The following is a 57,671-nucleotide window of genomic DNA, read 5'->3' as shown; positions in this document are numbered from 1 at the left end:
AATTCAGGTGAATTGGCCAACAAACTCATGCACCCGCGTTTCGGCCTGCAGCGTGAATACGCGGTGCGCGTGCTCGGCGCCTTGAGCAACGAGGAAAAGCAGCGGCTGCTCGACGGCGTGATGCTTGACGACGGTGTCGCCCAGTTCATCAGCCTCGAAGAGGGTGGGGGCGATGGCGCCAACTGCTGGTACCGGGTGACGATCGCTGAAGGGCGCAACCGCGAGGTCCGTCGCATGTTCGAGGCGGTCGGTCATGCCGTCAGCCGTCTCATCCGTATCCGCTACGGCGCCGTGGTGCTGCCGCGCGGGCTGCGTCGTGGCGTGTGGATGGAACTCGATAGCCGCGATGTGGCCCGTTTGACCGATGCCGCCGGCATGGACCGCTCCCTGGAGTCCCAGGCCCGTGTATTCCGGCAGGCCAAGGCCAGCCGCAATCCGTCCCGGCGCAAAGGACAGGGGCCTCGACCCAGTGCCCCGAAGCTGGTGGACGGTCCGCCCAAGCCTCGCGGGCCTGCAGGCGCCCGTGGCGATCGACGGCAGCGCGGGACGGGCTCCTCCGGTTCGTCTGGGCAGCCCGACCCGATGCAGACCAGCTATGGGTACATCGGTGCCGACGCGCGTTCCGCTCCACGCGGTGGCTCCAGGCGACCGGGTTCGGGTAAACGGGGGCGCGCCGGGCGCTGAACGTCTGGCCGGCGCACCTCGTCACGGGTTAAAATCAAAAACTTTGCTAAACCTTTGACTTTCCAACAAACCAGGACTATCCATGGCCATCGAACGCACCCTTTCCATCATCAAACCGGACGCCGTTGCCAAGAACGTCATCGGCCAGATTTACAGTCGATTCGAAGCCGCCGGCCTCAAGATCGCGGCCGCCAAGATGGTGCATCTCTCCCGCGAGGAAGCCGAGCAGTTCTACGCGGTCCACAAGGATCGTCCCTTCTTCAAGGATCTGGTGGACTTCATGATCTCCGGCCCGGTGATGGTTCAAGTGCTGGAAGGCGAGAACGCCATCGCCAAGAACCGCGAGCTCATGGGGGCCACCGATCCCAAGAAGGCCGCGCCCGGCACCATCCGTGCCGACTTCGCTGACAGCATCGACGCCAATGCCGTGCATGGCTCCGATGCACCCGAAACCGCCGCCGTGGAAGTCTCGTTCTTCTTCCCCGGCATGAACGTATACACACGTTGATCATGCGATGACGGCCAATTTGCTCGACTTCGACCTCGACGGGTTGGCCGCTTTCTGCGAGCGGCTCGGAGAAAAGCGTTTCCGGGCCGTGCAACTTTTTCGTTGGGTACACCAGAAAGGGGTGGCCCGCTTCGAGGACATGACCGATCTGGCCCGCTCGCTGCGCGAGAAGCTGCCGAGCGTCTGCGAAGTGCGCGGTCTGCCCGTGCTGGCTGAGCAAGCGTCAGCGGACGGCACCGTCAAGTGGCTGTTCGATGTGGGGGATGGCAATGCCGTTGAGTCGGTGTTCATCCCCGAGGACGACCGCGGCACGTTGTGCGTTTCCTCCCAGGCGGGGTGCGCCGTGGGGTGCCGTTTTTGTGCCACGGGGCACCAGGGTTTCAGCCGCAACCTCACCACCGCCGAAATCATGGCCCAATTGTGGTTTGCCGAACATGCGCTGCGCCAGCGCTTCGGCACCCGGGAACGGGTCATCTCCAATGTGGTCATGATGGGTATGGGCGAGCCCTTGCAAAACTACCACGCCCTCGTGCCGGCGCTGCGCGTGATGCTGGACGATCACGGCTACGGTTTGTCGCGTCGCCGGCTCACGGTGTCCACCTCCGGTGTGGTGCCGATGATGGATCGGCTGGCGGCGGATTGCCCGGTGGCCCTGGCCGTGTCGTTGCACGCGCCCAACGATGCCTTGCGCGACGATCTGGTTCCGCTGAATCGCAAATACCCCATTGCCGAGCTGCTCGACGCCTGCCTGCGTTACCTGCCAGCCGCTCCGAGAGATTTCATCACCTTCGAATACTGCATGCTCGATGGGGTGAATGACCGCCCCGATCATGCGGAGCAGCTGGTTCAACTGCTCAAGCACCACGGCGGCCGTGGCGTGCCGTGCAAGCTCAACCTCATTCCCTTCAATCCTTTTCCCGATTCCGGGCTGCGCTGCTCGTCCAAGGCGGCGGTCAAAGCCTTTGCCGATCGTCTGAATGCGGCCGGCATCGTGACCACGGTGCGCAAGACCCGGGGCGACGATATCGACGCCGCTTGTGGGCAACTCGCTGGCGATGTCCTGGATAGGACCAACGCGGCACAACGGCTGGCCCAGCGCCGGCTGCAAGAAGGGCAGCCGATGCTGTGGAAACCTTCCATGAAGGAGACTTCTGCATGACCTGGGCGTGGCGATGGTGTGCGCTGTGGATGGGGATGGTGCTTGTGACCCTGCAGCTCGGGTGCACCACCCAGGGGGGCCGCATGGAAGGGGATTCGGTGTGGGTGACCCCATCCGACGAGCCGGAGGCCCGTCGCCGGGCGCGCATCCGGCTTGAACTGGCTGCCGGTTACTTCGAGCAGGGGCAGGCCACGGTGGCGCTGGACGAAGTCAAGCAGGCGCTGAATGCCGACCCCACCTTCGCTGCGGCCTACAACCTCAGGGGCCTGATTTTCATGCGGCTGGAGGAACCACGCCTGGCCGAAGACAGTTTTCAGCAGGCGCTGCGCCTGGCCCCGCGCGACGGCGACACCTGGCACAATCTGGGCTGGTTCTACTGCCAGGCCGACCGCCACACCGATGCCGTGCAGGCGTTTGGCCGGGCCCTCCAGTCACCCGGTTACCGCTCTGCCGCCCGCACCTGGATGGTCCAGGGCATCTGTCAGGCTCGAGCCGGACAGCGTCTCGAAGCCGAGCAAAGCCTGATACGCTCTTTTGAGCTCGATTCGGGCAACCCGATCACCGTGTACAACTTGGCGCTGCTGTTGCACCAGCGGGGCGAAAGCGAGCGAGCCCGTTTCTATCTGCGGCGCCTGAACAATTCCGAATTCGCAAATGCCGAATCGCTCTGGCTTGGCGTCAAGATCGAAAACCGGCTCCAGAATCGGGAGGCTGCCCAGCAGTTGGCCACCCAGTTGTTGCGCCGTTTCCCCGATTCGCGCGAGGCCAGTGCCTATGAGCGGGGGGCTTTTAATGAGTGAAAACGTGAATGATCGCCTGCATGCGCAGCACGACCAGCAAGAGAACGACGCGTCCACGGCAGCGGTGCTGACGCTGCGCCAAGCCCGGGAGCGCGCTGGTTTACACCTCGCCGCCCTGGCCGCGATGCTCAAGGTGCCGGTTCGGCGTCTGGAAGCCCTAGAGGCCGGGCGCTACGACGAATTGCCCGACATGACCTTTGCCCGGGCGCTGGCCTTGAGTGTGTGCCGGGTATTGAAGGTGGACCCAGCCCCGATCCTGGCCAGTCTGCCGGCTTCGGCGGAGGTGCGGCTCGGGGACATCGAGCGCTCCATCAACGCACCCATGCCGCAGCGCCAGGCTCCGCTCAAGATGGGGGGCGGATCGACCCCGCTGGTCGGACGCCGGCTGCCTTGGCCCATGGCATTTGCGCTGCTGGCCCTGGTGGTGGCGGTGGTGTTGTGGTTCTTGCTGCCCTCAGCCTCCTCGCCGCCCGCTCAGCGAACCACGCTGACGCCGGTGGCGGTCGAGCCCCTGCCGGCCGAAGGCGAGGCGGTCGGCACCGGCGCCTCGACCGACGAGGCGCCGGTCGAATCCGGGGATGCCTCTGCTGCTGCCTTGCCAGACGCCTCTGCGGCCGCCGCCAGCGATGCGCCGGCCGTGGCAGCTCCCGAAGGCGTGTTCCGCCTGCGTGCCCGTGAGACGTCGTGGGTACAGGTCAGCGGTGCGTCGGGGCGGGTGTTGCTTCAGCGCAGCCTGCAAGCGGGAGAGGTCGTGGCGTTTTCGACCGACTTTCCGTTGGCCGTGGTGATCGGACGAGCCGATGAGGTCGAGGCGACCTTGCGCGGTGAACCCTTTGCCTTGGCACCCCATGCGCGCAACAATGTGGCCCGTTTCGAGGTGCGTTGACGCCATGAATGTCGCTCCATCCGAAACCGAAACGCCGGGCAAGCCCGTATCCAGCCCGTTTCCGCCCCGCAAATCCCGCATGGGTGTGGTGAGTTGGGGCGATCACCGAGTCACGCTCGGTGGCAGCGCGCCGGTGCGCGTGCAGTCCATGACCAACACCGATACCGCCGATGCCGTGGCCACGGCCATTCAGGTCAAGGAGCTGGCGCAGGCGGGTTCCGAGTTGGTACGCATCACCGTCAACAACGACGACGCGGCCAAGGCCGTGCCCTACATCCGCGAGCAGCTCGACCGCATGGGCATTGCGGTGCCGCTGATCGGTGACTTCCACTACAACGGCCACCGCCTGCTCACCGACTACCCCGACATGGCGCAGGCCCTGTCCAAATACCGCATCAATCCCGGCAACGTGGGGCGGGGCGACAAGAAAGACCGGCAGTTCGCCCAGATGGTGGAGGTGGCGCTGCGCTGGGGCAAGCACATCCGCATCGGGGTCAACTGGGGCAGCCTGGACCAGGATCTGCTCGCGTCCATGATGGACGAGAACGCCCGCCGCCCTGAACCCTGGGACGCCAAGCAGGTCATGTATGAAGCCCTGATTGCCTCGGCTTTGCAATCCGCCGCCCAGGCCGAGCAGCTGGGCATGAAGCCCGAGGACATCGTGCTGTCGTGCAAGGTCAGCGGGGTGCAGGACCTGATCGCCGTCTATCAGGAATTGCACCGCCGCTGTGACTATCCCCTCCACCTGGGCCTGACCGAGGCGGGCATGGGTACCAAGGGCACGGTGGCGTCTGCGGCCGCCTTGTCCGTGTTGCTCCAGCAGGGTATCGGGGACACCATTCGCGTCTCGCTCACGCCGCAGCCGGGCGAGCCCCGTACCCAGGAGGTGGTGGTGGCGATGGAGATTCTGCAGGCCCTGGGGCTGCGCAGTTTTGTGCCGAGTGTCACGGCCTGCCCCGGTTGCGGCCGCACCACCAGCACCACCTTCCAGGAACTGGCCAAGCAGATCGACGATTTCCTGCGCGCCTCCATGCCGCAGTGGCGCGAGCGTTATCCCGGCGTGGAGAACCTCAAGGTCGCGGTGATGGGCTGCATCGTCAACGGGCCGGGCGAAAGCAAGCACGCCGACATCGGCATCAGTCTGCCCGGCACCGGCGAGGCACCTGCCGCTCCGGTGTTCATCGATGGTGAAAAACGCCTGACCCTGCGGGGCGCTGCCATCGCCACCGAGTTCCAGCAGATCGTCGAAAACTACATCCACCAAAAATTCGGCGCGTCCGCCTAGGCGCGCTGAGACACAAATCCACAAAGCACATGGCAGAGAAACTGAGTGCCGTCAAAGGCATGAACGACATTTTTGCGCCGGAGTCGGCGCACTGGGAATGGCTGGAAGGCAAGGTTCGCGAGCTGATGGCGCGCTATGCCTACCGCAATGTGCGCACCCCCATCGTGGAGCCGACCGGCCTGTTCGTGCGCGGCCTGGGCGAGGTGACCGACATCGTCGAGAAGGAGATGTATTCCTTCGAGGACCGCCTCAACGGCGAGCAGCTCACCTTGCGCCCCGAGGCCACGGCCGGTGTGGTGCGGGCGGTGGTCGAGCACAACCTGCTCTACGATGGCCCCAAGCGCCTGTACTACATGGGCCCGATGTTCCGCCATGAGCGCCCGCAGCGCGGCCGCTACCGCCAGTTCCACCAGGTGGGCGCCGAGGCGCTGGGCTTCGCCGGGCCCGACGTGGACGCCGAGCTCATCGTCATGGCCGCCGACCTGTGGGCCGAACTGGGCCTGACGGACGTGGCCCTGGAAATCAACAGCCTGGGCCAGCCCGCCGAGCGGTCGGCGCATCGGCAGGCACTCATTGCCTATCTGGAACGGCACATCGATCGGCTCGACGAAGACGCCAGGCGACGCCTGTACAGCAACCCGTTGCGCATCCTCGACACCAAGAATCCGGCCATGCAAGCCCTCGTCGAGGCTGCGCCCAAGCTCATCGATTACCTCGGCGCCGAGTCGCTGGCACACTTCAACGCCCTGCGTGAGCTGCTGGATGCCCAAGGCATTGCTTACCGCATCAACCCGCGTCTGGTGCGCGGCATGGACTACTACAACCTCAGCGTGTTCGAATTCGTGACCACCTCGCTGGGCGCGCAAGGCACCGTCTGTGCCGGCGGGCGCTACGATGGGCTGATCGCGCAGATCGGTGGCAAGCCCGCTCCGGCCGTGGGCTGGGCGCTGGGGGTGGAGCGTATTCTGGAGCTGTTGAAAGCCCAGAACCGCCTGCCCGCCGTGCCCGTGCCGGATTGTTACGCCATCGTGCCGCAGGCCGGCGCTCAGGCGACCGTGATGCGGGTCTTGCGTGTGCTGCGCCAGGCGGGTATCTCCATTCAAATGCACGCTGGCGGCCCGGACGGTCAGGGCAGCATGAAGTCCCAATTCAAAAAAGCCGATGCCAGCGGCGCACGCTATGCGCTCATTTTTGGCGAGAGCGAACTGGCTGCCGGGCAGGTGGCGGTCAAGCCCTTGCGTGCAGACGGCCAGGGGTCGATCACCGGGCAGACGCTATTGCCGCTGACCGAAGCAGCGACCTGGGCGGCGCGCCTGCGTTGAGCGCCCAGTCCCGCCGACCGCCTACAATCCTTGCACACGCAGCACCCATCCACACACGCATTCCATGGCCTCACCTTACGACCTGCAAGAACAGGAGCAGTTGGCCCAGATCAAGCATTTCTGGGCCCGTTACGGCAACCTCATCACCTGGCTGCTCATCGCCGTGCTGGGTGGCTATGCGGCTTGGAACGGTTGGCAGTACTGGCAGCGCAAGACGGCACTGGAGGCCGCCACGCTGTATGACGAACTGGATCGAGCCGCCAGGGCCAACGACGTGGACCGTGTGCGTCGTGTCTGGTCCGACATGCAGAAGCAGGCCGGTCGTTCTGCCCAGGCGCAGCAGGCTGGGTTGCTGGCTGCCCGGGTGTTGCACGATGCCGGGGCGGCCGATGAGTCCCGCGAGGCGCTCAAGGTCGTGGTCAACAGGGCGGCCGATCCCGGTGTCGTCGCGGTGGCGCGTTTGCGGCTGGCGGGTCTCGAACTCGAGGCGGGCGATCACGCGGCAGCCCTGAAGTGGCTCGAAGCCTCATTCCCGGCCGAATATGCCGCGCTGGTGGCAGACCGCCGTGGCGACGTGCTGCTGGCCCAAGGACAAGCCGAAGCGGCGCGGCAGGCCTATCAGTCGGCATGGCGCGCCATGAGCCCTGAAGTGGACTACCGCCGCATCGTCGAAGCCAAACTGAACGCCCTCGGGGTAGACCCGACGCGGGCGTCCGAATGAAGGGAGTGCCTGCCGTGAGCCTGAATGTTTCTGCTGCCGTTGCGGTGCGCCGTGGGGTTGCCGTCCTGCTGCTCGCTGCGATCCTGTCGGCCTGTTCGTCCGGCAGCAAGCGTCCCGAGCCGGCCCCCCTGGTTCCCGTGACGCCCTTGGTGCCGGCCACCCGCGTATGGTCCACCACCATTGGTCCGGTCGATGCCCTCATGACGCCTGCGGTGCATGGCCAGCAGCTCTTTGTGGCCAACGCGGGCGGATCCGTGATCGCCATCGACGGCGCCTCTGGCCAGCCGGTCTGGCGTGTCGAGGTGGGGGCGCCTCTGTCCGCCGCAGTGGGTTCGGATGGCCAGTTGGCGGCGGTGGTCACACGCGCCAATGAGTTGGTGCTCGTGCAGTCTTCCGGCGAGCTGTGGCGTACCCGCCTGCCGGCACGGGTGTTCACCGCTCCCCTGGTGGCCGGACAGCGCGTGTTCGTGCTCAGCGCCGACCGCAGCGTCACCGCTTTCGATGCCCGCTCGGGGGCCCGTCTCTGGACGCAGGCCGCACGCGGCACCGACCCGCTGGTGTTGCAGCAAGCCGGGGTGCTGACCGCGGTTGGCGATACGTTGCTGGCAGGGGTTTCGGGCCGCCTCGTGGCCTTCGATCCGCTGAACGGCCGCATACGCTGGGAGGCTCCTTTGGCCACGCCGCGGGGAGTCAACGAAATCGAGCGCTTGGTCGATCTGGTCAGGCCTGTCGGTCGGGTCGGCAATCAGGTCTGTGCCCGCGCCTTCCAGGCTGCCGTGGGTTGCGTCGATACCAGTCGTGGCACGGTGCAATGGACCCAGCCCGCCGACGGCGCTGTCGGAGTGGCCGCCGATGCGGACCGCGTCTATGGCGCCGAGCGCAATGGGCGCGTGATTGCCTGGCGCCGGGACTCCGGCGAGCGGGTCTGGGCCAGCGATGCCTTGCTGCACCGGGGCGTCACCGCGCCGCTGGCGGCCGGCCGCTCGATCATCGTCGGCGACGCCCAGGGCTTTTTGCATCTGCTGTCGCGGGACAACGCAGCCATGCTCAACCGCCTGAGCACCGATGGTTCGGCCATCGTCAGCGGTCCTTTCCTCGTCGGTAACACGTTGGTGGCGGTCACACGCAACGGCGGGGTCTTTGGCTGGCGTCCCGAATGAAACCTGTCATTGCCTTGGTCGGGCGGCCCAATGTGGGCAAGTCCACGCTCTACAACCGCCTGACCAAGACGCGGGACGCGATCGTGGCCGATTTCCCTGGTCTGACGCGCGATCGACACTATGGCAACGCCCGTTTGGGCAAGCGCGAGTTCATCGTCATCGATACCGGCGGTTTCGAGCCCGACGCCAGCAGCGGCATCTACAAGGAAATGGCCAAGCAGACGCGCCAGGCCGTGGCCGAGTCCGATGTGGTGATCTTCGTGCTCGATGCACGTGCAGGGCTGAGCGCTCAAGACCACGACATTGCCAACTACCTGCGCAAGCTCGACAAGCCTTGCCTGCTCGTCGCCAACAAGGCCGAGGGCATGCAGGCCGGTGCCCAGTTGGCCGAGTTCTATGAGCTGGGGCTGGGCGAGGTGATCCCGGTGTCGGCAGCGCACGGCCAAGGCGTGCGCTCCATGATCGAGGCCGCGCTGGACCGCATCCGCTGGCCCGAAGACGAGCCCGACACCGCGCCGTCCGAAGACACCGTGATCCGGCTGGCGGTCGCTGGGCGTCCGAACGTGGGCAAGTCCACGCTCATCAATGCGTGGCTGGGCGAGGAGCGTCTGGTGGCCTTTGACCTCCCGGGGACCACGCGCGACGCCATTTCGGTGCCGTTCGAACGCCACGGGCAGAAGTTTGAGCTGATCGATACCGCCGGCCTGCGCCGCAAAGGCAAGGTGTTCGAGGCGATCGAGAAGTTTTCCGTCGTCAAGACGCTGCAAGCCATCGAGAACGCGCACGTGGTGCTGCTGCTGATCGATGCGACCCAAGGCGTGACCGAACAGGATGCCCACATCGCTGGCTTCATTCTCGACAGCGGGCGGGCGGTGGTGGTGGCGGTCAACAAGTGGGACGCGATCGACAGCTATCAGCGCGAGCAATTGCAGCGCTCGATCGAGAGTCGACTCGCCTTCCTCAAGTTTGCACCGATGCACACCATTTCCGCCATCAAGCGGCAGGGCATCGCGCCGTTGTGGAAGTCGATCGCCCAGGCCTATGCGTCGGCGACGAAAAAGATGCCCACCCCGGTGCTGACCCGGCTGCTGCAGGAGGCCGTGGCCTTTCAGGCGCCGAAACGCAGCGGCATGTACCGGCCCAAGATGCGCTATGCCCACCAAGGGGGGATGAATCCGCCGGTGATCGTGATCCACGGCAATTCGCTGGAGGGTGTCACGGACGCCTACAAGCGTTTCCTCGAAGGGCGCTTCCGCAAGGCTTTCGACCTCGTGGGCACCCCGCTGCGCATCGAATTCAAAACCTCATCGAATCCTTACGACACCTAGGGCTGGTGCGATCGCTCGCACAAACCCCGTCAGGCTGTGGTATGGTCTTGGTCCCCCAACTTCATTGAACACGGAACATATCGTGAGCAACAACAAAGGCCAACTTCTCCAGGACCCGTTTCTGAACCAGCTCCGTCGCGAGCATGTGCCGGTGTCCATCTACCTCGTCAACGGGATCAAACTGCAGGGACAGATCGAATCCTTCGATCAATACGTGGTGCTGCTGCGCAACACGGTCACCCAGATGGTGTACAAACACGCCATTTCCACCATCGTTCCGGGGCGGCCGGTGCAGTTCTCGGTCGCGCCACCGGCCGAAGCCGCCTGATCACACATTGGGTTTCGACACTTTACCCGCAGAAAGCGCGCCGGGTGTCGTGCTCGTCGGGGTGGACCTGGGTCTGCCCCACTTCGACGACACACTCGACGAGCTCGCGCAGCTCGCCGAGACCGCCGGCTATCGGGTGCTGGATCGCGTCACCTGCAAGCGCCGCGCACCCGATGCAGCCCTCTATGTCGGCAGCGGCAAGGCCGATGAAATCAAGGCCCTCGCGCTGGGTCACGGTGCCGCCGAAATTCTGTTTGACCAGGCGCTGAGCCCGGCGCAGCAGCGCAACCTCGAGCGTCACATGGGCATGCCGGTCAACGACCGCATCTTGCTCATTCTCGATATCTTTGCCCAGCGGGCGCGCAGCCATGAAGGCAAGCTACAGGTCGAACTGGCCCGATTGCAATACCTCTCCACCCGCCTGGTCCGGCGCTGGTCGCACCTGGAGCGGCAGAGCGGTGGCATTGGCATGCGTGGTGGGCCGGGGGAAACCCAGATCGAACTCGACCGCCGCATGATCGGCGACGCGATCAAGCGTACCCGCGAGCGGCTGGACAGGGTCAAGCGCCAGCGCAGCACACAGCGGCGCCAGCGTGAGCGGCGCGGTGCGTTCAACATTTCGTTGGTCGGCTACACCAATGCCGGCAAGTCTTCGCTGTTCAATGCCTTGGTCAAGGCGCGTGCCTATGCAGCCGACCAGCTCTTTGCCACGCTGGACACGACCACGCGGCAAATGTACCTGGGCGAGGTGGGGCGCAGCGTGTCGCTGTCCGATACCGTCGGTTTCATTCGCGACCTGCCGCACACCCTGGTCGATGCTTTCGCCGCCACACTGCAGGAGGCCCGGGACGCCGATTTGCTGTTGCACGTGGTGGATATGTCCAACCCTGCTTACCATGAGCAGATCGACAACGTGCAGCAGGTGTTGCACGAAATTGGCGCCGACGACATTCCCCAGATTCTGGTGTTCAACAAGATCGACGCCTTGTCGCCAGGCCAGAGACCGGTGCAGGCCATGGACCATATGGAACTCCACGGCAAGGTATGCTCTCGTATCTTCGTGAGTGCCCATACGGGCGATGGTCTGGATGCTTTGCGCAGCCTGCTGGCGCAGCGGTTGATCGCCGAAACCGGCTCGGGAAAGGCCGATCCGGAAAACGCGTCCGTCTGATTCGGCACAATATCCTTATCGACTTTTTCAAGACACCCGCCCATGAACATGAATCCGACGCCTCTTCGCCCGCCCCTATGGAGCCGCGTGAAAGGCATGTTCAATTTGAACGACCCGCGCTGGGGCCGTGATGACGATGCCTCGCGGCCCAATGGTGCCCGGGACCGCGATCGTGATGCCGATACGGACGATCAGGGCCGCCGTGATGACCCTGACCAGCGCCCCTTTCCCAACCGCCCACAGGGCCCCAACCAGGGGCCGCCCGATCTGGACGAGCTCTGGCGCGACTTCAACCGCAAGCTCAACGGCTTGTTCGGCGGTGGAGGGCGTGGGGGCCGGGGCGGCATGGGCAACGGATCGGGGGGAGGGCTGCCGCCTTTCAAGCCCGATCCCAAGAGCACAGGCATCGGGGCGGGGCTGATCGGCGCCGTCGCGGTGCTCATCTGGCTGGGTTCGGGCTTCTTCATCGTGCAGGAAGGCCAGCAGGCGGTCATCACCCAGTTCGGCAAATACCACAGCACGGTGGGGGCCGGTTTCAACTGGCGCCTGCCGTATCCGATCCAGCGCCACGAGGCGGTGTTCGTGACCCAGATCCGTTCGGTCGATGTGGGCCGCGACACGGTCATCCGTGCCACCGGCCTGCGCGATTCGGCCATGCTGACGCAGGACGAAAACATCGTGGAGATCAAGTTCGCCGTGCAGTATCGCCTCAGCGACGCGCGGGCCTACCTGTTCAACAGCCGCGATCCCGACGCTGCCGTGCTGCGCGCCGCCGAGACCGCCGTGCGTGAGGTGGTGGGCAACATGCGCATGGACGCTGCCCTGGTGGACGAACGCGACCAGATCGCCCCACGCGTGCGCAACCTGATGCAGAACATTCTGGATCGCTACGGCGTCGGCATCGAGGTCGTGGGCATCAATCTGCAGCAGGGCGGCGTGCGGCCGCCGGAACAGGTGCAGGCCGCTTTCGACGATGTGCTCAAGGCGGGGCAGGAGCGCGAACGCGCCAAGAACGAGGCGGAGGCTTATGCCAACGACGTGATCCCGCGTGCGCGCGGCGCCGCGTCGCGGCTCATCGAGGAAGCCGAAGGTTACAAGGCCCGAGTGGTGGCGCAGGCGCAGGGTGATGCACAACGCTTCCGCCTCGTGCAGGCCGAGCATGCCAAGGCTCCCCAGGTCATGCGTGAGCGGCTGTATCTGGAAGCCATGCAGGAGGTTTACAGCAACGTCACCAAGGTGCTCATCGACACCCGGCAAAACTCCAATTTGCTCTACCTGCCGCTGGACAAGATCATGCAGTCGGCCGGTGCGCCCGCAGCCGCGCCGTCTGGGGGCGGTGCCGTCAGCGGCTCGACCACCGCACCGCTGTTGCCCAACGACGCCCGCGCCCGGGATGACCTGCGCTCTCGTGGGCGCGAAACGCGCTGATTCCCGGGAGGCCATACATCATGAACAAGATCGGACTCATCCTCTCCTCTTTGCTGCTGGTGCTGGCCATCGGCAGCTCCATGCTCTTCGTCGTGGATCAGCGCCAGTTCGGCGTGGTCTATCAGTTGGGCCAGATCCAGCGCGTCGTCACCGAGCCGGGCCTCAATTTCAAGCTGCCCCCGCCGTTCCAGAACGTCACCTACGTGGACAAGCGCCTGCTCACGCTCGAGAGCTCCGACACCGAGCCCATGATCACCGCCGAGCGACAGCGTGTCGTGATCGACTGGTTCGTGCGCTGGCGCATCTCCGATCCGTCGGCCTACATCCGCAACGTGGGCCTGGACGAGCGCGCCGGCGCCATCCAGCTCAACCGGGTGGTGCGCAACTCGTTCCAGCAGGAGGTCAACAAGCGCACCGTGCGCGAACTGCTTTCCACCCGCCGCGAAGAACTCATGGCCGACGTCAAGCGCGAAGTGCTGGCTGCCGTGCGTGGAGCCGAACGGCCTTGGGGCATGGACGTGGTGGACGTTCGGATCACCCGCATCGACTACGCTGAAACCATCACCCGCTCGGTGTTCGAGCGCATGGAAGCCGAGCGCAAACGGGTGGCCAACGAGCTGCGTTCCACCGGCTTTGCCGAGGGCGAAAAGATCCGCGCCGACGCCGATCGCCAGCGCGAGATCATCGTCTCGGAGGCTTTCCGCCAGGCGCAAAAGATCAAAGGTGAGGGCGATGCCGAGGCCGCGCGTGCTTACAACGAAGCGTTCGGCCGTGACCCGGCTTTCGCTCAGTTCTACCGCAGCCTGGAGGCCTATCGAGCCAGCTTCACCGGCAAGAACGATGTGCTCATCATGGACCCGTCCTCCGAGTTCTTCCGGGGCATGCGCAGCAGTGCGCCCGCCCCTCGCTGATGTCCGGTCGCCCGGGGCGACCCGTCCGCGCGGCGGGTCGCTTTTTTTGATGCCGGTAAAATCCGCTTTTTAACAGCCTTGCCTTTCCCATGTCTGCCTGGGTCCTTCCGGATCAATTCGCCGATGTATTGCCCTCCGAGGCCCGGCACATCGAAGACCTGCGCCGCGCGCTGCTCGACACCGCGCGCAGTCACGGCTACGAGCTGGTGATACCGCCGTTGCTGGAGCACCTGGACTCGCTGCTCACCGGCACCGGCGAAGCGCTGGATTTGCAAACCTTCAAGCTCGTGGATCAGCTCTCGGGGCGCTCGCTCGGTTTGCGGGCAGACACGACGCCGCAGGTTGCCCGCATCGACGCCCATCTGTTGAACCGAGCCGGGGTCACCCGCCTGTGTTACTGCGGCCCGGCGGCCCGAACCCGGATCGACCGTCCTCACGGCACCCGTGAACCCTTGCAGTTGGGTGCCGAACTGTATGGTCATGCGGGCCGAGAAGCCGACCTGGAGGTGATCGAGCTGGCCATAGCCTCGCTGCGCGCGGCCGGGATCGAGCGGGTCGTGCTCGATCTGGGAGATGTGCGGGTGGTCGATGCCGTCTTGGTGGGGCTGGCGCTGGAGCCCGCCGAAGTGGCGCGGCTGCATGCGGCTCTCGCCGCCAAAGACGTGGCGACGCTGCGCGAAGAAGGCGCCGATCTGCCGGCGCCGGTGCTCGACGCTTTGCTGTCCCTGACCCGTCTTTATGGCGACGAAGCGGTGCTGGACGAGGCGCTCGCACGGCTGCCTCCATCCGATGCGCTGCGACAGGCGCTGGACGACCTGCGCTGGCTGGGTCGCCATGTCGAGGGTGCGGCGGTATCCTACGATCTGGCCGATTTGCGGGGTTATGCCTACTACACGGGCATGCGCTTTTCCCTGTTTGGCGCTGCCCATGATGCGCAAACGCCCACCGAGCTGGTGCGCGGTGGGCGCTACGACGAAGTCGGCGCCGTGTTTGGCCGCCGGCGTCCTGCCGCGGGTTTCAGCCTGGACCTCAAGGAGTTGGTCGCGGCGTTGCCCCGTCCCGCTCTGCAAAAGGCCATCCGTGCGCCCTGGGGCAGTGCGCCGGCCTTGCGTGCTGCCATTGCAGCCCTGCGCACACGGGGGGAAACCGTGGTGTGTGTCCTGCCCGGGCACGAGCACGAAGTGGATGAATTCGAGTGCGACCGCGTTCTCGTCGAGCGCGATGGTGTGTGGGTGTTGCAGCCGCTGCGGGCTTGACATCCCTCTTGGAATCGAAAGAGATGAACGGAAACAACTTCAAGGCCCAGCCAGGGCGCAACGTGGTCGTCGTGGGTACCCAGTGGGGTGACGAGGGCAAGGGCAAGCTGGTGGACTGGCTCACGGAAACCGCGCGTGGCGTGGTCCGTTTCCAGGGTGGGCACAACGCGGGGCATACGCTGGTCATCAATGGCGTGAAGACGGCGCTACACCTCATTCCCAGCGGCATCATGCGGGCTGGCGTGAAGTGCTACATCGGCAACGGTGTGGTGCTGTCGGCCGGCAAGCTGTTGGAAGAAATCACCGGTTTGGAGAAGGCCGGCGTGGAGGTGCGCTCGCGCCTGCGGGTGAGCGAGGGCTGTCCGCTCATCCTGCCGTTCCACGCCGCGCTCGACGTGGCACGCGAGGCGGCCAAGGAGAAGGCCGGTACGGCCAAGATTGGGACCACGGGTCGTGGCATCGGCCCGGCTTATGAAGACAAGGTGGCCCGTCGCGCCTTGCGCGTGCAAGACCTCAAGCATCCCGAGCGCTTCGCGGCCAAACTGCAGGAATTGGTGGACTATTACAACCAGCAGCTCGCGCTGTTGGGCGCTGCGCAGGTGGACTGGTCGACCGTGGCCTGGCTCGCGGACCAGCCTTTGTCGGCCTTCATCGTCAACGGCAAGGTGCAGGCCGAAGTGGTGCAAGCCCAGGCCTTGCGGCATGCGGCCTTGCTCAAGCCCATGATCGCCGACGTCTCCCGTGAGCTCAACGAGGCGCACAAGGCCGGTGTGAACCTGCTGTTCGAAGGCGCACAGGGCACGCTGCTCGACATCGACCACGGCACTTACCCGTTCGTCACCTCCAGCAACTGCGTGGCGGGCAACGCGGCTGCCGGTGCCGGTGTGGGGCCGCAACTGTTGCACTACGTGCTCGGGATCACCAAAGCGTATTGCACCCGCGTGGGGGGTGGGCCGTTCCCGACCGAACTGGACTGGCAAACCGAGGGGACGCCCGGCTGGCACATGGCCACCGTGGGGGCGGAAAAGGGCACCACCACCGGTCGGGCGCGCCGCTGCGGCTGGTTCGATGCCGCGCTGCTCAAGCGTTCGGCTCAGGTCAACGGTCTGAGCGGGCTGTGCATCACCAAGCTCGATGTGCTCGACGGCCTGCCCGAGCTGCAGCTCTGCGTGGGCTATCGCCTCGACGGCGAAATCATCGACATCCTGCCCCTCGGGGCGGACGACATCGCACGCTGCGAACCGATCTATGAAACGCTGCCCGGCTGGTCGGAGTCCTCGGTCGGGGTGACCCGGTATGAGGACTTGCCGGTGCATGCGCAGAACTACCTCAGCCGCATCGAGGCGGTGACCGGTGTGCCCATCCATGTGGTCTCCACCAGCCCCGACCGGGACCACACCATCCTGCTGCACCATCCCTACGCGGCCTGAAGGCCGAACCCTTCCCACGCGCCTCGATCCAGGAGACCCCGATGCTGACCGAAGACGGCAAACACCTCTACGTGTCCTACGACGAATACCACAACCTGATCGAGAAGCTGGCCATCAAGGTGTACCAGTCGGGTTGGGAGTTCGACACCATCCTCTGCCTGGCGCGGGGCGGCATGCGTCCCGGCGACATCCTGAGCCGCATCTTCGACAAGCCGCTGGCCATCATGTCCACCAGTTCCTACCGCGCCGAAGCCGGCACGGTCCAGGGCAAGCTGGACATTGCCCGCTACATCACCACACCCAAAGGGGAGATCGCGGGCCGGGTGTTGCTGGTCGATGACTTGGCCGATTCCGGCCATACCTTGCGCGCCGTCATGGACCTGCTCAAGAACAATTACCCGCCGATCACCGAACTGCGCAGCGCGGTGATCTGGACCAAGGCGGTGTCGGTGTTCACGCCGGACTATTCGGTGGAGTTCCTGCCGACCAACCCGTGGATCCACCAGCCTTTCGAGGCTTACGACAATCTGCGCCCGGCGCAGTTGCTGGCCAAGTGGAAAGTCTGACGCCCCCAACAACCATCGCCTCCGCATGAGCCTGCCGACCGAGCTGATCCACCACCCCTATCGACCACCAGCCGATTTCGAGGCCGTGGCCCCTGGGGTGCACAAGGCTTCCACCGTCATCTTCCCCAGCGTGGCCGCGATGCGCGAGCGCGACTGGAAGGACAAGTCGGCCTACACCTATGGACTGCACGGTACGCCGACCACGTTCACACTGGAAGAACGCATCGCCACCCTGGAGGGGGGGCGGCATTGTGTGTTGGCACCCAGCGGACTGTCGGCCATTGCGCTGGTGGACATGGCGCTGCTGCGCGCCGGTGACGAGCTGCTCATCCCCGACAACGCCTACGGGCCGGGCAAGGCCTTTGCCGAGGGCGAACTCGCGGCCTGGGGCATTCGGCACCGTTTCTACGATCCCATGGACCCGGCCGATCTGGCCGCCCAGCTGACCGCATCGACCCGGCTCGTCTGGCTGGAGGTGCCCGGCTCGGTGACGCTCGAATACCCCGACCTGCCTGCCCTCGTGGAGGTGGTGCGGCAGGCGAACGAACGGTTCGGCTACGGTCAGGGCCACCAGCGCATCGTGACGGCGCTGGACAACACCTGGGGGGCGGGTATTGCCTTCTGCGCGTTCGAGGCGGGTGTGGACATTTCCATGCAGGCGCTCACCAAATACCCCAGTGGCGGCGCGGATGTGCTGATGGGCTCGGTGGTCACGCGCGACGAGTCGCTGCATCGCCGTTTGCTGCTCACGCACATGCGCCTGGGCCTGGGCGTGGGAGCGAACGACGCCGAGCTGGTGCTGCGGGGCTTGCCCAGCCTGGCGCTGCGTTATCACGCCCAAGACGCCACCGCCCGCGCCCTGGCCGCCTGGATGCAGCGACAGCCCAAGGTGGCACGGGTGTTTCATCCTGCGTTGCCCGGCTCGCCAGGCCATGAACACTGGAAGCGCCATGCCCGGGCCGCAGCCTGTCTGTTCAGTGTGGTGTTCCAGCCAGACATCCCGGCCGAACGGGTGGATGCCTTCTGTGACCGATTGCAGCGTTTCCGGCTGGGATACAGCTGGGCCGGGCCGATCAGCCTGTGTGTGCCATACGACATCCCGTCCATGCGGACCACTCCCTGGCCGCATGCGCCACGCCTGGTCCGCTTTGCCGTGGGCCTGGAGGCGCAGGAGGATTTGCAGGCCGACCTGGCTCAGGCATTACAGGTGTTGGACTGAGCGGCCACGATGGCTCGGGCCAGCGCGTCGATGGCTGCTGGCGAGCGGTCGTTCAGGCGGCAGGGCAGAGCCTGTGGGTATTGCACGAAATTGCGCCGGATGGACGTGGCGTACACCGGGTCGTAATGGACCTGCAGCAACGCACGCACCACGTCGGCTGAACGCCCTTGACGAATCTGGTGTTTCCAGGACTCGATGGTTTCCCGGCCACGCAGCGTGACCAGGGTGTCGAGCCGTTCGCAGAAAAAATCGGCGTCTTGCAGAAAGTGGTCGTAGTCCTCCATGAGCAGCGCCACGCGTTCGTCATCGGCAAGCTGGAGGTCCAGGCAGGGGCTGGCCCGCATGGCGTCCATCAGGGCGTCGGGCACGCGGAGGTTGCCGACCTTCTTGCTTTCGCTTTCCACGTAGACCACCCGTTGCGGGTCGAAACCACGCAGGGCGTGCCAGATCAGCGTATCAAAATGCTTCTGACTGGGTTGAGGTTGGCCAGGCACCAGGCCCAGTACCGAACTGCGGTGGCAGGCCAAGGCTTCCAGGTCCAGCACCTGTGCCCCTTGCCGAGCCAGTGCCTGCAGCAAGCGCGTTTTGCCAGATCCGGTGGGGCCGCACACCACCCGGTACTGCAGCCGCTGGGCCAGCGTGGGCAACTCGGCGAGCAGGGCATTGCGCCAGGCCTTGTAGCCGCCTTCGATCAGCGTGACCTGGAAGCCGATGGCGCCCAGGATGGTGGCCAGCGCACCGCTGCGGTTGCCGCCGCGCCAGCAGTACACCAGGGGCTTCCAGCCCTTGGGCTTGTCGATCACCTCGCGCTCGATGTGCGCTGCGATGTTGCGAGCCGACAGCGCCGCGCCCCGCTTCTTGGCCTCGAAGGCGTTGACCTGTTTGTACATCGTGCCGATGAGGATGCGCTCTGCGTTGTTCAGCGTGGGCCAGTTCACGGCGCCGGGGAGGTGATCTTCAGCGAATTCGGCTTCGGTGCGGGCGTCGATGACGGCGTCGAAAGTGGGCAGGCGGTCGGCAACCGCATGGGCGGGCAGGGTGGCAACAGGCATGTCGTTGGTTCAGCGGGTTCAGCCTTTGGGCAGGAGTTCGCGCAGACGCGGCCAAACATTGTCCAGCATGATGGGCTGGGCCGCCTCGTTGGGGTGAATGCGGTCGGGCTGGAACAGGGCCACCGGGTCGGGGCCGTCAGCGACGCCTTTGAGGAAAAACGGCACCAGCGGAACCTTTTCGCTGCGGGCCACGTCGACGAACACTTGCCGGAACTCCTCGGCATAGCGAGCCCCATAGTTTGGAGGCATTTCCATGCCCACGAGCAGCACGCGGGCACCGGCTTGCTGGCTCGCGCGCACCATCGCGCGCAGGTTGTCGCGGGTCATGTCCAGCGGCAGGCCGCGCAGGGCATCGTTGCCGCCCAGTTCGATCACCACCACATCCGGCTGGTGGGTGCGCAGCAGGGCTGGCAAGCGCGAACGGCCGCCCGAAGTCGTGTCGCCGCTGATGCTCGCATTGACCACCCGGACGGGCTTGTTTTCCTGGCGGAGACGTTGTTCCAGCAAGGCCACCCAACCTGTGCCCCGGCGCAGACCGTATTCGGCGCTGAGCGAGTCGCCAACGATCAGCACCACGGTGGGCTCCGTCTGTGCCAGCGCGGACCAAGACCCCGCAGCGGTGGCAGCCAGGGCGATGGCGTTAAAGTGTCGTCTGTTCAACTGCATAGGCGTTTTCATGTCGGATGTGATGATTGCGGTACGGCACGTGTCCAAGTCGGTGACCGACGCCACCGGGACGCTGGACATTTTGCGTGACATCGATGTCGAGCTGCGCCGGGGCGAGACGGTGGCCATTGTCGGAGCCTCAGGCTCGGGCAAGAGCACACTGTTGTCGATCATCGCAGGGTTGGATACGCCGACACGGGGAACGGTTCATATCGATGGGCAGGACATTTTTGCGCTGGACGAGGACCAGCGGGCCGCCGTTCGGGCGCAGAAGGTGGGCTTTGTGTTCCAGAGCTTTCAGTTGCTGGGCAACCTCACCGCTCTGGAGAACGTAATGCTGCCGCTCGAACTGGCCGGTCGGCGCGACGCGCGCGAAGCCGCGACCCAGATGTTGCAGCGCGTCGGTCTGGGTGAACGGCTCGGGCATTACCCCAAGGTGCTGTCGGGCGGGGAACAGCAGCGCGTGGCGCTGGCACGAGCCTTCGTGGTGCGGCCGGCCGTGCTGTTGGCCGATGAGCCCACCGGCAGCCTCGATTTCGCCACCGGCGAAAAGGTCATGGAGCTCATGTTCGATCTCAATCGGGAGCAGGGCACCACGCTGGTGTTGGTCACCCATGACCGCTCGATCGCCCAGCGCTGCGAACGCCGCATCACCATCGAGGCCGGCCGGGCCCGCGAGATCGAGGCGGTCGAGGCCTGATAATCCGGGGATGTCCTCCCCCAAAGTCCTGTTCGGCTTTCATGCCGTGGGCGTGCGCCTCAAGACGGCGCCGGCGTCCATCATCGAAATCTACATCGACCCGACCCGGCGCGACGCGCGCATGCGGCAATTCGTCGAGCGCGCCAAGGAAGCCGGTGCCCGGCTGATCGAGGCCGACGCTCTGCGCATCGCCAAACTGGCCGGCAGTCACGGCCATCAGGGGGTGGCGGCGCGGGTGCAGCCGGTGGCCCAGGCCCGCTCTCTCGACGACCTGCTGGATCAACTGGAGCAGGGCGGCGAAGTGCCGCTGCTGCTGGTGCTCGACGGCGTCACCGATCCCCACAACCTGGGGGCCTGCCTGCGTGCGGCCGATGGGGCGGGTGCCCACGCGGTCATCGCCCCCAAGGACCATGCCTGCGGCATCAACGCCACCGTGGCCAAGGTGGCCAGCGGTGCCGCCGAAACCGTGCCGTACTTCATGGTGACCAATCTGGCGCGCACCCTCAACGAGCTCAAGGAGCGCCACATCTGGGTGATCGGCACCAGCGACGATGCTCTGAAAACCCTCTATCAGGCCGATCTCAAGGGGCCTGTGGCGCTCGTCCTGGGGGCCGAAGGGCCCGGCATGCGACAGCTCACGCGCAAGACCTGCGACGAGCTGATCGCCATCCCCATGCGCGGCGCGGTGGAAAGCCTCAACGTATCGGTGGCCAGTGCGGTGTGCCTCTACGAGGCCCTGCGCCAGCGCCTCTGAAGGGTGTCACACCAGCCCGAAGGCGCCCAGCAAGCCGCCAGTCACGATCAGCGCCAGCAGGTGCACCCGGGTTTTCCAGACCATGAGGGTGGCCAATGCCGTGAGCAGCCACAGACGCCAATGTTCCGCTGCTGAGCTGTGTGCGGCGCTCAACAGCCAACCGGTGGCGATGATCAGCCCGGCCGCCACCGCGCCCATGCCGCGCAGCGCGCCGGTGGCGGTCGGGGTGTCCGCGACGGTGCCAAACGCGATGGCCATGAGCAAGACCACGAGCAGCGGGGCCACGAGCATGCCGGCGAGGGCGGCGAGCGCACCGCTCAGGCCGAAATGCCGGCCCCCGATCATGAGCGACAGGTTCACCACGTTCGGTCCGGGCAGGATCTGGGCCACGGCCCAGTCCTCCACGAACTGCTCTCGGGTCATCCAGCGTTTCTTCTCGACCAGCTCGCGCTGAATGATGGCGATGACCCCGCCGAATCCCTGCAGCGCAATGGCGGAGAAGGAAAGGAACAGGTCGAGGCGCGAGGCGGGTTGTCGGGGGGCTCCGTCGGCTGACGGTGGCGGGTTGGTGGAGTCAGGGGTGCGGCCCACGGTTCACACTGTCATGCCGCCACAAACCTCGATCACGGCGCCATTGACGTAGCTGGCCTCGTCGCTGGCCAGGAAGGCGTACACGTTGGCGATTTCCTCCGGTCGACCCAGGCGTTTCAGCGGCACCTTGTGCGTCATTTCCTGCAACACTTTGTCGGGTATGGTGCGCAGGATCGGGGTCTCCACAAAGCCTGGGGCCACCGCATTCACGCGGATGCCTTTGGGCCCCAGCTCCCGACTCCAGGTCTTGGCAAAGCCGATGACACCGAACTTGGTGGCGGCGTAGTTGGTTTGGCCGAAGTTGCCATAGATGCCGACCACGCTGGAGGCGATCAGGATTACGCCGCTGCCTTGAGCCACCATGGTGTCGGCCACAGCTTGGCTGCAATGGAACACGCCACGCAGGTTCACATCGATGACGCGGTCAAATTGCTCCTGCGTCATTTTCTGCAGGCGGGCGTCCTGGGTGATCCCCGCGTTGTTGATCAGCACGTCGATGCGACCAAAGCGGTCGAGCACCTGCTTCACGACGGCATCCACCATGGGGCGTTGCGTCACGTCCATCACGCAGCCCATGGCGGTCGCGCCCAGCGCATGGCAGCGCTGCACCACGGCATCGATGGCTTCCTGGCGTACATCGCAAGCGACCACGGTGGCACCTTCGGTGGCGAATTTCAGGGCGGTGGCCTCACCAATGCCTTGGGCCGCGCCAGTGATCAGGCTGATTTTTCCTTCGAGTCGTTTCATGCAGGTGCTCTTCGTGCTGGGGAGTGGACAAAAGACGGATCTTAACGGGCCGCCTGGCCGTCTCGACGCGGCAGGCAAAGGGTAAATCCTGCTGTGCGAAGCCGGACAACCTTCCTACAATGTGGTCCATTGTTCTCCATTTTCGCAGCAGGCGCCGTATCGCTTGCCCGTATCCACAGGAGTTTGCCCCGTGCAGAACCAAGAGGCCGAAGCGTCGGCCGCCCCTGGCAAGTCCATTCGCGTCATCAAAAAGTACCCCAATCGCCGGCTTTACGATACCGACTCGTCTTCCTACATCACGCTGGCCGAGGTCAAGGCCCTGGTCATGCGGGGCGAGCCCTTCGTGGTGCGTGACGCGAAAAGCGGTGACGACCTGACGCGCAGCATCCTGCTGCAAATCATCCTGGAAGAAGAAACCGCGGGCGTGCCGCTGTTCTCGGAAAGCATGCTGGCCAACATCATCCGTTTCTACGGCCATGCCATGCAAGGCTATATGGGGTCCTACCTGGAGAAGAACCTGCAGCTGTTCATGGATTTTCAGAAATCCATGGCCGACCCCGCCAAAGGCTGGACGCCAGAGCTCTGGCAGCAATACATGGGCATGCAAGCGCCCGTCATACCCGGCATCCATGCGTTTACCCAGATGCAGGAGAAAATGCTCGAAGCCATGGGCATGAAGCGTTGAACGCCTCGGCCGGCTGACGCCACTGCCCCGACCTGAGACAATCGGGGCCCATGAGCGACACCATCACTTCCACCGCGCCCGCCGCTCCCAAAGTGGGCTTCGTCAGCCTGGGCTGCCCCAAGGCCTTGACCGATTCCGAACTCATCCTGACGCAGCTCAGCGCCGAGGGTTACCAAACCAGCAAGACGTATCAAGGTGCCGATCTGGTCATCGTCAACACCTGCGGCTTCATCGATGACGCCGTCAAGGAAAGCCTGGACACCATCGGCGAAGCGCTGGCCGAAAACGGCAAGGTCATCGTCACGGGGTGTCTGGGGGCGCGGCAGGGTGAGGATGGCCAGAACCTGGTCCGTCAGATGCACCCTTCGGTGCTCGCCGTCACCGGCCCGCACGCCACCCATGAGGTGATGGAGGCGGTGCACCAGCACCTGCCCAAACCGCACGATCCGTTCGTGGATCTGGTGCCGCCGCAAGGCGTCAAGCTCACGCCACGCCACTATGCCTATCTCAAGATCAGCGAGGGCTGCAACCACCGCTGCAGCTTCTGCATCATTCCGTCCATGCGCGGCGATCTCGTCAGCCGCCCCATCGGCGATGTGCTGACCGAAGCGCGCAAGCTGTTTCAAGCCGGCGTCAAGGAGCTGCTGGTGGTCAGCCAGGACACCTCGGCCTACGGCGTGGACGTGAAGTACCGCACCGGGTTTTGGGATGGCAAACCGGTCAAGACCCGCATGTTCGATCTGGTTCAAGCCTTGGGCGAACTGGCGCGAGAGTATGGCGCATGGGTCCGTCTGCACTATGTGTACCCGTATCCGCATGTGGACGAGATCGTCGCGCTGATGGCCGATGGCCTGGTGTTGCCGTACCTGGACGTTCCCCTGCAGCACAGCCACCCCGAGGTGCTGCGCCGCATGAAGCGCCCGGCCAGTGGGGAAAAGAACCTGGAGCGCATCCAGCGCTGGCGCGAGCTGTGCCCGGAGATCGTCGTGCGCAGCACCTTCATTGCCGGTTTCCCGGGGGAGACGGAGGCGGAATTCCAGCATCTGCTCGATTTCGTGGGCGAAGCGCAGATCGACCGTGCCGGCTGCTTTGCTTACTCACCCGTGGACGGTGCCAGCGCGAATGCGCTGCCCGGAGCCTTGCCCGACGCGTTGCGCGAAGAGCGTCGTGCCCGTTTCATGGAGGTGGCCGAACAGGTGTCGGCACAGCGGCTGTTGCGCCGTGTCGGCGCCACCATGCAGGTGCTGGTGGACCAGTCCATTGGCCTGGGCAAGAAGGGGGGCGTGGGGCGCAGCTACGCCGATGCGCCCGAGATCGACGGTGTGGTGCGGCTGTTGCCGCCCGAGAAGGCGAGCAAGACGTACAAGGTGGGGGATTTCGTCAAGGCCCGCATCGTGACGGCGCAAGGTCACGATCTGGTGGGGGTGCCGGTCTGAAGTAAAAATGGCCTGCAGGATGCAGGCCATTTTGCGAGACCATGTGGTGCCCAGGAGAGGACTCGAACCTCCACGCCTCGCGGCGCTAGTACCTGAAACTAGTGCGTCTACCAATTCCGCCACCTGGGCATCTCAGATATCCTCAAACTATAGCATGGCCGCCGCCCGCTTTGGCGGGGGCGATGAAAAATCGGCTTGCCCAGGGCGCCGCGATCAAGAAAAAAGCCTGCAGACATGAAATCTGCAGGCTGAACTCTTTATGATTGGTGCCCAAGAGAGGACTCGAACCTCCACGCCTCGCGGCGCTAGTACCTGAAACTAGTGCGTCTACCAATTCCGCCACCTGGGCTTTCAGATAAGCTGAAATTATAGCATGTGTCAGCCCCTGCAGTGAGTGCAACAAGATCCGAGTGAAAGAAAAAAACCAGAACCTGCTGTTGTCCGAGTTTGAAGGGGTGGTCAATGGCCACCGTGACGGTCACGGCTTCGTGGTCCGCGACGACGGGCAACCCGATCTCTACCTGCCGCCCAACGAAATGCGGGCCGTCCTGCACAAGGACCGTGTCAAGGCCCGTATCGTGCGGTACGACCGCCGGGGACGGCCCGAAGGCCGGGTCACGGAAATCATCGAGCGTTCCAGCGCTCCCATCATTGGCCGCCTGCTGCAGGAAAGTGGCGTCTGGCTGGTGGCACCCGAAGACAAGCGCTACGGCCAGGACGTGCTCATCCCGAAGGGAGCCACGGGTTCTGCCAAGCCGGGGCAGGTCGTGGTGGTCGAGCTCACCGAGCCTCCCGCGCTTTACGGCCAGCCCGTGGGTCGGGTCAAGGAAGTGCTCGGCGACATCGACGATCCCGGCATGGAAATCGAGATCGCGGTGCGCAAGTACGGCGTGCCACACGAGTTCTCCGAGGCTGCCTTGGCGCAGGCGCGTGCATTGCCCGACCAGGTGCGCCCGATCGACAAACGCGGCCGCGTCGATCTGACCGATGTGCCTCTCGTGACCATCGACGGCGAGGACGCGCGCGACTTCGACGACGCCGTCTATTGCGAGCCCGCACGCGTGGGCCGTGGCAAGGGCTGGCGTCTGCTGGTGGCGATCGCCGACGTGAGCCACTACGTGGAAACAGGCAATGCCCTGGATGTGGACGCCTACGATCGGGCCACCAGCGTCTATTTCCCCCGGCGCGTGATCCCCATGCTGCCGGAGAAGCTCTCCAACGGTCTGTGCTCGCTCAATCCTGGAGTGGAGCGGCTGTGCATGGTCTGTGACATGCTCATCACGGCCAAGGGTGAGATCCATGCCTACCAGTTCTATCCCGCCGTGATGTTCAGTCACGGCCGTCTGACCTATACCGAGGTCGCCGCCATTTTGCAGAACACCCGCGGACCGGAGGCGCAGCAGCGCAAGGCCCTGGTGCCACATTTGTTGAATCTGCACGATGTCTATCGCGCCTTGCTGGTCGCCCGAGAGCGGCGCGGGGCGGTGGATTTCGAGACCGTCGAAACGCAGATCGTGTGTGACGAGTCCGGCCGGATCGAAAAAATCGTACCCCGCATCCGCAACGATGCCCACAAGCTGATCGAGGAGGCGATGCTGGCCGCCAACGTCTGCGCCGCCGAATTCATTGCCCAAAGCCGGCACTACGGGCTGTTTCGCGTGCACGACAAGCCCTCTGCCGAGAAACTCGAAACCTTGCGCCAGTACCTCAAGGCGCTGGGGGTGCCCTACACCTTGGGTGACGAGCCGCACCCGAGGGATTTCCAGCGCCTCGCCCATGCCACCCAGGATCGACCCGACGCCGCCCAGATCCACCAGATGCTGTTGCGTTCCATGCAGCAGGCGATTTATACCCCCCACAACAGCGGCCACTTCGGCTTGGCGTTCGAAGCCTACACCCATTTCACCAGCCCCATCCGTCGCTACCCGGACCTGCTGGTGCATCGGGTGATCAAAGCCATCTTGCAAGAACGCAAGTACCACCTGCCCCCCTTGCCCACCCCGGGCGAGGCGCATGCGAAACTGTCCAAGCGCCTGGCCTCCCAAGCCCCTTCGGTGGCCGAGCAGGCACATCGGCAGCGGGCCCATGCCACCCGTTCCAGCGCGGAAATGCTGGGTTGGGAGGCCGCGGGCCTGCATTGCAGCGCCAACGAGCGTCGGGCCGACGAGGCCAGCCGCGATGTCGAGGCCTGGCTCAAATGCAAGTACATGCGCGAGCGCCTGGGTGAGGAGTTCACCGGGGTGGTGACCGCGGTCACCAGCTTCGGCCTGTTCGTCACCCTCGACAACCTGTACGTGGAAGGGCTGGTGCACATCACCGAACTCGGTGGCGAGTATTTCCGGTACGACGAGGCCCGGCAGGAACTTCGGGGTGAGCGCACCGGTATCCGCTACACACTGGGCTCCAAGGTGAACGTGCAGGTCAGCCGGGTCGATCTGGATGGACGCCGGGTCGATTTCCGCCTGGTCCGCCCTGACGAGGGCCTGATGGCGCGCGCGCTGCGCGACAAACATGGCGACGCTGCGGATACCCCCAGCCGCGCACGTGCGAGCCGCAAGAGCCATCCGGGGTCGGCTGCGGCACAATATCCGGACCGACGCGCCTCGGGCGGCAAATCCGCTGCACGCCGCCAGGTGGGCGATGACGCTGGCCGCCCCTCTCGCGGGGGCGGTCAGTCGAAAAAAGGCGACCGTTGACATGCGCATCCTGTTTTTCCTGTTGGACACGCTGTTTTTCTTCCTCATCGGAGCAGCGTTGCTGCGTGGCTGGATGAACACGCGCCGCATGCGCATGACCCAGCAGCCGGGCATCTTCGTGATGGCGATCACCGATTGGATCGTCCAGCCCTTGCGCAAGACGCTGCCACGCGGCTGGGCCTATGCCAACATCGACTGGGGCAGCTTCCTGGCTGCCTTTGTGCTGGCGTTGGCCTATTCCGCACTGTGGCATGCCCTGTGGGGTGGGCAGGTGCCGGGGGTGCAGAATCTCGGCTTTCTGGTCACGGTGCCGTTCGTCGCCATCACCTTCATGGTGCGGACGGTGCTGCAGGGGCTCATGCTGCTGGCGTTGGTGTATGCCGTCCTGTCCTGGATACAGCCCCATTCGCCCATCCAGAGCGTGCTGGCGCGGTTGATCGATCCCGTCCTCGCGCCCATCCGCCGCATCATCCCCACCCTGGGCGGAGTGGACCTTTCCGTGCTGGTGCTCATCATCCTGCTGCAGGTGGGGCTGCTGATCATCGCCTGATCCCTGGCCTGGCCGGCGCTCAGGCCAGATGCCGAATCACGTCGCTGGCGCACAGCGTTGGCTTCTCTTGCGGCCAGCGGTCTGCGCTTTGGCCATGAAGCAACACCGCATCGGCGACCCTGCACGCCATGGAGTCCGGGGCAAAGCCCTGGCAGAGCAGGGCGCCGATCAGCCCGGCCAACACGTCGCCGGTGCCGGCGGTGGCCAGCAGGCCGTTGCCTGTGGGGTTGATGCGCGGGAGCTGGCCGGGGCTGGCTGTGATGCTGCCCGAGCCCTTGAGCACCACGGTGCAACGCAGCCCTTGAGCCAATGCCTGTGCCGCCTCCAGCCGCCGGTTCTGGACACTGGACGCGTCGGTGTCGAGCAGTCGCGCCGCTTCCAGCGGGTGGGGGGTGAGGATGGTGGACTGGCCCGCATCCGCGCGAGATCGCAGGGCTTGCTGCAAACCCCGGTCCGCTGCCAAGGTGTTGAGTGCGTCCGCATCCAGCACCAATGTGGGGCTGATGGTCAGCAGGCGGGGCAAGACCTCGGCGACCCTTGCGCCACCACCGCAGCCGCACACGGTCACGGCCCGTGCGGCCAACCCGCTGTCGAGGAGATCGTTGGCGTTGCGAAACATCAACTCGGGTTGCAGCGGGTCGAACGCCATGGGCAGTGAGCTGTGTGGGGCGCAGAGCAAACCCACATGAACCCGGCCGGCGCCGGCATGCAAACCGGCGCGTGCCGCCAAAATGGCGGCCCCCGTCATACCGGCATGCCCGGTGTCGGGCATCTGGCCACCGATGACCAGGAGATCGCCGTGCCGACCTTTGTGGGTTTGATGTCGCCAGCGTCGCTGCATGCCGATGTCCTCGCGGCCGCCGTGCAGCCATGCGGTGGGGGCCGGTGCGGCCGTTGCGGCGTCGCCAGCGTCCAGATCGTCGAACCAGCAGTGGCCAGCCGCATCACGCCCCTGGTGGGTGAACAGTCCGGGCTTGAGGGTCAGCAGGGCGAGGGTGTGGCGAAGTGGATGAGGCTTGGCGGGGGCGGCGTTCAGCCAGCGGCCATGGTCGCCGTCGAGCCCGCTGGGCAGATCGACGCATACCGTCGGGCCGTTGAAGCGTTGGAGCTGCTCGATCCATGCGCCCATCTCGTCCCGAGGGGGTTCGCGCAGCCCGATGCCGAAGATCGCATCGATCGCCAAATCTGCCGAGGGTGGCGGCTCTCTGGTGATTGGAACGCCGTGTTGCCGCGCCACGCCCAGCGCCTGCCGCGCGTCTGCGGGCAGGCGATCTTCCTGACCCGACCAGGTCGCCACGACCCTGCCGCCGATCGGAGCCAGGCGCCTGTGCCACGCCGCTGCCGCCACAAAGCCATCGCCTCCGTTGTTTCCTCCGCCGCAGGCCACCCAGACCTGCCGCGCGTGAGGGGCCAGCGCAGCGCTGAGCCGGTACACGGCTTGTCCGGCGCGCTGCATGAGCGTATGCGGTGGCAGCACGGACTGGAGCCGTGCTTCCCACAGCCGCGTGGCGGCCGTGTCGTGCAGTGGCCAGTCCCGAGGCGGGGCGTCAGGGGTGATGCGGTGCAAAGCCATGGGGTGCTATAATTTCTAGGTTTTGCTGCTGGCGTGCCAGGGTGCGCGGGTAGCCAAACCAATCGCAAACCAGCCCAACCGGGTGTTGATGCCATTGTGGCGTCAATCGGGGCTGGATTTAAGTCCCAACCTCTGGAAACCAATCATCATGTCCATTTCCATGCGCGAAATGCTGGAAGCCGGTGTGCACTTCGGTCACCAAACCCGCTTCTGGAATCCCAAGATGGCCCCCTACATCTTCGGCCATCGCAACAAGATTCACATCATCAACCTCGAAAAGACGTTGCCGATGTTCGAAGAGGCCGCGAAATTCGTGCGCCAGCTCACCGCCAACGGCGGCACCGTGCTCATGGTCGGTACCAAGCGCCAGTCCCGCGACATCGTGGCGCAGGAGGCTCGTCGTGCCGGTGTGCCTTATGTCGAACAGCGTTGGCTCGGTGGCATGTTGACCAACTTCAAGACGGTCAAGACCTCCATCAAGCGCCTCAAAGACATGCTGGCCCAGAAAGAGGCTGGGCTCGACAGCATGTCCAAGAAGGAGCAGTTGAATTTCAATCGCCAAATCGAGAAGCTCGAAAAGGACATCGGCGGCATTCAGGACATGAATGCCCTGCCCGACGCCATTTTCGTGATCGACGTGGGGTATCACAAAATCGCCGTGGCCGAAGCTCAGAAACTCGGCATTCCTCTGATTGGTGTGGTCGATACCAACCATTCGCCCGAAGGCATCGACTATGTGATTCCTGGCAACGATGACTCCGCCAAGGCCGTGGCTTTGTACGCCCGTGGTATCGCCGATGCGATCCTCGAGGGCCGTGCCCAGGCTGTGAACAACGTGGTCCAAGCCGTCCAGGCCGACAGTGCCGACGAGTTCGTCGAGGTCAAGGACGCTGCCTGATCGCGGCTGCCCGGCTGACCGAGGGGCGCTGAGCCCCTTTTTTATCACCGGGCTTTCATCAAGACATTGCAATATGGGGTCTCAGGCCCCTCACTGGAGAACACAATGGCTGCAATCACCGCAAGCATGGTCGCTGAACTGCGTGCCAAGACCGACGCTCCCATGATGGAATGCAAGAAGGCCCTGACCGAGGCCGACGGCAACATGGAAAAGGCCGAGGAGATCCTGCGCGTCAAGCTGGGTAACAAGGCCGGCAAAGCCGCCAGCCGCATCACCGCCGAAGGCGTGGTCGCTTCCTGTATCGAAGGCAACACCGGCGCGCTGGTCGAAGTGAACTGCGAAACCGACTTCGTCTCCAAGAACGAACTGTTCCTGGCCTTCTGCAACCATGTCGCCGCCTTGATCGTGAAGCACAACCCTGCCGATCTGGCGGCTCTGAGCGCGTTGCCGCTGTCCATGGAGGGCTTTGGGCCCACCGTGGAAGACGTGCGCAAGGGCCTGATCGGCAAAATCGGCGAAAACATGACGATCCGCCGCTTCAAGCGCTACAGCGGGGGCGGTCAACTGGCGGCTTACCTGCACGGTGTGCGCATCGGTGTGATGGTGGAGTACGAGGGTGACGCCGTGGCGGCCAAGGACACCGCCATGCACATTGCCGCCATGAAGCCGGTGGCCTTGTCTGGTGCCGACGTGCCGGCCGAGCTGATTGCCAAGGAGCGTTCCGTGGCCGAGCAGAAGGCTGCCGAATCCGGCAAACCGGCCGATATCGTTGCCAAGATGGTGGAAGGCTCCGTGCAGAAGTACCTCAAGGAAGTCTCCTTGCTGGACCAGGTGTTCGTGAAGGCCGCCGATGGCAAGCAGACTGTGGGCGCCTACCTCAAGTCTGCCAACACCCAGGTCAAGGGTTTCACCCTGTATGTGGTGGGCGAAGGCATCGAGAAAAAGCAAGACGACTTCGCCGCCGAAGTGGCTGCCCAGGTGGCCGCTGCCAAAGGCGCCTGAGCGCTCCTGCCCGCCGTGCCCCGCGGGGCGCTTGCAAACATTTACACGGCCGGCCTCGCATGGGGCCGGCCGTTGTCACACCCAACCCCTACAATCACCGAACCACATCGCCGCAGCCTGCCTATGCCAGCCCACCAGCGCATCCTCCTGAAACTTTCCGGCGAAGCCCTCATGGGCGACGACGCCTTCGGCATCAACCGTGCTACCATCGTTCGCATCGTCGAGGAGGTGGCGGAAGTCACGCGCCTGGGGGTGCAGGTGGCGGTGGTCATCGGCGGCGGCAACATTTTTCGCGGTGTCGCGGGCGGATCGGTGGGCATGGATCGTGCCACGGCCGACTACATGGGCATGTTGGCGACGGTCATGAACTCCCTGGCGCTGGGCGATGCGATGGAGCGGGCCGGCGTCACCGCCCGGGTGATGTCCGCCATTGCCATCGAACAGGTGGTCGAGCCCTACGTCCGGCCCAAGGCCCTGCAATACCTGGAAGAGGGCAAGGTTGTGATCTTTGCCGCAGGCACCGGCAACCCCTTTTTCACCACCGACACAGCGGCCGCCTTGCGTGGGGCCGAAATCGGTGCCGAGATCGTGCTCAAGGCCACCAAGGTCGACGGTGTGTACACCGCCGACCCGAACAAGGACAAGACCGCCACGCGCTACCAGTCGATCAGTTTCGACGAGGCCATGGCGCGGCAACTCCAGGTGATGGACGCCACCGCCTTCGCTCTGTGCCGCGACCAGAATCTGCCGGTGCGCGTGTTCAGCATTTTCAAGCCAGGGGCGTTGCGTCGCGTCGTCATGGGTGAAGACGAGGGTACGCTGGTACACGTCTAAGCGTGGCTCGGTGTATGCTCGCAGGTTCGATCCCTGAGAGCCGTATGCCGCCCAGCCGGTCGAGGCCCATCAGAGGTCCTGCCACAGAGGTCGATCATGCAAATTCCAGACATCAAAAAGAACGCCGAACACAAGATGAACGCCTCCCTGGAGGCGCTCAAGGCCAACCTGGCCAAGGTCCGCACCGGGCGTGCCAACCCCGCGTTGCTGGACACGGTTCACGTGGAATACTACGGCTCCATGCTGCCGCTGTCGCAAGTGGCCAATCTGTCGTTGCTGGATGCCCGTACGATTGGTGTGGCCCCTTGGGAAAAAGGCATGGGTGCCAAGATCGAGAAAGCCATCCGTGAATCCGATCTGGGCCTCAATCCCGCCTCTCAGGGCGACTTGATTCGTGTGCCCATTCCACCCATGACCGAAGAGCGCCGCCGCGAGCTCACGAAAGTGGTCAAGGCAGAGGGTGAACAGGCCAAGATCGCGATCCGCAACCTGCGCCGGGATGCCAACGAGCAGGTCAAGAAACTGGTTAAGGACAAACTGGCTTCGGAGGACGATGAGCGTCGCGCCCAGGATGACATCCAGAAGCTGACCGATCGGATGATCGCCGAGGTGGACAAGCTGATCGCGTCCAAGGAACAAGACATCATGGCCATCTGACCTCCTGGTCGGAGGGCCCCATCTTCATGAGTGTCACATCCTGCACTGACGCCGTGCCGCGCCATGTGGCCATCGTCATGGACGGCAATGGCCGCTGGGCGCGGCAGCGCATGATGCCGCGCTTGGCTGGGCATCGCCAGGGGCTGGAGAAGTTGCGCGAGGTGGTCCGCTGGAGCATGGAGGCGGGTGTTGCAGTCCTCACCGTGTTCGCGTTTTCCTCCGAGAACTGGCAGCGCCCGACCGATGAGGTGTCGGGTCTGATGGGTCTGCTCGCCAAGGCGCTCGATCGGGAGGTGCCCGAGTTGTCCCGGGCAGGGGTGAGACTGTGTTTCCCGGGGGATCGGGAGGCGCTGGCACCGGCCTTGCGCCGCAGTCTGGAAGCCGCGGAGGCACAGACGGCCGCGAACGAGGCGCTGGTGCTCAACGTCTGTTTCAACTATGGCGGGCGCTGGGACATCATTCAGGCGGCGCGATCCCTGGCGCAGCGCGGGGAACCCATCACCGAGGCGTCGCTGTCGGCCGCGCTCGCACTGGCGCATGTGCCGGATCCCGATCTGGTCATCCGCACAGGCCGCGAGCAACGCCTGAGCAATTTCCTCATCTGGCAGATGGCCTACAGCGAGCTCTACTTCTCGGACGCTCTGTGGCCCGCCTTCAGTCGAGAGGCTTTCCAGCAGGCGCTCTCTGACTTCGCGCGTCGCCAGCGCCGGTTCGGACGGACCTCGGAGCAGGTCGGTTCGGCGGGCCAGGTGGTGGCGTCAGAGGCGTGACCCGATGTTGAAGCAGCGCATCATCACGGCCGTGATCCTTCTGGCCCTGCTGCTGCCGGCGTTGTTCTACCCATCGCCGGAGCCTTTTTGTGCGCTCACCCTGGTGTTGATCGTGGGGGCTGGCTGGGAGTGGGCGCGTTTGAATGGCTGCGGCCCGGTGGCGTCCCGTTGGGCGGGTGGGCTGCTCGGTCTGGTTCTGGTGCTGGTTTGGTGGGTGTTCGGACTGGATGCCGACAGTCGGTGGCTCTGGCCCTTGGCGGGGGGGCTCTGGCTGGTGATCACGCCATGGCTTTTGCGTCGGGGTGTGGCAGGTTGGACCCTAGTGCCTCGGGGACTGCGTCTGACGCTGGGCTGGTGCTTGATCGGCTTGGCCTGGTGGGCTATGGTTCAGGCCCGGGTGAGCGGGGTGACCATGCTGTTGAGCATCCTGTTGCTCGTGTGGGTGGCGGACATCGCGGCCTACTTCGGCGGCAAGGCATTCGGTCGACGCAAACTGGCGCCCAACATCAGCCCCGGTAAGAGCTGGGCAGGTGCCTACAGCGGTGCGGTGGGCGTGCTGGCCCTGGCGTTGGCGTGGGTGACATGGAGTGCCCCCGATGCGCCAGCCAATCTGTATGGCGCATTGTGGTCCTGGGGCCCGCTCGTCGCGCTGCCTGTGCTGTTGCTGCTGGTGGCCATGAGCGTGGCTGGCGACTTGGTTGAGTCGCTGGTCAAGCGCAGCGCCGGCATGAAGGATTCCAGCCAATTGCTGCCGGGTCATGGCGGGGTGTTGGATCGTGTGGATGCGTTGCTGCCGGTGTTGCCGTTGGCGATGTGGGTGGTGACCTGGTGATGCGACGCCCATGACCGTGCAAACACTGACCGTGCTGGGCTCTACGGGGTCCATTGGCGCCAATACCCTGGATGTGGTGGCGCGTCATCCCGAACGCTTTCGTGTGTATGCCCTGACCGCCGCGCGGCAGGTCGATGTGCTGGCCCGCCAGTGCCAGGTATTTCGGCCGCTCTATGCCGTCATCGGGGAAGGGTTGGAGCAACAGCTACGGGAGAGGCTGCGGCACCTGGATGTGGACACCGAAGTGCTGAGCGGCCCGCAGGCGTTGTGCGATGTGGCCGCCGCTGCGGAGGTCGACGCCGTGATGGCCGCCATCGTGGGGGCGGCAGGTTTGGCGCCGTGTGTGGCCGCCGCCCGCGCGGGCAAGAAGCTGCTGCTGGCCAACAAGGAAGCGTTGGTCGTGGGGGGAGACTGGTTCATGCAGACCGTGCGCCAGGGAGGGGGGCGCCTGCTGCCCATCGACAGCGAGCATTCTGCGGTGTTTCAGTCCTTGCCGGACAACGAGCAGACCTGGTCGGCGCGGGTGGAAAAAATCATCCTCACCGCTTCGGGCGGGCCGTTTCGGATGCGCGAGCCCGCCACACTGTCCCAGGTCACACCGGACGAGGCCTGCGCCCATCCGAATTGGGTCATGGGGCGCAAAATCTCCGTCGATTCCGCCACCATGATGAATAAGGCGCTGGAGGTGATCGAGGCGCACTATTTGTTCGGGTTCGAACCGCATCGTATCGAGGTGGTGATCCACCCGCAGAGTGTGATCCATTCCATGGTGCAGTACCGCGATGGCTCGGTGGTGGCGCAATTGGGAACACCCGACATGCGCGTGCCGATCGCCTACGGGTTGAGCTGGCCGGAGCGCATCGCATCGGGTGCAGAGCCGCTGGATTTCCTGGCCATGGGCGCCTTGACTTTTGAGCCCCCGACGCGGGAACGCTTCCCGGGCTTGTTTCTCGCGTGGCAGGCCCTCAGCGATGTGCCCGGCGCCACCGCTGTGCTCAACGCCGCCAACGAGGTGGCGGTGGAGGCCTTTTTGGCAGGGCGCTTGCGTTTCGACCGGATCCATGCCGTCAACGACGCAACTTTGGGTCGGCTGCGGCCTCCAAAGCTCCAAGGTCTGGATGACTTGCTGGCGCTCGATGTCGAGGCGCGGGAACGGGCCCGCGAGCTGGTCCAGCGATGGCAGGAGTGAGCATTTTCACATGGTGACGGTGTTGGCCTTTCTGGCGGCCCTCGGGCTGCTGATCGCGGTCCACGAATACGGGCATTACCGCGTGGCCGTGGCCTGTGGTGTGAAGGTGCTGCGTTTTTCGATCGGTTTTGGCAAGCCCCTGTGGCGCTGGCAGTCGGCCCGCGGGGGCACCGAGTTCGTGATCGGTGCGCTGCCGCTCGGAGGCTATGTGCGCATGCTCGACGAGCGGGAAGGACCGGTGGCCCCAGAGGAGCGGCATCGGGCCTTCAATGCCCAGCCTCTGCGTTCCCGCGTGGCCATCGTCGCTGCCGGGCCCCTGGCCAATCTGCTGCTGGCCGTGGCACTCTACGCCGCCGTGTCCTGGATCGGCGTTCAGGAACCCCGGCCTGTGCTGTCCAGTCCACCCCCGGCCTCGCTGGCGGAACGGGCCGGTGTGCGAGGCGGTGAATGGGTGGTGGCCATGGCTCAGGAGGCCCAGTCGCCGCAGGTTGTCGAATCCTTCGAAACCTTGCGCTGGCAATTGACGCGGGCGGCTCTCTCCCAGCAGGATGTGCGTTTGTGGCTGGCCGACGGCCCCGATCAAGCGGGCCGGGAAGTGACACTGCGCTTGTCCGAACTGTCTGTGCGCGACGCAGATGCCACGCTGTTGCAGCGCATCGGCATCGTGGCACCCTGGTCGGCGCCAGTGGTCGGCGAAATCCTGCCGGGTGGCGCCGCTGAGGCGGCCGGATTGCGCCGCGCAGACGTGGTGCTTCGGGTGGACGATCAGGTGGTGGTGGACGGTCAACACCTGCGGACGTTGATACGGGAAGCGGTCACTGCGCAGGGTGAGGCGCGGACGCAGCGCTGGGAGGTGGAGCGCGACGGCCGGCGGCTGGTGCTGGATGTGAGCCCTCGACCCGAGCGGGTCGGCGATGCCTGGGTCGGGCGCGTCGGGGCCTACATCGGTGCACCGCCGGAGATGGTGACCGTCTCTGCCGGCGTGTTCGAGGGCCTCTGGAAGGGCGTGGTTCGCACCTGGGAGGTGTCGGTGCTGTCGTTGCGCATGATGTACCGCATGCTGGTGGGCGAGGCGTCGTTGAAAAACCTCAGCGGGCCGCTGACGATTGCCGACTATGCCGGTCAATCGGCCAGCATGGGCTTGACGTCCTACATTCTGTTTCTCGCCTTGATCAGCGTCAGCTTGGGTGTGTTGAACCTCTTGCCGCTACCGGTCTTGGACGGGGGGCACCTGATGTATTATCTGTGGGAGGCTGTGACCGGGCGCCCCGTGTCGGACGTGTGGATGGACCGCCTGCAACGCGGGGGTATGGTCGTGTTGCTGGGGCTCATGTCGCTGGCCATGTTCAATGATGTCGCCCGGTTGTTGGGCTGAAAATCCGATTTCATGAAATACAAGCATTCGCGCTTGCGCAGTGTCGCCTGGGGCGTGTTGGTCTCGACCTTGGCGGCGCTCCCCGCCTGGGCCGTCGATCCCTTCATCTTGAAAGACATCCGGGTCGAGGGCCTGCAGCGGGTCGAGCCGGGCACGGTGTTCGCTTCCTTGCCTTTCCGTGTGGGTGACAGCTATTCGGATGAGCAGGGCTCGGCAGCCATCCGCGCGTTGTTTGGTCTGGGCTTGTTCTCGGATGTGCGCCTGCAGGTGGATGGCGACGTGCTGGTGGTGATCGTGGAGGAGCGCCCCACGGTGGCTGACGTGACCTTCTCCGGCGTGCGCGAGTTCGACAACGAGGTGCTCCGACGCGCCCTGCGCGATGTCGGCCTGACCGAAGGCCGGCCGTTCGACCGGGCGCTGGCCGACCGCGCCGAGCAGGAGCTCAAGCGCCAGTACCTCAACCGCAGCATGTATGCCACCACCGTCACGACCACGGTGACGCCGATCGAGCGCAACCGGGTCAATATCAATTTCAGCGTCAGCGAAGGCGACGTGGCGAAAATCCGCGAGATCCGTATCGTGGGCAACGAGGCCTTCAGCGAGTCCACGCTGCGCAGCCTCTTCGACCTCAACACCGGGGGCTGGTTGAGCTGGTATACCAAGTCCGATCGCTACTCACGCGCCAAGCTCAATGCCGATTTGGAAACCTTGCGTTCCTACTACCTGACCCGTGGTTTCCTGGAGTTCAGTATCGATTCCACCCAGGTGGCCATCACCCCGGGCAAGGAAGATATGACGATCACCATCAACATCACGGAAGGCAAGCGCTACGTGGTGTCGGGGGTGCGGCTGGAAGGCGACTACCTCGGCAAGGAAGAAGAGTTTCAGTCCCTGATTCGGATTCGTGCCGGCCAGGCCTACAACGCCGAGGACGTGGCCGAAACGGTGCGCGCATTCACCGATTATTTTGGCAGCTTCGGCTTTGCCTTCGCGCGGGTCGATGTCCAGCCCGAGATCGACCGTGAGCATTCGCAGGTGACTCTGGTGTTGCGTGCCGAGCCCTCGCGGCGCGCCTATGTTCGCCGCATCCAGGTGGAGGGAAACAACCGCACGCGCGACGAGGTGATCCGCCGCGAATTCCGCCAGCTCGAAGCCTCCTGGTACGACAGTGACCGCATCCGCCTGTCTCGCGATCGGGTGGATCGGCTTGGCTTTTTCACCCAGGTCACGATCGACACCCAGGAAGTGCCCGATGCCCCCGACCAGGTGGACCTGATCGTGTCGGTGGAGGAAAAGCCCACCGGCAACCTGTCGATCGGTGCCGGATACTCCCAGGCTGAAAAGCTCTCATTCATCGCCGGGATCCAGCAGGAGAACGTGTTCGGCAGTGGCAACTACCTCGGCCTCAGTCTCAACACGAGCAAATACAACAAGCAATTCGTGCTCAGCACGGTGGACCCCTACTTCACCGCCGATGGCATTTCGCGCTCGCTGGATGTGTACTACCGTACATCCAGACCCTTCTCGGAGCAGGAGGGGGATTACCGCCTCGTGACGCCCGGAGCCAGCATCCGTTTCGGGGTGCCCTTCACCGAAACCGACACCGTGTTCTTCGGGATCGGGGTGGAACAAACCCGCATCGAACCGGGCAATGGGCTGCCGAATGCCTACCAGCAGTTTATCGATGACTTTGGCCGTTCCCCCACGTCGGTGCCTCTGACCGTGGGCTGGGCTCGTGACACCCGCGACAGCGCCCTCGTGCCCTCCCAGGGGCGGCTCACGCGCTTCAATGGCGAAGTCGGCATTGCCGGAGACACCCGCTACACCAAGCTCAGCGGGCAATTGCAGCAGTACATTCCTCTGTCCAAGCAGTACACCCTCGCTTTCAACGCCGAGGCGGGCTGGGGCAAGGGGCTGGGCGGCAAGCCCTTCCCGCTGTTCAAGAACTTCTACGGTGGGGGCCTGGGTTCGGTGCGCGGCTTCGAACAAGGCACACTGGGCGGCATCAGCCCGGTGGTTGGCGGTGGATCGGATGCCTACATCGGTGGTTCCCGCATGGTGCTGCTGAATACCGAGATCATCACGCCCTTCCCTGGGGCAGGCAACGACCGCACATTGCGCATGTTCGGGTTCTTCGATGTCGGCAGCGTGTCCGATGATTTCCAGAAGACCACCAAGCTCTCCGACCTTCGTGCCTCAGCCGGGATCGGCGTCAGCTGGATTTCACCGGTGGGCCCGCTTAGAATCGCTTATGCCAAGCCCGTGCGCAAGTTTGCCAATGACAAACCCCAAAGCGTACAATTCCAGATTGGAACTTCTTTCTGATGAAATCGTTTTCTCGTGACGCAATTCGCCGTGGTCTGACGGTGCTGGTGTTGGGCGTGGCCGCAGCCACGGCAGCGGCTCAGGACTTCAAGATCGGGTTTGTCAACACCGACCGCATTTTCCGCGACTCCGCTGCCGCCAAGGCGGCGCAGACCAAGTTGGAACAGGAATTCTCCCGCCGTGAGCGCGAACTCGAAAACCTGCGCAACCAGTTGCGTACCGCCTCTGAAAAATTTGAGCGAGAGGCTCCCACGCTATCGGAAGCCCAACGCACCGCCCGCCAGCGCCAGTTGGTGGACATGGACCGGGATTTTCAGCGCCGCAGCCGTGAGTTCCAGGAAGATCTGAACCTGCGCAAGAATGAGGAGTTGCAGCAGGTGCTGGAGCGTGCCAACCGCGTGATCCGCCAGATTGCCGAAGCCGAAAAATACGACCTCATCATCCAGGAAGCGGTGTACATCAACCCCAAGCATGACATCACCGACCGCGTCATCAATGGATTGAACAACGGTCGCTGATGAGCGGGCGTCTGCCGTGACCACGACGCTGGCTGACATCCACGCCGCCTTGGGCGGCGTTTTGCATGGAACCGGGCACACACCGGTGGCTCGGATCGCTCCGCTCGAGACCGCCGGACCGGATGCCTTGTCTTTCATCGCGCATGCGCGCCATGCGGCCAAACTGTCTGCCACGGCGGCGGGCGCCTTGATCGTGCCGCCCGATCTGGTGCCGCTGGCCAAAGCCCGGGGCAGCTGCATCGAGACCCCGGACCCTTATCTGTACTTTGCCCGGCTCACGCAATGGTGGCGGGCGCGGCAAGAGGCTCTGACCGAGGATGCGGGGGCGGCGGTGCATCCGACCGCCTGTGTGCACCCCGCTGCCCGGCTGGGTGTGGCTGTGGATGTGGGGCCTTATGCTGTGATCGAGGCCGGCGCCGAGGTCGGTGACGGCGCCCGCATCGGTGCCCACGCCGTGATCGAACGGCGGGCCCGTGTGGGGTCGGGTACACGGTTGGCCCACCGTGTCGTTCTGGGGCGGGACTGTGTGCTGGGCCAGCGCTGCATCGTGCATTCGGGCGTCGTGATCGGGGCCGATGGTTTCGGTTTTGCACCGCATGACGGTGCCTGGGTCAAGATCGAGCAGTTGGGCGCCGTGCGCATCGGTGACGATGTGGAGATCGGTGCCAACTGCTGCATCGACCGCGGAGCGCTGGAAGACACCGTCATCGAAGACGGTGTCAAGCTCGACAACCTGATCCAGATCGGCCACAACGTGCACATTGGCCGGCACACCGCCATGGCCGGTTGTGTGGGGGTCGCCGGCAGCGCGCGCATCGGCGCGCACTGCACGGTCGGTGGAGGTGCGGTGGTGCTGGGGCACCTCACCCTGGTGGACCACGTTCACATCTCAGCGGCTTCGGTGGTGATGCGCTCCATTTTGCAACCCGGGCAGTACAGCGGCGTCTTTCCCATCGACGACAATAAGAGCTGGGAAAAAAATGCGGCCACGCTGCGGCAGCTCCACCGCCTGCGCGAGCGCATCAAAGCTTTGGAAAACCGATCATGATGGACATACACCAGATTCTGAAACAACTGCCCCACCGTTACCCTTTCCTGCTGGTGGATCGGGTGCTGCAGATCGAAAAGGGCAAGTCCATCCAGGCGCTCAAGAACGTGAGCATGAACGAGCCGCAGTTCACCGGCCATTTCCCGCATCGGCCGGTGTTCCCTGGGGTGCTGATGCTGGAGGCCATGGCGCAGACGGCCGCTCTGCTGGCCTTCGACACGCTGGGCGTGACCCCGGACGACAAGACGGTTTACTACTTTGCGGGCATCGACGGCGCGCGCTTCAAGCGGCCCGTCGAGCCGGGTGACCAGCTTGTGATGGACGTGACGCTGGAGCGCATGAAGGCCGGCATCTTCAAGTTCAAAGGCACGGCCCGTGTGGGTGACGAAGTGGCTTGCGAGGCCGAGCTGATGTGCACCATGCGCACCATCGCCTGAGGCGGTACCGGGCATGGCAGACATTCATCCCACCGCTTTGGTGGATCCGAAGGCGCAACTCGACGACACCGTCAGTGTGGGCCCCTACACGGTGATCGGCCCCCATGTGAAGGTGGGCGCTCGCACGCGCATCGGGGCACATTGCGTCATCGAGGGACACACCACCCTGGGGCAGGACAACCACATATACCCCTTCGTCTGCCTGGGGCTGGCCAGCCAGGACAAGAAATATGCGGGGGAGCCGTGCCAACTCGTCATTGGTGACCGCAACACCATCCGCGAATACAGCACCTACCACATTGGGACGGTGCAGGGCGGTGGGGTGACGCGGCTGGGGCACGACAACTGGATGATGGCCTACACCCACCTGGCGCACGACTGCGTCGTGGGCAACCACACCATCTTTGCCAACAACGCCCAGCTGGCCGGGCATGTGCAGGTGGGGGATTGGGTCATTCTGGGTGGCTACACCGTCGTGCACCAGTTCGTGCGCATCGGCGCCCATGCCATGACGGCGATGTGTTCATTGCTCTTTGCCGATGTGCCCCCGTTCGTGATGGCCCAAGGCCAGCCGGCACAGGCACGCTCCATGAATTTCGAGGGCTTGCGTCGTCGCGGCTTCAGTGCCGAACGGATTTCGGCGGTGAAGGCCATGCACAAGGCTCTGTACCGGGACAATCTCACGCTGGAGCAGGCGCAAGCCCGGCTGGCCGAGTTGCCTGCCCGTTACCCCGAGGCCGAGGCTGACGTGGCTTTGATGCAAGGTTTTCTTCAGGGGGTGTCCCAGGAACGGGGCATCGTGCGTTGAGCGCGACAACCGCCTCTTGTGATGTGGCGTTGGTCGCTGGCGAGGCGTCGGGCGACCTGCTGGCGGCTCGCCTGCTCGCGGGCTTGAAGCGGCGTTGGCCGACCTGGCGTGCCGCTGGCATTGGTGGCCCTCGGATGCAGGCGCAGGGGTTTGAGGCCTGGTGGCCCAGTGACAAACTGGCCGTGCGCGGCTATGTGGAGGTGCTGCGGCACTACCGCGAGATCGTGGCCATCCGCCGTCAGTTGCGCGACCGCCTGTTGGCCGCCCCGCCGCGGCTGTTCGTGGGCGTGGACGCTCCCGACTTCAACCTCGATCTGGAGGGCGATCTGCGTGCCGCCGGTGTCAAGACGGTGCATTTCGTCGCCCCGGCGGTGTGGGCCTGGCGACCCGAGCGTATCGAGAAGATTCGCCGCCACGTGGATCACGTGCTGTGCATTTTCCCGTTCGAGGCGGCGTTGTTCCATGCCCACGGAGTGGCGGCGACTTATGTGGGGCACCCGCTGGCATCGCTGATTCCCCTGGTGCCGGACCGTGCGGCTGCGCGGCAAGCACTCCGTCTGCCGCCGGAGTCGGAGGTGGTCGCACTCCTGCCGGGCAGCCGGCGCGCAGAGGTGGCGCACTTGCTGCCCCGCTTTTTGCAGGCGGCCCGGCTCATGTCGAGACGCCGGCCCGAGCTCAGGTTCGTGCTGCCGGCCGTGCCGGCTCTGCAGCCGCGTATCGTGCAGGAAGTGGTGGAAGCGGATCTGCAGTCCAAGGTTCAGGTGATCCAGGGCGAGTCCCACACGGTGTTGGCGGCGTGTGATGTGACCCTGATCGCGAGCGGGACGGCCACGCTGGAAGCGGCGCTGTTCAAGCGCCCCATGGTGATCGCCTACCACATGAACTGGTTTTCCTGGAAGCTGCATCAGCGCAAGCGATTGCAGCCCTGGGTCGGGCTGCCCAACATCCTGGCACAGGAGTTCCTGGTGCCAGAGCTGCTGCAGGAGGCCGCCACACCCGAGGCCCTGGCCGATGCCACGCTGGCCTGGCTGGCCGATGATGCCTCGACCCGGGATCGCGTCCGGCGGCTGCAGGATCGGTTTGCCGCCCTGCACCAAACCCTTGCCCTCGACACCCCACGACTGGCCACCGATGCGATCGCGAAAGTCCTTGCCTGATACCCACACCGTGCAGCAATCCTTCGCCTGGATGTGCCTTGACGAAGCCGGTCTGATCGCGGGGGTGGACGAAGCCGGTCGAGGTCCCTTGGCGGGGCCGGTGGTCGCGGCTGCGGTCATTCTGGATGATGCGCAACCGATTGCCGGGTTGGCGGACTCGAAAAAACTCAGTTCGGCACGCCGCGACCGCCTCTATGATGAGATCCGGGCCAAGGCCCTGTGCTGCTCCGTGGGGCAGGCCACCGTGGAGGAGATCGATCGCCTCAATGTTCTCCAGGCCACGATGCTGGCCATGCGCCGGGCCGTTGCCGGGCTGCGACTCAAGCCTCGGCTGGTGCTCGTCGATGGCAACCGCTTGCCTGTGCTGGATGTGCGAGCCGAGGCGATTGTGGGGGGCGATGCGAAGGTGCAGGCCATTTCGGCTGCCTCCATTTTGGCCAAGGTCACGCGCGACCGGGGCCTGGATGATCTCCATGCTCAATACCCACAGTACGGGTTCGACCAGCACAAAGGGTATGGGACGGTGCAACACCTGGAGGCCTTGCGCCGTTGGGGGCCATGTCCCGAGCACCGCCGCAGCTTCGCGCCCGTGGCCGAAGCGTTGCACCCCACGCCGTTGAGGCGTGATGCGGGGGTGTCGTCTTGAGCCCGATGCCGCGCCCCCTCATGAACCCCGAACTCATTTCCTCCCGCGACAACCCCTGGGCCAAACGGTGCCGCTCTTTGGCTCAGGACAGCGCCGCCTACCGCAAGGCGGGGCAGGTGTGGCTCGAAGGTGACCATCTGTGTCGCGCCCTGCTGGCCCGAGGGCATGTGCCCTCTGCGATCGTGGTGACGGCCTCCCGGCCGCATGTGGCTGAGGACTGGGATTTGCCGCGTGAGGTGCGTCGAATCGTGGTGGCCGACCGGCTCATGGCATGGATCAGCGGACTGGAGTCACCGCCGCCCGTGGCGGGTCTGTTCGATCTTCCCCCTCACGACGAGGTGCGGCCAGCGGTGCCGACCGTGGTGCTCGATCGGCTGCAGGATCCTGGTAATGTGGGGTCCATCCTGCGCAGTGCGGCCGCTTTCGGGTTCAAGCAGGTGGTGGCCCTCAAGGGTACGGTCGCTCTGTGGGCACCGAAAGTGTTGCGCGCCGGTATGGGGGCGCATTTCGGTTTGCATCTCGTGGAGGGGGGTGGGGTGGCCGACCTCGATCGGCTGGGCCTGCCCTCGATCGCGACCAGTTCGCACCAGGGGCAGTGGTTGCACGAAGCCGCTTTGCCATGGCCGTGCGCCTGGCTGCTGGGGCACGAGGGACAAGGGCTTTCCGACGAACTGATGCGGCGGGCCCGGCATCATGTCCGCATCGCCCAGCCTGGAGGCGAGGAGTCGCTGAACGTGGCCGCCGCCGCGGCCATTTGCCTGCACGCGAGCGCCGTTTCGGCAGGTGTCGCTCGGCTATAATGCCAAGGTTTACCCTAACCCAACGCACCTGCTGTCGGCTGCGGCCGGCCTCCTCCCCCTGAAATTCACCACATTTTCTGGCGGGCACAGGTGCGTCCAAAACTGGAGTGCTCCGTGTTTTCCGTCCCCGCAAAAGCCATTCTCGCTCTCGCAGACGGCACGGTCTTTACCGGTGTGTCCATCGGTGCTGCGGGCCAGACCGTGGGCGAGGTGGTCTTCAACACCGCCATCACCGGCTATCAGGAAATCCTCACCGATCCGAGCTACCGGCAGCAGATCGTGACGCTCACGTATCCGCACATCGGCAACTACGGTGTCAACGATGACGACGTGGAGTCCGATGCCGTTCACGCCGCCGGCCTGATCATCAAAGACCTGCCCCTCCTGGCTTCCAATTTCCGCGCGCAGCTCACATTGAGCGAATATCTCCAGCGTGAGGGCACGGTGGCCATTGCCGGGATCGATACCCGCAAGCTCACGCGCATCCTGCGTGCCAGAGGCTCGCAGAATGGCGCCATCATCGGCCTGGGTCAGGGCCAGGAGGTGACCGAAGCCTTGAAGGCACAGGCCGTGGCAGCAGCGAAGAGCGCCCCCAGCATGGCCGGGCAAGATTTGGCGAAAGTGGTGAGCACGAAGCAGCCTTACGTCTGGACCCAGACCGAGTGGCAACTGGCCCGCGAAGACGGCACGCCCGGCTATGGCGAGTTGACCACCCCGCGCTTTCATGTGGTGGCCTACGACTTCGGGGTGAAAAAAAACATCCTGCGCATGCTGGCCGAGCGCGGTTGCAAGGTCACCGTGGTGCCGGCCCAGACGCCCGCGTCTGAAGTGCTCAGGCACAACCCGGACGGCATTTTCCTCTCCAACGGTCCTGGCGACCCCGAGCCCTGCGACTATGCCATCGCCGCAGCGCGCGAACTCATCGAGACGGGCATCCCGATCTTCGGCATTTGTCTGGGGCATCAGATCATGGCCCTGGCCAGCGGCGCCAAGACCTTCAAGATGCCCCACGGCCATCATGGTGCCAACCACCCAGTCAAAGACCTTGACAATGGCCGCGTCAGCATCACCAGCCAAAACCACGGTTTCGCGGTGGAGATGGAGTCACTGCCGGCCAACCTGCGCCCCACCCACATCAGCCTGTTCGACGGCACGCTTCAGGGTCTGGAGCGCACCGACCGGCCTGCCTTCTGCTTCCAGGGTCACCCTGAGGCGTCCCCTGGTCCGCACGACATCGCCTACCTGTTCGACCGTTTCATCCGGATGATGGAGCCGAAAGGTTGATGCACCCCCGCGTTCACGGCTGTGCCGTTTCACTGCCCCAACTGATCCGTGTGATTGGGGCCTTCGCTCCCTTGGAGCGGTCCTGCGAGAGCGAATATGCCCAAGCGTACTGACATCAAGAGCATCCTCATCATCGGTGCCGGTCCCATCGTCATCGGCCAGGCCTGTGAATTCGACTACTCCGGCGTGCAGGCCTGCAAGGCCCTGCGCGAAGAGGGCTACAAGGTCATCCTGATCAACAGCAACCCGGCCACGATCATGACCGACCCGGCCACGGCCGATGTGACCTACATCGAGCCCATCACCTGGCAAACGGTCGAGAAGATCCTTGCCAAGGAGCGCCCGGATGCCATTTTGCCGACCATGGGCGGCCAGACCGCACTGAACTGCGCGCTGGACCTGTGGCGCAACGGCGTGCTGCACAAGTACAAGTGTGAACTGATCGGCGCCACGCCCGAGGCCATCGATAAGGCCGAAGACCGCCTGAAGTTCAAAGACGCCATGACCCGCATCGGCCTGGGCTCGGCGCGTTCCGGCATCGCCCACAGCATGGAAGAGGCCTGGGCGGTGCAAAAGCAGGTAGGCTTCCCCACGGTGATCCGCCCCAGCTTCACGCTGGGCGGCACGGGCGGTGGCATTGCCTACAACCCAGAAGAGTTCGAAACCATCTGCAAGCGCGGTCTGGAAGCCTCGCCCACCAACGAGCTGCTGATCGAAGAGTCGCTCGTGGGCTGGAAAGAGTACGAGATGGAAGTGGTCCGCGACAAGAAAGACAACTGCATCATCGTCTGCTCGATCGAGAACCTGGACCCGATGGGCGTACACACGGGGGACTCGATCACCGTGGCTCCGGCGCAAACGCTGACCGACAAGGAATACCAGATCATGCGCAATGCCTCGCTGGCGGTGCTGCGCGAGATCGGCGTGGACACGGGCGGCTCCAACGTGCAGTTCGCCGTCAATCCGAAGGACGGCCGCATGATCGTCATCGAGATGAATCCGCGCGTCTCGCGCTCGTCGGCGCTGGCGTCTAAGGCCACCGGGTTCCCCATTGCCAAGGTGGCCGCCAAGCTGGCGGTGGGCTACACGCTCGACGAGTTGAAGAACGAGATCACCGGCGGTGCCACCCCCGCTTCGTTCGAGCCTTCCATCGACTATGTGGTCACCAAGATTCCGCGTTTCGCCTTCGAGAAGTTTCCTTCCGCCGACAACCGCCTGACCACGCAGATGAAGTCGGTGGGGGAGGTGATGGCCATGGGCCGTACCTTCCAGGAGAGTTTCCAGAAAGCCCTGCGCGGCCTGGAAGTGGGCGTCGATGGCATGAACGAGAAAACCCAAGACCGCGAGACGCTGGAGCGCGAGCTGGGCGAGCCCGGCCCCGAGCGCATCTGGTACGTGGGCGACGCGTTCGCCGCTGGCTGGTCGCTGGACGAGGTGCACCATTTCACCCGCATCGACAAGTGGTTCCTGGCGCAGATCGAGGAGATCGTCAAGATCGAGCTGGAGCTGGACAAGCTCACCGCTGAAAAAGGCGAAGGCGCTCTGGCCTCACTGAGCGCCGACACCCTGCGGATCTTGAAGCAAAAAGGCTTCAGCGACCGCCGCCTGGCCAAGCTGCTCAAGACCACCGAAAAGGCCGTGCGGGATCGGCGCCGCGCGCTCAACGTGCGCCCCGTGTACAAGCGCGTGGACACCTGCGCCGCTGAGTTCGCCACCCACACCGCCTACATGTACTCCACCTACGAAGACGAGTGCGAGGCCGACCCGACGGACAAGAAAAAGATCATGGTGCTGGGCGGTGGCCCGAACCGCATCGGCCAAGGCATCGAGTTCGACTACTGCTGCGTGCACGCCGCACTCGCCATGCGCGAGGATGGTTACGAGACCATCATGGTCAACTGCAACCCGGAAACCGTGTCCACCGACTACGACACCTCCGACCGCCTGTACTTCGAGCCGCTGACGCTGGAAGATGTGCTGGAGATCGTGGACAAGGAAAAGCCGTTGGGCGTCATCGTCCAGTACGGCGGCCAGACGCCGCTGAAACTGGCGCTGGGCCTGGAGCGCGAAGGCGTGCCCATCATCGGCACCAGCCCCGACATGATCGATGCCGCCGAAGACCGCGAGCGCTTCCAGAAGCTGCTGCACGAACTGGGCCTGCGCCAGCCGCCCAACGCCACGGCCCGCACCGAGGCCGAGGCAATGGACAAGGCCGCCGAGCTGGGCTACCCGCTGGTGGTGCGCCCCAGCTACGTGCTGGGTGGCCGCGCCATGGAAATCGTGCACGAGCCGCGCGACCTGGAGCGCTATATGCGCGAGGCGGTGAAGGTGAGCAACGATTCGCCGGTGCTGCTGGACCGCTTCCTGAACGACGCCATCGAGTGCGACGTGGACTGCATCCGCGACGCTTCTGGTCAGGTGTTGATCGGCGGCGTGATGGAGCACATCGAGCAGGCGGGCGTGCACTCGGGTGACTCCGCCTGCTCGCTGCCGCCTTACTACCTGAGCCAGACCACGGTGGACGAACTCAAGCGCCAGACCGCCGCCATGGCCAACGCGCTCAACGTGGTCGGCCTGATGAACGTGCAGTTCGCCATCCAGGAGGTGGAAGAGAACGGCGTGAAGAAGGACGTGATCTACGTGCTGGAAGTGAATCCGCGCGCCTCACGCACAGTGCCTTTCGTTTCCAAGGCCACCGGCATCCAGCTGGCCAAGGTGGCGGCGCGCTGCATGGCGGGCCAGACGCTGGCCCAGCAGGGCATCACCCAGGAGGTCACCCCGCCGTACTTCAGCGTGAAGGAGGCGGTGTTCCCGTTTGTCAAGTTTCCGGGCGTCGATACCATCCTGGGCCCCGAAATGAAGTCCACCGGGGAAGTCATGGGTGTGGGCAGGACCTTTGGCGAGGCGTTCGTGAAATCACAGCTCGGCGCGGGGACCAAACTGCCGCGCCCGACGGACGAGGTGAACAAGGTGTTCCTCTCGGTCAAGCAATCGGACAAGGCGCGTGCCGTGATCGTGGCGCGCGAACTGCACGCGATGGGTTTCCAGCTGGTCGCCACGCGCGGCACCGCAGCGGCCATCGAGGCCGAGGGGATACCTTGCGAGCTGGTCAACAAGGTGGCGGAAGGCCGCCCCAACATCGTGGACATGATCAAGAACGGCGAAATCGCCATGGTCATCAACACGGTGGAAGAGCGCCGCAACGCGATTGCCGACTCGCGCTACATCCGCACCTCGGCGTTGCTCAACCGCGTCACCACCTTCACCACCATTTCGGGGGCCGAGGCCGCCGTGGAGGGCATGAAAAGCCTGGACCAGCTGGGCGTGATCTCGGTGCAGGAGATGCACGCCGAGCTCTTCGCCTGATGTCCTTGCCTCAGGGCTTTCCCGGTGCGTCGCCCTGGCCCGAATGATTCAGCTTGAGGCATAATCCCTTCAACCACACCGCCGATTGGGAACGATCGGCGGTTTGCTTTTGGAGATCGACAAATGCCCACCATTCCCGTGACCAAGCGCGGTGCCGACAAGCTCAAGGAGGAGTTGCACCGTCTCAAGACCGTGGACCGACCTGCGGTCATCAACGCGATTGCCGAAGCCCGTGCCCAGGGCGATCTGAGCGAGAACGCGGATTACGATGCTGCCAAAGAGCGTCAGGGTTTCATCGAAGGCCGCATCGCCGAAATCGAAAGCAAGCTTTCGGTGGCGCAGATCATCGACCCCGCCGCCCTGGATGCAGGGGGGCGGGTGGTGTTTGGTGCCACGGTCGAACTGGAGGAGGAAACCACCGGCGAGGTCGTGACCTACCAGATCGTGGGTGAGGACGAGGCCGACCTCAAGCTGGGGCTGATCAACATCTCCAGCCCCATCGCTCGTGCCTTGATCGGCAAGGAAGAAGGCGACGTGGCCGAAGTGCAGGCACCCGGTGGCGTCAAGCGCTTCGAGGTGGTGGCGGTGCGTTACGAGTGAGCCGGTTCAGCATGCAGCCGCTTCTGGATCGCTGGCCGTTGCTGCTCGCCGCCTTGTGGTGGGGGGGCTTGTCGGCATTGAGTTTCGTGGCGGTACCCATGGCCTTTGGCGTCTTGGGCAACCCGGCGCAGGCAGGCGGCTATGCGGCCAGACTGTTTCAGGTTCAGGCCTGGGCCAGTGTGGTGGTGGCGTTGAGCCTGATCTTGTGGGGGCGTCTGCAGCGTCTGCAATCGGCTGAAGTCACGGCCCGCTGGGTCCTGTTGCCCTGGTTGCTGCTGGCCGCACTGGCTGCGCTGGTGCAGGAGCACGGGGTGGCCGAACGCATCCTGACGGCCCGTGTTTCGGGGGGCGACCTGCGTTTCTGGCATACCCTGGGGAGTGCGCTGGTGCTCCTGCAATGGCTCTGTGCCTTGCGCGTCCTGTGGTGGTTTGCCCGCCGGGCCGAAGCGCCAGCGGTCTGAGCCGCCTCAGCCGGTCGAACGCTCGGCCGATTCCAGTGTGTTGACCATCAGCATGGTGATGGTCATCGGGCCCACGCCTCCCGGTACGGGCGTGATCCAGCCAGCGACTTGCCTGACGCCCTCGAAATCCACATCGCCACACAGCTTGCCCTCGTCGTTGCGGTTCATCCCGACGTCGAGCACCACGGCGCCGGGTTTGACCATGTCGGCTGTGAGCACGTGGCGCTTGCCCACGGCGGCCACGATCACATCGGCCTGCAGCGTCAGGGCTTTCAAGTCGGCCGTGCGCGAGTGGCAGATGGTGACGGTGGCGTCTCGTTGGAGCAGCATCAGCGCCATGGGCTTGCCGACGATGTTGCTGCGGCCGATGACCACGGCATGTTTGCCCTTGAGGTCATAGCCGATGGACTCCAGCATCTTGATGCATCCGTAAGGCGTGCAGGGCCAGAAACCGGGCTGCCCCACCATGAGCGCTCCGGCGCTGGCGACGTGGAAGCCATCCACGTCCTTGGCCGGGGAAATGGCCTCGATCACCTTGTGCGCGTCGATGTGGGCGGGCAGTGGCAACTGGACCAGGATGCCGTGGATGGTCGGATCGTGGTTCAGTGCTTGCACGCGTGCCAGCAAGGCCGCTTCGCTCAGGCTGGATTCGTACTTTTCCAGCACGGAATGGATGCCGGTGTCTTCGCAGGCCTTGACCTTGTTGCGCACATAGACCTGGCTGGCCGGGTCGTCCCCGACCAGAATGACGGCGAGGCCGGGGGTGATGCCGCGTGCCTTGAGGTTGGCGACACGTTGCGAGACTTCGGCGCGCAGTTGGCGTGACAGCGCGTTGCCGTCGATCAATTGGGCGGTCATGATAAGGCTGGCGAAAATCGGGAAGGATGAAGGGTCAGGTTTTGGCCGTAGGGGCGAGGGCGATTTTCAACAGGTCGGCGACCGTGTTGGCGCCCAGCTTCTCCATGATGTTGGCGCGGTGGGCTTCCACCGTTTTGATGCTGATGCCGAGGTCATCCGCGATCTGCTTGTTCAGCCGCCCGGCCACGATGCGCTCCAGTACCTGGGATTCTCGGGTGGTGAGCTTGCCGAGCAGGGCTTCGCGGGTGGCAGCCTGCTGGTGCACGGCGAACACCTCACGCGCCGTCTCCAGCATGCGCTCGACGAGGTGCACCAGTTGCGCCTCGTTGAACGGCTTCTGGATGAAGTCCAGCGCGCCCTTTTTCATCGACTCCACCGCCATGGGGACATCGCCATGTCCGGTGATGAACACGATGGGCAAGGGGGAGTGGCGCTCGATCAGCCGGTCTTGCAGCTCCATGCCGCTCATGCCACCCATGCGGATATCGGCGATCAGGCAGGCCACCTCCCGCGGGTCGTATCGGCTCAGAAAGGCTTCGGCAGATTCGAAACATCGCACACGGTAATCCTGACCTTCGAGCAGCCACTGCAACGAGTCGCGGACCGCCTCGTCGTCGTCAACCACATAAACCGTGCCACGTTTCGGAATCAGGCTCATCTCACTCTTTCTCGTTGTCGCGCGCCCGGCGGTGAGGGCGCTTACGGGTGGTTAGGTCTTGACCCCGGTGCTCACGGGAATCCAAAAACTGAATTCACACCCCGTAATTTCAGGCCCATTGTAGAGGTTTCGCGCCTGCAGTCTGCCATGGTGGGACTCGACGATGGACCGGCACAGCTTCAGGCCGATGCCCATGCCCTCGGCTTTGGTGCTGTAAAAAGCCTCGTAGATGCGTTCCAGTTGCTCGGGCGGTATCCCCTGGCCCGTATCCCTCACAGAGAACTCCACCGTTTCGGCGCCCTCGATCTGGCGCGGCGTGACGGTCAGCTCCACGTACCGCTGGGCCTGAGGACGCTGGGCCTGCACGATGGCTTCGCCGGCATTTTTCAACAGGTTGATCAACACCTGTTCGATCAGGATCGGGTCCACCATGAGCTTGGGCAGGCGCGCTGCAACATAGGTATTGAGCCGGATCATGTGCCGGCGCAGTTCGATGTCGGCCAGTTCGGTGGCGTTATTGACCATCTGGGCGACGTCGGAGAGGGTCGGGTTCGGTTCGCTGCGTTTCACGAACGCCCGGATGCGTTGGATGATCTGTCCGGCCCGTTGTGCCTGTCTCTCGGTTTTTTCCAGGGCGTTGAGCAGTTCGTCTTCGGTGATCTGTTGTTTTTTCAGGCGCGAGATCATGCCACTGCTGTAGTTGCTGATGGCTGTCAGCGGCTGGTTGAGTTCGTGCGCCACGCTGGAGGCCATTTCCCCCATGGTGATGAGGCGGCTGGCGGCTTCGGCGCGTTCCTGCTGCAGGGCGGCCTGTTCCTCGGCGTGGCGGCGCACGGTGATGTCGGTGGCGATCACCATCTGCGCCAGCCGGCCGTCCACCCAGGTCAGGTAACGGGTGCGCACCTCCAGCCATTTGTTGAGCTCCGGCAGATAGATCTCGGCGCTGTCGGTGGCGGCTTCGAAAAGGGCATCGGTGGGCAGTCCGGCGAGCACGTCCACCTGGTCCTGGTTGTCGGTGATCGGCCCCTCTGGGATGGTTGAGGACAGCTCGACCAGCTGGCGGTGACCGCGGCCGCTGGCGCCGAACCAGGTCTGGTACATGCGGTTGGCGAACAGCAGTTCGGCGCTGCTCAGCGGGGCGACGGAAATCGCCTCGTCCAGGCTGTCGAGCACGGTGGTGAAGCGGTCGTAGGAGGCTGTCAACTCTTCCCGGATGCGCTTCGGTTCGGTGATGTCGGTGACGGAGGTCATCCAGCCGGTTTGCTGTCCCTGTCCGTCGATCAGGGGCGAGACGTACATCCGCGCGTAGAAGATGCTGCCGTTTTTACGCTTCACCGGGACTTCGAAACCACCCGGTGTGGTGCGACCGTTGAGCTCATCTTTTAGTCGGGCCGAGAGGGTTTCGATGTCCGATTCAGGCCAATAGGGGAAGGGGGGCATGGTTCCAATCAATTCTTGCTCAGTCCAGCCGGTCATGGAGCAGAAGGCGGGGTTCACATAGGTGATGCGGCCCTTGAGGTCGAGCGCGCGGATGCCCGTGAGCATGGAGTTCTCCATCGCACGGCGGAAGTTTGTCTCCACCATCAAGGCGCGCTGGGCTTGGAGTCGCCGGCGGCTGTGACGCAGGTTGGCCAGCAACATCCAGACGGTGAGTGCGCTCAGGGCGCCTACGACCCAGAAAAACGCCTCGCCCATGCTGTCGCGGCTGGTCCGGTAACCCACCGCCTGGATGATCAGGCTGTTGCCGATGGGGGCGACCGGCATCTCGTAACGGTGTGGCTCTGCGGCCCAGGGCAGCCGGCGCAGCCCGGTCGCCTGCGGTACATGCACCGAACCCGCCAACACCTGTCGCTGCTCATCGAGCAGGGCCACGGCGTAACGGGCCATGACTTCGGTGGGTACGCCGAAGCGCAGCAGGCCATCGATCGAGTATTCGGCCATCAAGGCCCCACTGAAACGGCCCTGCTCGTTGAGGGGCACCAGCAGCGAGATGGTCGTTTCCCGGCCAGCCTGGGATTGGGGGCGGCTGTACAGGGGTTGGCGCAGATCCCGCACGAGCTCGAAGAGGCCGTCTGCGGCGTCGGGGGGGAGCATCTGGCCGCTCTGGCGGTTGAGGGCCTCCGGTGCGCTGGGGGAGGTGTAGGCCGTCACCACTTCCCGCCGTGCGTTCAGCCAAGTGATGGCCAGCAGCTCTGGGTATTGCACGACCAGGGTCTCGGCCTGAAAGTTGAATTCCATCTCCTCGATGTCGCGGTTGGAGATGTCGCGAGCGATGCGCATCAGTTGTTCCTGCCGCTCGATCAGGCGCAGGCGCAGCCGCTGTTGGGCGTATTCCACGTCCCGGGTCACCGCTTCTTGCTCGCGATCCGCTTCTTCCAGGGTGAAGTAGGTGAGGGCAGCCACGATGGCCGCCAGAAACAGCAACACCGACAGCAAAGGCCCGATGCTGACGAGCCGGTCTTGTCGGCCGGGGCTGAGACCACGCCACCAGCGGCGCCACCATTGCAGCGGCGTCACGAATTCGCGTCGTGGGGTGGAAGAAGTGGGGGAATCCATCCGTGAAGTCTATGGGATAACCCGAATACATTCACTCTTCATTATTTTATATTATGAAACAAACATCTGCATGTTGAAAACAAGGAAAATCTGTGCGAAACTTGCTGACAGGGCGGCACAGTCGCTTTAACCTTTGCTCATCCAATAGAGGAGACACCGCATGTCAGTTCAGCCGAACATCAACCATGTGCTCAGCGCACCCGACATCGATCATCAGGAAACCCGTGAATGGCTCGATGCCCTCGATGCGGTCATCGAGAGGGAAGGACCCGAGCGAGCGCACTTTCTTCTGGAGCAGCTGCTGGAAGAGGCCCGCGAGCACAGCGTGGACATGCCGTTTTCCGCGACCACCGGGTACGTCAACACCCTGGAGCCGGATGAGGAGGAGCGCTGCCCAGGCAACCTGGAAATCGAGGGTCGTCTGCGCGCCTACATGCGCTGGAATGCGATGGCCATGGTGGTCAAGGCCAACCGCCTGAACCCGCCCGATGGGGGCGACCTGGGTGGGCACATCAGTTCCTTTCAGTCGCTGGCACATCTGTTCGCCTGCGGTTTCAACCATTTCTGGCACGCCGATGACACGGACAACGGGGGCAGCCACGGCGGCGATCTGCTCTACATCCAGGGGCACAGCGCGCCTGGCATCTATGCCCGGGCTTTTCTGGAAGGGCGACTGACCGAAGAACAACTGCTGCATTTCCGCCAGGAGGTGGATGGCAAGGGACTGTCGAGCTACCCGCACCCCAAGCTGATGCCGGAGTTTTGGCAGTTCCCCACCGTCTCCATGGGCTTGGGGCCCTTGATGGCCATCTACCAGGCGCGTTTCCTGAAATATCTGCACGCCCGCGGCATTGCCGATACCTCGCAGCGCAAGGTCTGGGCGTTCTGCGGCGATGGCGAGATGGACGAACCCGAGAGCCTGGGGGCCATCGGCCTGGCGGCGCGCGAAGGGCTGGATAACCTGATCTTCGTGGTGAACTGCAACCTGCAGCGCCTCGACGGCCCGGTGCGCGGCAACGGCAAGATCATCCAGGAGTTGGAAGGGGAGTTCCGCGGCTCGGGCTGGAACGTGATCAAGCTGCTGTGGGGCAGCAACTGGGATCCGCTGTTGGCGCGTGACAAGGACGGCGCCCTGCGCAAGATCATGCTCGACACGCTCGATGGCGACTACCAGGCCTTCAAGGCCAACGACGGCGCCTTCGTGCGCAAGCATTTCTTTGGCCGTGACCCGAGGGCGCTGGAGCTGGTGTCGAAGATGAGCGATGAGGAGATCTGGGCGCTGCGCCGGGGCGGTCACGACGCGCAAAAGGTGTATGCGGCTTTTCACCGCGCACATCACAACACCACCGGCCAGCCCACGGTGCTGCTGGTCAAGACGGTCAAGGGCTACGGCATGGGCCGTGCGGGTGAGGGCAAGAACACCGCGCACCAGACCAAGAAGCTCTCGGACGATGACATCCGCTATTTCCGTGACCGCTTCAACATCCCCATCCCCGACAGCGAACTGTCCAATATCCCGTTCTACAAGCCGGCAGACGATACGCCGGAGATGAAATACCTGCATGAGCGCCGCCAAGCGCTGGGCGGCTACCTGCCCAAGCGGCGTGTGAAATCGGACGAGAGCTTTACCGTGCCCGCGCTCGAAACCTTCAAGGCGGTGCTGGAGCCCACGCCCGAGGGGCGCGAGATCTCCACCACCCAAGCCTACGTGCGATTCCTTACCCAGTTGCTGCGTGATCAGGCGCTGGGCCCGCGCGTGGTGCCCATCCTGGTGGACGAGGCACGCACCTTTGGCATGGAGGGCCTGTTCCGCCAGATCGGTATCTACAACCCGAAAGGCCAGCTCTACACGCCGGTGGACAAAGACCAGGTGATGTATTACCGCGAAGACAAGGCCGGGCAAATCCTGCAGGAAGGCATCAACGAGGCCGGTGGCATGGCGAGCTGGATCGCGGCGGCGACGTCTTACAGCACCAACAACCGCATCATGGTGCCGTTCTACATCTTCTACTCGATGTTCGGCTTCCAGCGCATCGGGGATCTGGCCTGGGCGGCGGGTGACATGCAGGCGCGCGGCTTCCTGCTGGGGGGCACTTCCGGGCGCACCACGCTCAATGGCGAGGGCCTGCAGCACGAGGACGGTCACAGCCAGATTCTGGCGAGCACCATTCCGAACTGCGTGAGCTACGACCCGACCTTCGCGCACGAGGTGGGGGTGATCATCCACCACGGCTTGAAGCGCATGGTGGAGAAGCAGGAAAACGTCTTTTACTACCTGACCCTGCTGAATGAAAACTACGCCATGCCTGGCCTGACACCCGGCACGGAAGAGCAGATCATCAAGGGCATGTATCTGTACAAGGAGGGCCCCAAGTTGACGCCGCGCGTACAACTGCTGGGTTCGGGCTCCATCCTGCGTGAAAGCCTGTTTGCCCAGGAGCTGCTGGAAAAGGACTGGGGCGTGGCCGCCAATGTGTGGAGTTGTCCGAGCTTCAACGAACTGGCCCGCGACGGTCAGGACTGCGAGCGCTGGAACCTGCTGCACCCGACCCAGACGCCGCGGGTGCCGTTCGTGACCCAGCAACTGGAAAAGCACGCTGGTCCGGTGGTGGCTTCCACCGACTACATGAAGGCGTTTGCCGACCAGATCCGCTCTTTCATTCCCAAGGGCCGGACTTACAAGGTGCTGGGGACCGACGGTTTTGGCCGCAGCGATTTCCGCAGCAAGCTGCGTGAGCACTTCGAGGTGAACCGTCACTACATCGTGGTGGCCGCACTCAAGGCCCTGGCCGAGGAGGGCACCGTGCCCGTGGCCAAGGTGGCCGAGGCGATTGCCAAGTACGGCATCGACACCGAAAAAGTGAACCCCCTGTACGCCTGACGCACCGGAGACGAGAACATGGCACTGATCGAAGTGAGGGTCCCGGACATCGGGGATTTTTCTGACGTGGCGGTCATTGAGCTGCTGGTCAAGCCGGGC

General features: G+C 64.5%; 53 protein-coding genes and 2 tRNA genes (1 of these 55 running past the window's edge). 45 read left to right on the top strand and 10 right to left on the bottom strand.

Annotated elements, in window-relative coordinates; all coding sequences use genetic code 11:
* From HZS63_RS07390 to HZS63_RS07305, 18 genes are all read left to right on the top strand, one after another.
* Positions 1-684, top strand: the 3' portion of a protein-coding gene (locus tag HZS63_RS07390) for a pseudouridine synthase (protein ID WP_180683416.1). Its footprint begins 510 nt before the window's first position; 684 of the gene's 1,194 nt are visible here — the last part of the coding sequence; its start codon lies off the left edge, out of view; the stop codon is at positions 682-684.
* An 82-nt stretch (positions 685-766) separates the two neighbouring features.
* Positions 767-1,192 (top strand): nucleoside-diphosphate kinase, encoded by a 426-nt coding sequence (ndk, locus tag HZS63_RS07385; protein WP_180683415.1) that lies wholly within the window; start codon positions 767-769, stop codon positions 1,190-1,192.
* A 7-nt stretch (positions 1,193-1,199) separates the two neighbouring features.
* Positions 1,200-2,351 carry a dual-specificity RNA methyltransferase RlmN gene (gene rlmN / locus HZS63_RS07380; RefSeq protein ID WP_180683414.1) on the top strand — a complete coding sequence of 384 codons (1,152 nt, stop codon included), beginning with the start codon at positions 1,200-1,202 and terminating at the stop codon, positions 2,349-2,351.
* The gene (pilW, locus tag HZS63_RS07375) at positions 2,348-3,151 is read left to right on the top strand and encodes a type IV pilus biogenesis/stability protein PilW (RefSeq protein ID WP_180683413.1); all 804 of its coding nucleotides are present in this window, start codon (positions 2,348-2,350) and stop codon (positions 3,149-3,151) included. The genes rlmN and pilW overlap by 4 nt, the downstream gene beginning before the upstream one ends.
* 4 nt (positions 3,152-3,155) lie before the next feature.
* On the top strand, positions 3,156-4,037 hold the full coding sequence (locus tag HZS63_RS07370) for a RodZ domain-containing protein (protein WP_180683412.1): 882 nt from the start codon (positions 3,156-3,158) through the stop codon (positions 4,035-4,037).
* Between the two features lie 4 nt (positions 4,038-4,041).
* The gene (gene ispG / locus HZS63_RS07365; protein ID WP_180683411.1) at positions 4,042-5,322 is read left to right on the top strand and encodes a flavodoxin-dependent (E)-4-hydroxy-3-methylbut-2-enyl-diphosphate synthase; all 1,281 of its coding nucleotides are present in this window, start codon (positions 4,042-4,044) and stop codon (positions 5,320-5,322) included.
* Between the two features lie 29 nt (positions 5,323-5,351).
* A complete protein-coding gene (gene hisS, locus HZS63_RS07360) occupies positions 5,352-6,644 on the top strand; it encodes a histidine--tRNA ligase (RefSeq protein WP_180683410.1) in 1,293 nt (430 codons plus the stop codon).
* Positions 6,645-6,708: 64 nt separating this feature from the next.
* Positions 6,709-7,365 (top strand): YfgM family protein, encoded by a 657-nt coding sequence (locus tag HZS63_RS07355; RefSeq protein ID WP_180683409.1) that lies wholly within the window; start codon positions 6,709-6,711, stop codon positions 7,363-7,365.
* A 14-nt stretch (positions 7,366-7,379) separates the two neighbouring features.
* Positions 7,380-8,525, top strand: coding sequence for an outer membrane protein assembly factor BamB (gene bamB, locus HZS63_RS07350; protein WP_343039964.1), 1,146 nt, complete (start codon positions 7,380-7,382; stop codon positions 8,523-8,525).
* Positions 8,522-9,853, top strand: coding sequence for a ribosome biogenesis GTPase Der (der, locus tag HZS63_RS07345; protein WP_180683407.1), 1,332 nt, complete (start codon positions 8,522-8,524; stop codon positions 9,851-9,853). Before bamB ends, der begins: the two co-directional genes overlap by 4 nt.
* A gap of 82 nt (positions 9,854-9,935) precedes the next feature.
* Positions 9,936-10,181: an RNA chaperone Hfq gene (gene hfq, locus HZS63_RS07340; protein ID WP_425505934.1), complete on the top strand. Its 246-nt coding sequence runs from the start codon at positions 9,936-9,938 to the stop codon at positions 10,179-10,181.
* A 7-nt stretch (positions 10,182-10,188) separates the two neighbouring features.
* A complete protein-coding gene (hflX, locus tag HZS63_RS07335) occupies positions 10,189-11,352 on the top strand; it encodes a GTPase HflX (protein ID WP_219339125.1) in 1,164 nt (387 codons plus the stop codon).
* 42 nt (positions 11,353-11,394) lie between these two features.
* Positions 11,395-12,780, top strand: coding sequence for an FtsH protease activity modulator HflK (gene hflK, locus HZS63_RS07330; RefSeq protein ID WP_180683405.1), 1,386 nt, complete (start codon positions 11,395-11,397; stop codon positions 12,778-12,780).
* Between the two features lie 20 nt (positions 12,781-12,800).
* Complete coding sequence (hflC, locus tag HZS63_RS07325) at positions 12,801-13,691, top strand: protease modulator HflC (protein WP_180683404.1); 891 nt, start codon at positions 12,801-12,803, stop codon at positions 13,689-13,691.
* Between the two features lie 89 nt (positions 13,692-13,780).
* Positions 13,781-14,947 (top strand): ATP phosphoribosyltransferase regulatory subunit, encoded by a 1,167-nt coding sequence (locus HZS63_RS07320; protein WP_180683403.1) that lies wholly within the window; start codon positions 13,781-13,783, stop codon positions 14,945-14,947.
* A 23-nt stretch (positions 14,948-14,970) separates the two neighbouring features.
* Entirely contained in the window at positions 14,971-16,377 is a 1,407-nt protein-coding gene (locus tag HZS63_RS07315) for an adenylosuccinate synthase (protein WP_180683402.1), read from the top strand.
* 41 nt (positions 16,378-16,418) lie between these two features.
* Entirely contained in the window at positions 16,419-16,943 is a 525-nt protein-coding gene (locus HZS63_RS07310; protein WP_180683401.1) for a phosphoribosyltransferase, read from the top strand.
* A 25-nt stretch (positions 16,944-16,968) separates the two neighbouring features.
* Entirely contained in the window at positions 16,969-18,162 is a 1,194-nt protein-coding gene (locus HZS63_RS07305; protein WP_180683400.1) for a PLP-dependent transferase, read from the top strand.
* Here the strand turns inward: HZS63_RS07305 and mnmH are convergent.
* A complete protein-coding gene (gene mnmH, locus HZS63_RS07300; RefSeq protein WP_180683399.1) occupies positions 18,138-19,214 on the bottom strand; it encodes a tRNA 2-selenouridine(34) synthase MnmH in 1,077 nt (358 codons plus the stop codon). The two genes, HZS63_RS07305 and mnmH, sit on opposite strands and share 25 nt — an antisense overlap.
* 18 nt (positions 19,215-19,232) lie before the next feature.
* Positions 19,233-19,880, bottom strand: a complete 648-nt coding sequence (locus tag HZS63_RS07295) for an arylesterase (RefSeq protein ID WP_246316229.1) — start codon at positions 19,878-19,880, stop codon at positions 19,233-19,235.
* A 10-nt stretch (positions 19,881-19,890) separates the two neighbouring features.
* Between HZS63_RS07295 and HZS63_RS07290 the strand changes: the two genes are divergently transcribed.
* Positions 19,891-20,580 carry an ABC transporter ATP-binding protein gene (locus tag HZS63_RS07290; RefSeq protein WP_180683397.1) on the top strand — a complete coding sequence of 230 codons (690 nt, stop codon included), beginning with the start codon at positions 19,891-19,893 and terminating at the stop codon, positions 20,578-20,580.
* Between the two features lie 10 nt (positions 20,581-20,590).
* Positions 20,591-21,334 (top strand): 23S rRNA (guanosine(2251)-2'-O)-methyltransferase RlmB, encoded by a 744-nt coding sequence (gene rlmB / locus HZS63_RS07285; protein WP_180683396.1) that lies wholly within the window; start codon positions 20,591-20,593, stop codon positions 21,332-21,334.
* Positions 21,335-21,340: 6 nt separating this feature from the next.
* Here the strand turns inward: rlmB and HZS63_RS07280 are convergent, their stop codons facing one another.
* Complete coding sequence (locus HZS63_RS07280) at positions 21,341-21,925, bottom strand: chromate transporter (protein WP_180683395.1); 585 nt, start codon at positions 21,923-21,925, stop codon at positions 21,341-21,343.
* Positions 21,926-21,928: 3 nt separating this feature from the next.
* A complete protein-coding gene (gene fabG, locus HZS63_RS07275) occupies positions 21,929-22,672 on the bottom strand; it encodes a 3-oxoacyl-[acyl-carrier-protein] reductase (protein ID WP_180683394.1) in 744 nt (247 codons plus the stop codon).
* A 190-nt stretch (positions 22,673-22,862) separates the two neighbouring features.
* On the opposite strand from fabG, the gene phaR reads away from it, so the two are divergent.
* Positions 22,863-23,357, top strand: a complete 495-nt coding sequence (phaR, locus tag HZS63_RS07270) for a polyhydroxyalkanoate synthesis repressor PhaR (RefSeq protein ID WP_180683393.1) — start codon at positions 22,863-22,865, stop codon at positions 23,355-23,357.
* Positions 23,358-23,407: 50 nt separating this feature from the next.
* Positions 23,408-24,793 carry a 30S ribosomal protein S12 methylthiotransferase RimO gene (gene rimO, locus HZS63_RS07265; RefSeq protein ID WP_180683392.1) on the top strand — a complete coding sequence of 462 codons (1,386 nt, stop codon included), beginning with the start codon at positions 23,408-23,410 and terminating at the stop codon, positions 24,791-24,793.
* A gap of 44 nt (positions 24,794-24,837) precedes the next feature.
* Here rimO and HZS63_RS07260 read toward each other — a convergent pair.
* Positions 24,838-24,922, bottom strand: a tRNA-Leu gene (locus tag HZS63_RS07260).
* Between the two features lie 135 nt (positions 24,923-25,057).
* Positions 25,058-25,142, bottom strand: a tRNA-Leu gene (locus HZS63_RS07255).
* Positions 25,143-25,203: 61 nt separating this feature from the next.
* Between HZS63_RS07255 and rnr the strand changes: the two genes are divergently transcribed.
* Together rnr and HZS63_RS07245 are read left to right on the top strand one after the other, a co-directional pair.
* Positions 25,204-27,489, top strand: coding sequence for a ribonuclease R (gene rnr / locus HZS63_RS07250; RefSeq protein WP_343039963.1), 2,286 nt, complete (start codon positions 25,204-25,206; stop codon positions 27,487-27,489).
* A 1-nt stretch (position 27,490) separates the two neighbouring features.
* Positions 27,491-28,039, top strand: coding sequence for a YggT family protein (locus tag HZS63_RS07245; RefSeq protein ID WP_180683391.1), 549 nt, complete (start codon positions 27,491-27,493; stop codon positions 28,037-28,039).
* A gap of 19 nt (positions 28,040-28,058) precedes the next feature.
* On the opposite strand, the gene HZS63_RS07240 is transcribed toward HZS63_RS07245, so the two are convergent.
* Positions 28,059-29,612: an NAD(P)H-hydrate dehydratase gene (locus HZS63_RS07240; RefSeq protein ID WP_180683390.1), complete on the bottom strand. Its 1,554-nt coding sequence runs from the start codon at positions 29,610-29,612 to the stop codon at positions 28,059-28,061.
* Positions 29,613-29,760: 148 nt separating this feature from the next.
* Here HZS63_RS07240 and rpsB point away from each other — a divergent pair, with 148 nt between their 5' ends.
* The 20 genes from rpsB to HZS63_RS07140 all read left to right on the top strand — a co-directional run bounded on the left by rpsB (position 29,761) and on the right by HZS63_RS07140 (position 50,619).
* A complete protein-coding gene (rpsB, locus tag HZS63_RS07235; protein ID WP_180683389.1) occupies positions 29,761-30,510 on the top strand; it encodes a 30S ribosomal protein S2 in 750 nt (249 codons plus the stop codon).
* 105 nt (positions 30,511-30,615) lie between these two features.
* Entirely contained in the window at positions 30,616-31,512 is an 897-nt protein-coding gene (gene tsf, locus HZS63_RS07230; RefSeq protein WP_180683388.1) for a translation elongation factor Ts, read from the top strand.
* 123 nt (positions 31,513-31,635) lie between these two features.
* On the top strand, positions 31,636-32,346 hold the full coding sequence (gene pyrH, locus HZS63_RS07225; protein ID WP_180683387.1) for a UMP kinase: 711 nt from the start codon (positions 31,636-31,638) through the stop codon (positions 32,344-32,346).
* A gap of 96 nt (positions 32,347-32,442) precedes the next feature.
* Positions 32,443-33,003: a ribosome recycling factor gene (gene frr, locus HZS63_RS07220; RefSeq protein WP_180683386.1), complete on the top strand. Its 561-nt coding sequence runs from the start codon at positions 32,443-32,445 to the stop codon at positions 33,001-33,003.
* A gap of 26 nt (positions 33,004-33,029) precedes the next feature.
* Complete coding sequence (gene uppS / locus HZS63_RS07215; protein ID WP_180683385.1) at positions 33,030-33,773, top strand: polyprenyl diphosphate synthase; 744 nt, start codon at positions 33,030-33,032, stop codon at positions 33,771-33,773.
* A gap of 4 nt (positions 33,774-33,777) precedes the next feature.
* A complete protein-coding gene (locus tag HZS63_RS07210; RefSeq protein ID WP_180683384.1) occupies positions 33,778-34,605 on the top strand; it encodes a phosphatidate cytidylyltransferase in 828 nt (275 codons plus the stop codon).
* A 10-nt stretch (positions 34,606-34,615) separates the two neighbouring features.
* The gene (gene ispC / locus HZS63_RS07205; protein ID WP_180683383.1) at positions 34,616-35,794 is read left to right on the top strand and encodes a 1-deoxy-D-xylulose-5-phosphate reductoisomerase; all 1,179 of its coding nucleotides are present in this window, start codon (positions 34,616-34,618) and stop codon (positions 35,792-35,794) included.
* 10 nt (positions 35,795-35,804) lie between these two features.
* The gene (gene rseP / locus HZS63_RS07200) at positions 35,805-37,169 is read left to right on the top strand and encodes an RIP metalloprotease RseP (protein WP_180683382.1); all 1,365 of its coding nucleotides are present in this window, start codon (positions 35,805-35,807) and stop codon (positions 37,167-37,169) included.
* 12 nt (positions 37,170-37,181) lie between these two features.
* A complete protein-coding gene (gene bamA, locus HZS63_RS07195; RefSeq protein ID WP_180683381.1) occupies positions 37,182-39,494 on the top strand; it encodes an outer membrane protein assembly factor BamA in 2,313 nt (770 codons plus the stop codon).
* The gene (locus tag HZS63_RS07190; protein ID WP_180683380.1) at positions 39,494-40,012 is read left to right on the top strand and encodes an OmpH/Skp family outer membrane protein; all 519 of its coding nucleotides are present in this window, start codon (positions 39,494-39,496) and stop codon (positions 40,010-40,012) included. Before bamA ends, HZS63_RS07190 begins: the two co-directional genes overlap by 1 nt.
* A 16-nt stretch (positions 40,013-40,028) precedes the next feature.
* The gene (gene lpxD, locus HZS63_RS07185) at positions 40,029-41,060 is read left to right on the top strand and encodes a UDP-3-O-(3-hydroxymyristoyl)glucosamine N-acyltransferase (RefSeq protein ID WP_180683379.1); all 1,032 of its coding nucleotides are present in this window, start codon (positions 40,029-40,031) and stop codon (positions 41,058-41,060) included.
* Positions 41,057-41,497, top strand: a complete 441-nt coding sequence (gene fabZ / locus HZS63_RS07180; protein WP_180683378.1) for a 3-hydroxyacyl-ACP dehydratase FabZ — start codon at positions 41,057-41,059, stop codon at positions 41,495-41,497. Before lpxD ends, fabZ begins: the two co-directional genes overlap by 4 nt.
* A 13-nt stretch (positions 41,498-41,510) precedes the next feature.
* On the top strand, positions 41,511-42,305 hold the full coding sequence (lpxA, locus tag HZS63_RS07175; protein ID WP_180683377.1) for an acyl-ACP--UDP-N-acetylglucosamine O-acyltransferase: 795 nt from the start codon (positions 41,511-41,513) through the stop codon (positions 42,303-42,305).
* A complete protein-coding gene (lpxB, locus tag HZS63_RS07170) occupies positions 42,302-43,462 on the top strand; it encodes a lipid-A-disaccharide synthase (RefSeq protein WP_180683376.1) in 1,161 nt (386 codons plus the stop codon). Before lpxA ends, lpxB begins: the two co-directional genes overlap by 4 nt.
* Positions 43,437-44,108, top strand: coding sequence for a ribonuclease HII (gene rnhB / locus HZS63_RS07165; protein WP_425505933.1), 672 nt, complete (start codon positions 43,437-43,439; stop codon positions 44,106-44,108). Before lpxB ends, rnhB begins: the two co-directional genes overlap by 26 nt.
* A 20-nt stretch (positions 44,109-44,128) precedes the next feature.
* Positions 44,129-44,908, top strand: a complete 780-nt coding sequence (locus HZS63_RS07160) for a TrmH family RNA methyltransferase (RefSeq protein WP_180683375.1) — start codon at positions 44,129-44,131, stop codon at positions 44,906-44,908.
* A gap of 114 nt (positions 44,909-45,022) precedes the next feature.
* Entirely contained in the window at positions 45,023-46,192 is a 1,170-nt protein-coding gene (carA, locus tag HZS63_RS07155; protein ID WP_180683374.1) for a glutamine-hydrolyzing carbamoyl-phosphate synthase small subunit, read from the top strand.
* 96 nt (positions 46,193-46,288) lie between these two features.
* Positions 46,289-49,558 (top strand): carbamoyl-phosphate synthase large subunit, encoded by a 3,270-nt coding sequence (carB, locus tag HZS63_RS07150; RefSeq protein WP_180683373.1) that lies wholly within the window; start codon positions 46,289-46,291, stop codon positions 49,556-49,558.
* A 123-nt stretch (positions 49,559-49,681) separates the two neighbouring features.
* Complete coding sequence (greA, locus tag HZS63_RS07145) at positions 49,682-50,158, top strand: transcription elongation factor GreA (RefSeq protein WP_180683372.1); 477 nt, start codon at positions 49,682-49,684, stop codon at positions 50,156-50,158.
* Between the two features lie 11 nt (positions 50,159-50,169).
* The gene (locus HZS63_RS07140; RefSeq protein WP_180683371.1) at positions 50,170-50,619 is read left to right on the top strand and encodes a DUF4149 domain-containing protein; all 450 of its coding nucleotides are present in this window, start codon (positions 50,170-50,172) and stop codon (positions 50,617-50,619) included.
* 6 nt (positions 50,620-50,625) lie between these two features.
* Here the strand turns inward: HZS63_RS07140 and folD are convergent, their stop codons facing one another.
* From folD to HZS63_RS07125, 3 genes are read right to left on the bottom strand one after another with little or no spacing between them, the layout of a single operon-like run.
* Entirely contained in the window at positions 50,626-51,477 is an 852-nt protein-coding gene (gene folD, locus HZS63_RS07135) for a bifunctional methylenetetrahydrofolate dehydrogenase/methenyltetrahydrofolate cyclohydrolase FolD (protein WP_180683370.1), read from the bottom strand.
* Positions 51,478-51,511: 34 nt separating this feature from the next.
* On the bottom strand, positions 51,512-52,135 hold the full coding sequence (locus HZS63_RS07130) for a response regulator transcription factor (protein ID WP_180683369.1): 624 nt from the start codon (positions 52,133-52,135) through the stop codon (positions 51,512-51,514).
* A 51-nt stretch (positions 52,136-52,186) separates the two neighbouring features.
* Positions 52,187-54,691, bottom strand: a complete 2,505-nt coding sequence (locus HZS63_RS07125; protein WP_180683368.1) for a PAS domain-containing sensor histidine kinase — start codon at positions 54,689-54,691, stop codon at positions 52,187-52,189.
* Positions 54,692-54,851: 160 nt separating this feature from the next.
* Between HZS63_RS07125 and aceE the strand changes: the two genes are divergently transcribed.
* Complete coding sequence (gene aceE / locus HZS63_RS07120) at positions 54,852-57,572, top strand: pyruvate dehydrogenase (acetyl-transferring), homodimeric type (protein WP_180683367.1); 2,721 nt, start codon at positions 54,852-54,854, stop codon at positions 57,570-57,572.
* Positions 57,573-57,671 lie beyond the last annotated feature (99 nt).

Source organism: Tepidicella baoligensis (assembly GCF_013432195.1).
Taxonomy (GTDB): Bacteria; Pseudomonadota; Gammaproteobacteria; order Burkholderiales; family Burkholderiaceae_C; genus Tepidicella; species Tepidicella baoligensis.
This window is presented reverse-complemented; position numbering and strand designations above follow the sequence as displayed.

Excerpts from the sequence above, each read along its gene's own strand:
- ndk (WP_180683415.1), top strand. The coding sequence starts at position 767 with ATGGCCATCGAACGCACCCTTTCCATCATCAAACCGGACGCCGTTGCC.
- rlmN (WP_180683414.1), top strand. The coding sequence starts at position 1,200 with ATGACGGCCAATTTGCTCGACTTCGACCTCGACGGGTTGGCCGCTTTC.
- pilW (WP_180683413.1), top strand. The coding sequence starts at position 2,348 with ATGACCTGGGCGTGGCGATGGTGTGCGCTGTGGATGGGGATGGTGCTT.
- ispG (WP_180683411.1), top strand. The coding sequence starts at position 4,042 with ATGAATGTCGCTCCATCCGAAACCGAAACGCCGGGCAAGCCCGTATCC.
- hisS (WP_180683410.1), top strand. The coding sequence starts at position 5,352 with ATGGCAGAGAAACTGAGTGCCGTCAAAGGCATGAACGACATTTTTGCG.
- HZS63_RS07355 (WP_180683409.1), top strand. The coding sequence starts at position 6,709 with ATGGCCTCACCTTACGACCTGCAAGAACAGGAGCAGTTGGCCCAGATC.
- der (WP_180683407.1), top strand. The coding sequence starts at position 8,522 with ATGAAACCTGTCATTGCCTTGGTCGGGCGGCCCAATGTGGGCAAGTCC.
- hflK (WP_180683405.1), top strand. The coding sequence starts at position 11,395 with ATGAACATGAATCCGACGCCTCTTCGCCCGCCCCTATGGAGCCGCGTG.
- hflC (WP_180683404.1), top strand. The coding sequence starts at position 12,801 with ATGAACAAGATCGGACTCATCCTCTCCTCTTTGCTGCTGGTGCTGGCC.
- HZS63_RS07320 (WP_180683403.1), top strand. The coding sequence starts at position 13,781 with ATGTCTGCCTGGGTCCTTCCGGATCAATTCGCCGATGTATTGCCCTCC.
- HZS63_RS07315 (WP_180683402.1), top strand. The coding sequence starts at position 14,971 with ATGAACGGAAACAACTTCAAGGCCCAGCCAGGGCGCAACGTGGTCGTC.
- HZS63_RS07310 (WP_180683401.1), top strand. The coding sequence starts at position 16,419 with ATGCTGACCGAAGACGGCAAACACCTCTACGTGTCCTACGACGAATAC.
- HZS63_RS07305 (WP_180683400.1), top strand. The coding sequence starts at position 16,969 with ATGAGCCTGCCGACCGAGCTGATCCACCACCCCTATCGACCACCAGCC.
- mnmH (WP_180683399.1), bottom strand. The coding sequence starts at position 19,214 with ATGCCTGTTGCCACCCTGCCCGCCCATGCGGTTGCCGACCGCCTGCCC.
- HZS63_RS07295 (WP_246316229.1), bottom strand. The coding sequence starts at position 19,880 with ATGCAGTTGAACAGACGACACTTTAACGCCATCGCCCTGGCTGCCACC.
- HZS63_RS07290 (WP_180683397.1), top strand. The coding sequence starts at position 19,891 with ATGTCGGATGTGATGATTGCGGTACGGCACGTGTCCAAGTCGGTGACC.
- rlmB (WP_180683396.1), top strand. The coding sequence starts at position 20,591 with ATGTCCTCCCCCAAAGTCCTGTTCGGCTTTCATGCCGTGGGCGTGCGC.
- fabG (WP_180683394.1), bottom strand. The coding sequence starts at position 22,672 with ATGAAACGACTCGAAGGAAAAATCAGCCTGATCACTGGCGCGGCCCAA.
- rimO (WP_180683392.1), top strand. The coding sequence starts at position 23,408 with ATGAGCGACACCATCACTTCCACCGCGCCCGCCGCTCCCAAAGTGGGC.
- HZS63_RS07245 (WP_180683391.1), top strand. The coding sequence starts at position 27,491 with ATGCGCATCCTGTTTTTCCTGTTGGACACGCTGTTTTTCTTCCTCATC.
- HZS63_RS07240 (WP_180683390.1), bottom strand. The coding sequence starts at position 29,612 with ATGGCTTTGCACCGCATCACCCCTGACGCCCCGCCTCGGGACTGGCCA.
- rpsB (WP_180683389.1), top strand. The coding sequence starts at position 29,761 with ATGTCCATTTCCATGCGCGAAATGCTGGAAGCCGGTGTGCACTTCGGT.
- tsf (WP_180683388.1), top strand. The coding sequence starts at position 30,616 with ATGGCTGCAATCACCGCAAGCATGGTCGCTGAACTGCGTGCCAAGACC.
- pyrH (WP_180683387.1), top strand. The coding sequence starts at position 31,636 with ATGCCAGCCCACCAGCGCATCCTCCTGAAACTTTCCGGCGAAGCCCTC.
- frr (WP_180683386.1), top strand. The coding sequence starts at position 32,443 with ATGCAAATTCCAGACATCAAAAAGAACGCCGAACACAAGATGAACGCC.
- uppS (WP_180683385.1), top strand. The coding sequence starts at position 33,030 with ATGAGTGTCACATCCTGCACTGACGCCGTGCCGCGCCATGTGGCCATC.
- HZS63_RS07210 (WP_180683384.1), top strand. The coding sequence starts at position 33,778 with ATGTTGAAGCAGCGCATCATCACGGCCGTGATCCTTCTGGCCCTGCTG.
- ispC (WP_180683383.1), top strand. The coding sequence starts at position 34,616 with ATGACCGTGCAAACACTGACCGTGCTGGGCTCTACGGGGTCCATTGGC.
- rseP (WP_180683382.1), top strand. The coding sequence starts at position 35,805 with ATGGTGACGGTGTTGGCCTTTCTGGCGGCCCTCGGGCTGCTGATCGCG.
- bamA (WP_180683381.1), top strand. The coding sequence starts at position 37,182 with ATGAAATACAAGCATTCGCGCTTGCGCAGTGTCGCCTGGGGCGTGTTG.
- HZS63_RS07190 (WP_180683380.1), top strand. The coding sequence starts at position 39,494 with ATGAAATCGTTTTCTCGTGACGCAATTCGCCGTGGTCTGACGGTGCTG.
- fabZ (WP_180683378.1), top strand. The coding sequence starts at position 41,057 with ATGATGGACATACACCAGATTCTGAAACAACTGCCCCACCGTTACCCT.
- lpxA (WP_180683377.1), top strand. The coding sequence starts at position 41,511 with ATGGCAGACATTCATCCCACCGCTTTGGTGGATCCGAAGGCGCAACTC.
- rnhB (WP_425505933.1), top strand. The coding sequence starts at position 43,437 with ATGCGATCGCGAAAGTCCTTGCCTGATACCCACACCGTGCAGCAATCC.
- HZS63_RS07160 (WP_180683375.1), top strand. The coding sequence starts at position 44,129 with ATGAACCCCGAACTCATTTCCTCCCGCGACAACCCCTGGGCCAAACGG.
- carB (WP_180683373.1), top strand. The coding sequence starts at position 46,289 with ATGCCCAAGCGTACTGACATCAAGAGCATCCTCATCATCGGTGCCGGT.
- greA (WP_180683372.1), top strand. The coding sequence starts at position 49,682 with ATGCCCACCATTCCCGTGACCAAGCGCGGTGCCGACAAGCTCAAGGAG.
- HZS63_RS07140 (WP_180683371.1), top strand. The coding sequence starts at position 50,170 with ATGCAGCCGCTTCTGGATCGCTGGCCGTTGCTGCTCGCCGCCTTGTGG.
- folD (WP_180683370.1), bottom strand. The coding sequence starts at position 51,477 with ATGACCGCCCAATTGATCGACGGCAACGCGCTGTCACGCCAACTGCGC.
- HZS63_RS07130 (WP_180683369.1), bottom strand. The coding sequence starts at position 52,135 with ATGAGCCTGATTCCGAAACGTGGCACGGTTTATGTGGTTGACGACGAC.
- HZS63_RS07125 (WP_180683368.1), bottom strand. The coding sequence starts at position 54,691 with ATGGATTCCCCCACTTCTTCCACCCCACGACGCGAATTCGTGACGCCG.
- aceE (WP_180683367.1), top strand. The coding sequence starts at position 54,852 with ATGTCAGTTCAGCCGAACATCAACCATGTGCTCAGCGCACCCGACATC.